Consider the following 57,075-nt stretch of genomic DNA (forward strand, 5'->3'; position numbering starts at 1 on the left):
TCCACGGCGGGGACAGCACGGTCCGGACGCCGGCGACCCGGTACCCGGCGCCGTCGAGCGCGCGGGCGATGTCGGCGCGCATCTCCTCGATCGCCGGGCAGCCCGAGTAGGTCGGGGTGATCGTCACCGCGACGCCGTCGCGGGTCTCGTCCACCGACCGGATCACGCCGAGGTCGTCGAGGGTGAGCATCGGCATCTCGGGGTCGACGACGTCGGCGACGACGTCGCGGGCGCCCAGCGCGGGTGCGGTCACCACGTCGCCCCCGGGTGCCTGCGGGCCAGGCTCTGCATGACGACGAGTGCCTGTTCCAGCTTCTCGGTGTGCACGCCCTGGCGGCCGCCGCGCCCGGCGATGGTGCCGATCCCGGGCACGTCGGGGCGGGTCAGCGTCGCCCGGGCGATCACCTCGTCGAGGACCCCGTGGACCTCGTCGTGGGTGTCCGCCGGGTCGACGGCGACGCCCGCGGCGACCAGCCGCCGTTCGACGTCGGACGTGCGGAACAGCTCGCCCAGGAACGGCCAGACCCACACCAGCGCGTCCTGCATCCGCCGGTGCGACTCGACGGTGCCGTCACCCAGGCGCAGCGTCCAGCGGGCGGCGTGGTCGCGGTGGTAGGTGACCTCCTTGACGCCCTTCGCGGCGACGGCGGCGACGACCGGGTCGGCCGAGCCCTGCAGGCGGTGCAGCAGGGCCAGGCGCCAGGTGGAGAAGACCAGCAGCCGGGCGATCGCGCGGGCGAAGTCGAGGTCGTCGGAGGGCTCGGCCAGCGCGACGTTGCGGAACTCGTGCACCTCGCGCCCGTGGGCGAGCGCGTCCTCGTCGCGGCCGGTGCCGCCCTCGGCGAGGCCCTCGACGTGCCCGGCGCGGGACAGCAGCACCCGGGCCTGGCCGAGCAGGTCGAGCGCGGTGTTGGCGAGCGCGACCTCCTCCTCGAGCTCGGGGGCGTTCGAGACCCACTCGGTGAGCCGGTGGCTGTAGATCAGCGCGTCGTCGCCGAGCATCAGGCAGTACGCGGCCAGGTCGGCGGGATCGGTGCCCCCGGGCACCGGGGCGACGATGTCGGCCTCGGCGTCCTCGAACCCGGACCCGAACGCCCAGCGCGGGTCGTCGGACTCCGTCAGCGCGTCGTAGACGTTCTCCTCGTGCGCGGTCCCGCTCACAGGTGCGGCACCTCCTCCGGGATCGCGTAGAACGTCGGGTGCCGGTAGACCTTGTCGGCGCTGGGCGCGAAGAACGGGTCCTTCTCGTCCGGGCTGGACGCGGCGATCGCGTCGGCGCGCACCACCCAGATGCTGACGCCCTCGTTGCGACGCGTGTAGACATCGCGCGCGTTGTGCAGCGCCATCTCGTCGTCGGCGGCGTGCAGGGAACCGACGTGGACGTGGTTGAGGCCGCGCTTGCCGCGCACGAACACCTCGTAGAGCGGCCAGGCCCGCCGCGACGGCGCCACCCCGGCGCCCGTCTCGACGCCGGTGGTGGGGACGGCGCCGTGCCCGCCCTCCGCGGTCACCTCGGTGCTGTCTGTGCTGCCGGTGCTGTCGTCGCTCGGGATCACGCCCGGTCCCCCTCGGTGCTCGTGCCTGCGCCCGCTCCCGTGCCCGGCCCGGTGCTCGCCCGGGCAGCCTGCTTGTCGGCGTAGGCGCGGGCCGCCTCGCGGACCCACTCGCCGCCCTCGTGGGCACGGCGCCGGTGGTCCAGCCGCTGCCGGTTCGCCGGCCCCGCCCCGGAGATCACCGCCGTGAACTCCGACCAGTCCGGCTCACCGAAGTCGTGCGCCTGGCGCTGCTCGTTCCACCGCAGCTCGGGATCGGGCAGCGTCACGCCCAGCGCCTCCGCCTGCGGGACGCTCATGTCCACGAACCGCTGCCGCAGCTCGTCGTTGGTGTGGCGCTTGATCCCCCACGCCATCGACTGCTGCGTGTTGGGGGAGTCGCCGTCGGCCGGGCCGAACATCATCAGCGACGGCCACCACCACCGGTCCGTGGCCTCCTGCACCATCGCCCGCTGGGCCTCGGTGCCGTTCGCCAGCGCGAGCAGGGACTCGTAGCCCTGCCGCTGGTGGAACGACTCCTCCTTGCAGATCCGGATCATCGCCCGCGCGTAGGGCCCGTAGGAGCACCGGCACAGCGGCACCTGGTTGCAGATCGCCGCACCATCGACGAGCCAGCCGATCACCCCGATGTCCGCCCAGGACAGCGTCGGGTAGTTGAAGATCGAGCTGTACTTCTGCTTCGCGTCGATCAGCTTCTCGGTCAGCTCCTCGCGGTCCACCCCGAGGGTCTCCGCGGCGGCGTACAGGTACATGCCGTGACCGGCCTCGTCCTGCACCTTGGCCAGCAGGATCGCCTTGCGCCGCAACGACGGTGCCCGCAGCAGCCAGTTGCCCTCGGGCTGCATCCCGATGATCTCCGAGTGCGCGTGCTGGGCGATCTGGCGGATCAAGGTCCTCCGATACGCCTCGGGCATCCAGTCCCGCGGCTCGATCCGCTGGTCCGCCGCGATCGTGGCGTCGAAGCGTTCCTGCAGATCCGCCTCGGATGGCGCGGTGCTCGTCACTGGACACCTCCGTACCGAATGTTCGTTCGGCTACTAGTCTGACCCACCACTCCCCAAGAGCGCAACCCCACCCCCTTCCACGAGGCGGTGCCGGTCGATCAGCACGCCGATGCCCCGGGCGGGGCCGGAACGTGATGATCGATCCTCGTCTGCGCGGTTGTGGGTGCCCTGCGGCGGGATGGGGGGAACCGGGGTGGGGGCGGTGTCGTCGGAGTCGCATGGATGTGACACGACCCTTCTCCGGGGCGGCGGCCGTCGCTGCGGGCCTCGTGACCCGTAAGCAACTCCGCGGGCCGCGTTTCCGGGCGCTGTTCCGGGACGTCTTCCTGTCCGCGGACGTCGCACTCACGTACCTGGTGCGCTGTGAGGCTGCGGCGCTCGCCGTGGGTGCCCTGGAGGACCGCCGGGCACGGGTGCACACCGGCGGTGCGACCGCCCTCGCGGCCTGGTCGGCCGCCGAGATGCTGGGCGCCGGCTGCGCGCCCCGCTCCGTACCGGTCGAGGTGATGGTGCCGAAGGGGCACCGCCGCAACCGGGAGGGCCTGCGCCCGATGCATGCCGCGGTGCTGCCGGACGAGATCGTGTACGGGGTTCCGATCCCGCTGCCGGGGCGGCGCCGCCGGTTCGTTCCCGGCCGGACGGTGGTCACGACGTCGGCGCTGCGCACCGCGTTCGAGCTCGCGCGGCGCGAGCCACGGCTCGACGCGGTGATCGCGCTCGACGCGCTCTCCCGGGTCGGTGGCTTCACGCCGCAGGAGGTGCTCGGCGTGCACGCTCGGCATCCCGGGAGCCGGGGTGTCGCGCGCCTCGCCGGGCTCGTCGCCCTGGCGAGCCCGCTCGCGGAGTCCCCGATGGAGACACGGGTCCGGCTCGCCCTGCACGACCACGGCGTCCGTCCTCCGGTGCTGCAACATCCGGTCGGGACGTACCGGATCGACCTCGCGTACCCGGATCTCCTCCTCGGCATCGAGTACGACGGCGGTCACCACCTCGACCCGTGGCAGGCGCGTGAGGACCTGGCACGGCAGGCGTTCCTGACCGCGCAGGGCTGGACCGTCCTCCGGCCCGACGCGAGCGAGGTGATCCGCTACCCCGATCGCGTCGCCGGCACGGTCCGGCACCACCTGCTCCGGCTCGCCGGCTGAGCTCGGGGCGCCGGCGTCGCGATCGGGGTGCACGGTTCGGCCCTCGCCGGGGCCGCACCGTGCGACTCGACGGCCTGAGCCGGTCAGGGGGTGGGGACTATGCCCTCGAAGGTTGCTCTCACCACGTCTTCCGGGAGGGTTGCCGTGGCGGGGCGGTCCGGGCGGTACCACTCGACGATCGAGTTCACGACGCCCGAGAGCAGCCGGGCGGCCAGTGCGGGGTCCACGTCGGAGCGGACCTCGCCGGCGTCGACGGCGTCGCGGACGAGGGTCGTGATCGCCGTGTCGAACGCGCGCCGCCGCTCCAGCGCCCAGCGCTCGGTCTCGGTGTTGCCGCGCACCCGCAGCAGCAGCGTCACGTAGGGGAGCTCGGTCATGAGCACCCGGACCTGCTCGGCGACGATCACCCGGAGCCGTCCGGCGGGGGTGCCCTCCTGGGCGGCGGGCAGGTCGAGGACGCCGAACAGGCCGTCCACGGCCCGTTCGAGGGCGGCGCGCAGCAGCGCCTCCTTGCCGGCGAAGTGGTGGTAGAAGGACGACTTGGTGATCCCCGCGGCGCGGGACAGGTCCTCCATCGACGTCGCGTCGTAGCCGCGGGCGATGAACTCGCCGACCGCGGTCTCGAGCAGCTGGTCCCGCCCGCCGGAGGGTCGGCGGGCCCGCTTCGCCGGCGCGGCGCTCATCGGCCCTCGAACGTGGGGGCCTTCTTCGCCAGGAACGCGCTGACGGCTCCCTGGTGATCCGTCGTCGTCGCCAGCCGGACCTGGGCGTCGGCCTCGTACTCCAGCACGGCCGGCATCTCGTTGACGGCGCCGAACCGGATGGCGCCCTTCACCTCGGCGTAGGCGCGGGTCGGACCGGCAGCCAGCTTCCGGGCCAGCTCCAGCGCCGAGTCCAGCACCTCCTCGGCCGGGACGACGTCGCGCAGCAGGCCCCAGTTCCGGGCGTCCTCGGCGGTGAACTGCTCGTTCAGGAGCAGCAGCTCGGTCGCGCGCGAGACGCCGACGGCGTGCGCCAGGCTCGCCGACAGGCCGCTGTCGGCGCCCAGGCCGATCCCGGTGAAGGCGGTGCCGAACTTCAGCCCGGCGGCACCCACCCGCAGGTCGGCGGCCAGTGCGAGGCCGAGCCCGGCGCCCACGCACGGCCCGTTGATCGCCGCGACGACCGGCTTCGGCGTCCCGGTGATCGCGAGGACGAGCGGGTTGTAGTGGTCGCGGACGGTGTCGAGCGCGATCGTCGGGTCCTTCTCGAGCGCGGCGGCGTGCTCGCCGAGGTCCTGCCCGACGCAGAACGCCTTCCCGGCCCCGGTGATGACGACGGCGCGGACCGAGTCGTCCGCGGACACGCCGGTGATCGCGGGGAGCAGGGCCTCCTTGAGCTCGACGGTGAGCGCGTTGTACTTCGCCGGCCGGTTCAGCGTGATCACCGCGACGGCGGGGTCGGTGTCGTCGCGGGTGACGAGGACGGCGGGTTCGGAGTCGGCCATCCGGCCACCCTAGCGGCCGACCGAACGATCGGTCCCGCATCCGTACCGGGCAGCTGCCGGGCAGCTCTGGCCGCCGGGTGTCCGGCAGTGCTAGGTTCGCAGCCGAACGAACGGTCGGTTCAACGACGAGCTACGACGGAGGCGTCGCCGATGACCCTGCTCCGCAGCCATCTCGCGGGTACCTGGCAGACCGGGACCGGTGAGGGGCGCCCGCTGCACGACGCGGTGACCGGCGAGGAGGTCGCGCGGATCTCCGCCGACGGCCTCGATCTCGGCGCCGCACTCGACTTCGGCCGCCGGACCGGCGGCCCGGCCCTGCGGGAACTCACGTTCCACCAGCGCGCCGCGCTGCTCAAGGCGCTCGGGCAGCACCTGCGCGAGCACCGCGAGGAGCTCTATGCGGTCTCGGCGCAGACCGGTGCGACGCTGGGCGACTCGAAGTTCGACGTCGACGGCGGCATCGGCGTGCTGCTCGCCTACGCCTCGAAGGCCAAGCGCGAACTGCCCAACGACACCGTGGTCGTCGAGGGCGACGTCGAGCCCCTGGGGCGCGGCGGCACGTTCCTCGGCCAGCACGTGCTCACCCCGCTCCGTGGCGTGACGGTGCAGGTCAACGCGTTCAACTTCCCTGTGTGGGGCCCGCTGGAGAAGCTCGCCCCCGCCTTCCTGGCCGGGGTCCCCACGCTGATCAAGCCGGCGTCGCCCACCGCGTTCCTCACCGCGAAGCTCGTCGAGCTGGTCGTGGACTCGGGCCTGCTGCCCACCGGCGCCGTCCAGTTCGTCGCGGGCGGGCTGGGGGACTGCTTCGAGCACCTGACCGGGCAGGACGTCGTGTCCTTCACCGGCTCGGCCTCGACCGCGCAGACCCTGCGGTCGCACCCGGCGATCGTCCGCAACGCCGTCCGGTTCTCCGCCGAGGCCGACTCCCTGAACCTCGCCGCGCTCGGCCCCGACGCGGGCCCGGGCACCGACGAGTTCGACCTCTTCGTGAAGGCCCTGACCACCGAGATGACGGTCAAGGCCGGGCAGAAGTGCACCGCGATCCGGCGCGCGTTCGTCCCCAGCGCCCACCTCGACGCGGTCGTCGAGGCCGCATCGGCGAGGCTCGCGACGGTCGTCGTCGGCGCGCCCGGCGCCGAGGGTGTCCGGATGGGGGCGCTCGCGAGCCTCGACCAGCGCGAGGAGGTCCGGCGCAGCGTGAAGGCCCTGCGCGACGCCGGCCGGATCGTGTCCGGCGACCCCGACCACGTCGAGGTGACCGGCGCCGACGCCGACCGCGGCGCGTTCGTGTCCCCGCTGCTGCTCGTCGGCGACCCCGACCGCGCCGAGCCGCACGAGGTGGAGGCGTTCGGCCCGGTCGCGACCGTCCTGCCCTACGACACCACCGACCGGCTCGTCGAGTACGCCGCGCGCGGGCAGGGCTCGCTGGCCGGCTCGGTCGTCTCCGCCGACCCGGCGTTCGTCCGCGAGGTCGTGCTCGGCATCGCGCCGTTCCACGGCCGCGTGCACGTGCTCAACGCCCGCGACGCCGGCGAGTCCACCGGCCACGGGTCCCCGCTGCCGCAGCTGGTCCACGGGGGCCCCGGCCGGGCCGGCGGTGGCGAGGAGATGGGCGGGATCCGCGGGGTCCTGCACCACATGCAGCGCACCGCGGTCCAGGCCGACCCGGACTCGCTCGCCGCGATCACCGGCCGCTGGGTCACCGGCGCGCAGCGCCACGAGTCCGACGTGCACCCCTTCCGCAGGCACCTCGAGGAGCTCCGTCCCGGCGACTGCCTGGTCGCCGGCCCGCGTCGGGTCACCCGCGAGGACGTCGAGCACTTCGCCGAGTTCACCGGCGACACGTTCTACGCCCACATGGACGAGGCGGCCGCCGCGGCGAACCCGCTGTTCGGGCAGCGCGTCGCGCACGGCTACCTCGTCGTCTCGCTCGCCGCCGGCCTGTTCGTCGATCCCGACCCCGGCCCGGTGCTGGCCAACTTCGGCGTCGACGGGCTGCGCTTCCTCACGCCCGTCCGCTTCGACGACGAGCTCACCGTGACCCTGACCTGCAAGCAGCTCACCCCGCGCGAGTCCGCCGGCTACGGCGAGGTCCGGTGGGACGCCGACGTCACCCGCCAGGACGGCGAGTCCGTCGCCCGCTACGACGTCCTCACCCTCGTCGCGAAGAAGGACTCATGACCACCGCCACGAAGCGGTTCGGGGACGCGCCCCCGGCCGGGCTGCTCGACCCGGCCGAGCGCATGTCGGTCGACGAGCTCCGCGCGCTGCAGCTCGAGCGTCTGCAGTGGACTTTGCGGCACGCCTACGAGAACGTGCCGCACTACCGCGAGAAGTTCGACGCGCACGGCGTCCGGCCCGAGGACTGCCGCGAGCTCGCCGACATCGCGAGGTTCCCGACGACGACCAAGGCCGACCTGCGGGAGACCTACCCGTTCGGCATGTTCGCCGTGCCGCGGGAGCGGATCGCGCGGATCCACGCGTCGTCCGGGACGACCGGCCGTCCGACCGTCGTCGGCTACACCGCCGGGGACATCGACCGGTGGGCGACGCTCGTGGCCCGCTCGATCCGGGCGGCCGGCGGGCGGCCCGGGCACCGGGTGCACGTCGCCTACGGGTACGGCCTGTTCACCGGCGGGCTCGGCGCGCACTACGGCGTCGAGAAGCTCGGCGCCACCGCGATCCCGGTCTCCGGCGGCATGACCCCGCGCCAGGTGCAGCTGATCACCGACTTCGAGCCCGAGGTCATCATGCTGACCCCGAGCTACATGCTCACCCTGCTCGACGAGTTCGAGCGCCAGGGCATCGACCCGCGCAGCTCCAGCCTGCGGGTCGGGATCTTCGGCGCCGAGCCGTGGACCGAGCAGATGCGCGCGGAGATCGAGGCGCGCGCCGGCATCCACGCCGTCGACATCTACGGGCTCTCCGAGGTGATGGGCCCCGGCGTCTCGCAGGAGTGCGTGGAGACCAAGGACGGCCTGCACATCTGGGAGGACCACTTCCTGCCCGAGGTCGTCGACCCGCTCGAGGGCACCCCGCTCCCCGACGGCGAGGAGGGGGAGCTGCTGTTCACCAGCCTCACCAAGGAGGGGCTGCCGATCATCCGCTACCGCACCCGGGACCTCACGACGCTGCTGCCCGGCACCGCGCGGCCGCAGATGCGCCGGATGGCCAAGATCACCGGCCGGTCCGACGACATGATCATCCTGCGCGGGGTGAACGTCTTCCCGACCCAGATCGAGGAGATCGTCCTGCGCACCCCGGGGTTCGCGCCGCACTTCCAGCTGGTGCTGACGACCGAGGGCCGGATGGACGCGCTGGGCGTCCGCGTCGAGGCCCGCCACGACACCCCCGCCGACCGGCGCGAACCGGCCGCGGCCGAGCTCGTGCGCGCGGTGAAGGAGACCGTCGGCGTGACCGTGACCTGCGAGGTCGTCGACCCGGACACGCTGGAGCGGTCGGTCGGGAAGCTGCAGCGGCTCCAGGACCGCCGTTCGTGACGGCTCAGCCGGTGGGCGGCACGGTCGTCCAGTCCGGGTACTTCGCGGGGCGGCCGTCGCCGGAGGAACGGCCGCGCAACCGCCTGCCGACCCACGGCAGGACGTGCTCGCGGTAGTACGCGAGCTGTGTCCCGGCGCGCGGCGGGGCGTCCGGAGCGGTGCCCGCCGCCGGGAGCGACCCGCGGACCCCGAGCGCGTCCAGCACCAGCCCGGCGACGCGCACGTGCCCGGCCGGGCCGAGGTGCAGCCGGTCCGGCGACCAGTAGCCCGGCCTGCGGATCTCGGTGTCGGAGAAGGCGTCGACGAGGGTCAGGCCGTGCTCGCCCGCGAGGTCCGCGACGGCGCCGGTCAGCGCCGCCGCCCGCCGGTGCACGACCCGCCCCATCGGCAGCCCGGCCGACGGGTCGGCGCCGCTGAGCAGCACCAGCCTGACCCCGGCGTCGGCGCACCGGCGGACCGCGGACGCGGTCAGGGCGCGCAGCCGCGCCAGGTCGCTGCGCGGGCGCAGCATGTCGTTCCCGCCGCCGTTGAGCGTGACCATCGTGGGGAGCGGGTCGAGCGCGAGCGCGGCGTCCAGCTGGCGGCCGACGACGTCGTCGAGCAGCCGCCCGCGCACGGCCAGGTTCGCGTACGACACCGGCCCGCCCGACGCCCCGGCCAGCCCGGCCGCGACCCGGTCCGCCCAGCCGCGCGGGGTGCCCGCGGCGTCCTCGTCACCCACGCCCTCGGTGAAGCTGTCCCCGATCGCCACGTACCGCACGCGGTCCATGATCCGCCCCGCAACGGTCGTGGCGGCCGGGTGGGGTGGTGACGGCTGTTACCCTGGCCCGGTGCGCGGTCTGGTGATTACCCGGCGCGCCGGCTGAACCCAGGTCGCCGGCGCGCGCGACGTCGTGCCGCCACCCGGACCTGGCCGGATCCCCTCGCGACCGCGACCCACGGAGATCCGATGGACACGCTCACCTCCGCCGAACCGGCGACCACCACGACGCCGGCCGGCCACCGCTTCACGTTGCTCGTCACCGGCGGGACCGAGGGCCTGATGAAGGTCCTCACGACACTGCGTTCGCGCCGGTACGCCGTGCGCGACCTGTGGGTCGATCTCTCCGGCGAGGTCGGCCGGGTCGAGGGCACCCTCGAACCCGACGGGCGCGACGCCGACCTGCTGCTGGAGCAGCTGCGCCGGGTCGTCGCGGTGGTGCGGGCCGAGCACGGCTGACCCCGGGCGTCACTCCCAGACGACGACGCTGCGCCGCACCGGCACCGAGGCCGGGTCGGCCGAGAACAGCTCGGGTGAGCGCTCGCGGATCCGCTCGATGTCGTCGAACACGGCCCGCAGGTGGCCGCGCATCGCGGCGTGGGCGGATCCGGTGTCACCGGACAGCACGGCGTCGAGGATCCGCACGTGCTGCGCGGCGTACTCGGTCGGCGGGCTCTCCGACAGCCCGAGCCGGCGGGCCCGGTCCAGGTGCCCCTTCGCGGAGACCACCGTCGTCCAGGCGCTGCCGTGCCCGCTGAGCCGGAGCAGGCCCTGGTGGAACGCCTCGTCCAGCTCGAAGAACGCGTCCTGGTCCAGCCCCGGCCGCTGCTGGGCGGCCAGGTTCTCCCGCAGCTCGGCGACGACCGCGGGATCCGGCTCGCCGGGCAGGTCCTGCAGCGCGGCCAGCTCGATCGCCTCACGGACGAACTGCGCGTCGGCGACGCGCGCCGGGTCCACCCGGGACACGAACGACCCGATCTTCGGGAAGACCTGCACCAGGCCCTCCTCGACCAGCAGGACGAGGCTCTCGCGGATCGGGGTGCGGCTCACACCGAGCCGGGCGGCCAGCTCGTTCTCGGACAGCGCGGCGCCGGGCGCGAGCCCGAGGGTCAGCACCTCACGGCGCAGGGTCTCGTAGACCTCCCGGCGGCTCGTCCGCCGCGTCCCGTTCGGTGGCACGGCCCCACGATATCCGCAGCGACACCGGCACCGGCACTTGCGCCATCATCCCGACGGATGCTTGTATGCAAGTACTTCGCGACAGTGACAGCAGCGGAGGACGGCGACGGCACGGATCTCGGAACGGGAGTTCAGCGATGAGCACGATCGAGCGGGCCGAGGTGTTCGTCGCCTCGCCCGGGCGCACCTTCGTCACCCTGCGCATCACCACCTCCGACGGGGTCGTCGGGCTCGGCGACGCCACGCTCAACGGCCGCGAGCTCGCCGTCGCGAGCTACCTGCGCGACCACCTGGTGCCGCTGTTGATCGGCCGCGACCCGGCGCGCATCGAGGACACCTGGCAGTACCTGTACAAGGGCGCCTACTGGCGGCGCGGCCCGGTCACGATGACCGCGATCTCGGCCGTCGACACCGCGCTGTGGGACATCAAGGGCCGGGTCGCCGGCCTGCCCGTCTACGAGCTGCTCGGCGGCCGCTCCCGGGACGGCGTGCTGGTCTACTCGCACGCCAGCGGCCGGGACGTCCCCGAGCTGCTCGACGACGTCGAACGGTTCCTGGAGCAGGGCTTCAGGGCCGTTCGCGCCCAGGCGGCCGTGCCCGGCGTCGGGGGCACCTACGGCGTACGCAAGGGCGCGCTCTACGAGCCCGCCGACACCGAGCTGCCCGACGAGCAGCCCTGGGACACCGAGGCCTACCTGGCCTTCGCCCCCGGGTACCTGGAGGCGGTGCGGGAGCGCTTCGGGTTCGGCTTCCACCTGCTGCACGACGTCCACCACCGGCTGTCCCCGATCGAGGCGGCCCGGTTCGGGAAGGACGTCGAGCCCGCGCGCCTGTTCTGGATGGAGGACCCGACCCCGGCCGAGGACCAGGAGGCGTTCCGCCTGATCCGGCAGCACACGACGACGCCGATCGCGACCGGCGAGATCCTCAACTCGATCTGGGACGTCCAGCAGCTCATCACCGGCCGGCTGATCGACTACGTGCGCACCACCGTCGTGCACGCCGGGGGCATCACCCACCTGCGGCGGATCTTCGACCTGGCCGCGCTGTACCAGGTGCGCACCGGCTCGCACGGCGCCACCGACCTCTCCCCGGTCAGCATGGCCGCGGCCGTCCATCTCGATCTCGCGGTGCCGAACTTCGGCATCCAGGAGTACATGGGCCATCCGCCGGAGGCCGCGGAGGTGTTCCACGGCGGGCCGACGCTCGCCGACGGCATGCTGCACCCGTCCGACGAGCCGGGGCTGGGCGTGACCTACGACGAGAAGGCGGCCGAGCGGTTCCCGTACCGGCAGCGGTACCTGCCGGTCGCGCGCCGGCTCGACGGCTCGGTGCACGACTGGTGAGCGCGCCCACGACCCGTCCCGCGCTGGGGCGCGCGACGCTCGCCCGCGTCCCCGCCGACGCCCGCCCGGCCGTCGACCCCGGTGACCTGCGGCCGCGCGTGCTGCACCTGGGGCTCGGCGCGTTCCACCGGGCCCACCAGGCGCCGTGCACCGAGCGCGCCGCCGCGGCCGCCGGCGAGCCGTGGGGTGTCGCCGGGGTCGCGCCGCGCTCGGCGGACGTCGTCGACGGGCTGCGGGCGCAGGACCACCTCTACTCGCTGACCGAGCACGGCGCGGCCGGTCCGCGCACCGCGGTCGTCGGGTCGGTGGTGGAGGCGCTGCGGCTGGGCCCGGACGCCGGACGGGTGTCCGGCCTGCTCGCCGACCCGGACGTCACCGTCGTGACCCTGACGCTGACCGAGAAGGGCTACCGCCGGGGCCCCGGCGGCGGGCCGGACACCACCGACCCGGACGTCGCCGCCGACCTCGCCGGCACCGGGCCCCTGCGGACCCCGATCGGGGCGCTCGCCGCCGGACTCGCCCGCCGGATGCGGGACGGCGGCGCGCCGATCAGCGTCGTGTCCTGCGACAACACGGCGGACAACGGCGCGGTGACCGCCGCCGTCGTCCGGGGCTTCGTCGCCGCGTCGGCGTGGCCGGACCGGGACCGGGTGCTGGCGGCGATGGACACCGCGGTCACGTTCCCCGCGACCGTCGTCGACCGGATCGTGCCCGCCACCACCGACGCCGACCGCGCCGCCGCGGCGGCGGCCCTCGGCACCGTGGACGCCGTCCCGGTGACCGGCGAGAGCTACCTGCAGTGGGTGGTCGAGGACCGCTTCGCCGGGCCGCGGCCGCGCTGGGAGCTCGCCGGTGCCGAGCTGGTCGGCGACGTCGCGCCGTTCCAGCTGACCAAGCTGCGGCTGCTCAACGGCGCGCACTCGGCGCTGGCCTACCTCGGCCTCGCCGCCGGGGTGGAGACGGTCGCCGACACGATGGCCACGCACTGGGGCGCGCCGCTGGTCCGCGCTCTCGCCACCGAGGTCGCGCCGACCCTGCCCGCCGGCGGGCCGGACCCGGCCGCCTACGCCGACGCCCTCGTGGCACGCTTCGGGAACCCGGGGATCCGGCACCGCCTGCGCCAGATCGGCTCCGACGGCTCGCAGAAGATCGCCGAGCGCTGGTTCCCGGTGCTGCGGGCCGGGGGCGGCGGTCCCGTGCTGCGGCTCGCACTCGCCGGCTGGGTGCACGCCACCCGGCCCGGCACCACCGACCCGGCCGCGACCGTCCGCATGCTCCTGGACACCGCTGGGGCCCCCGATCTCGCCGCGGACGACGACCTGGTCACCGGCGTCGCCGCGCACCTGCCCGCACTCGGCGCCGGACGCGTCGAGCTCTGATCCACCACCCGGTCACGGAGCAACGGAGTTCTTGATGACGGACCACACCACGACGACCGGCTCCCCGGGACCGGCCACCCGCTCCACGCGGGATCTCGGCAAGGCCGCCGCGTCCGGCTGGCTCGGTACGGCGATGGAGTTCATGGACTTCCAGCTGTACTCGCTGGCGGCCGCGATCGTCTTCAACCAGGTCTTCTTCCCCGACGTGCACCCCGCCGTCGGCCTGATCGCCGCCATGGCGACCTACGGCGTCGGCTACGTCGCCCGGCTCGCCGGCGCCGTCTACTTCGGACGGATGGGCGACCGGCTGGGTCGCAAGAAGGTCCTCTACCTCACGATCCTGCTGATGGGCGTCTCGACCACGCTCATCGGTGCGCTCCCGACCTACGCCCAGATCGGCATCCTGGCGCCCGTCCTGCTCGTCGTGCTCCGCTTGGCGCAGGGCTTCGGCGCCGGTGCGGAGATCGCCGGCGCCACCGTGATGCTGGTGGAGTACGCGCCGAACCGGCGCCGGGGCCTGATCGGGTCGCTCGTCTCGCTGGGCACCAACTCGGGCACGCTCGCCGCGTCGGGCATCTGGGCGATCCTGCTCGTCGTCCTCACCGAGGAGCAGCTCGTCTCCTGGGGCTGGCGGCTGCCGTTCCTGCTGAGCTTCGTGCTGCTGATCCTGGCGGTGTGGCTGCGGCGCAACGTGAAGGAGAGCCCGGTCTTCGAGGAGCGGGCCGACGTCGTCGACGGCGTCGCGCTCAGCCGCGACGAGCTGACCGACGCCGCCGCGCAGCAGCCCGGGACGAGCGTCCTGGAGGCAGGGCTGAAGCAGCGCAAGGGACGGGCGTTCCTGCTCGCGCTCGGGCTGCGCTTCGGCCAGGCCGGCAACTCCGGCCTCGTCCAGACCTTCCTGGTCGGCTTCATCGCGACCAACCTGATGATGGACCGCTCGGTCCCCACCGACGCGATCGTGATCGGCTCCCTCGTCGGGTTCGTCACCGTGCCGCTGATCGGGCTGCTCAGCGACCGGATCGGCCGCCGCCCCGTCTACATCGGACTGACCGTGGCGACCGCGGTGCTCGCGTTCCCGCTGATGCTGATGATCGTCAGCGGGAACACCGTGCTGCTGACGCTGGCGATGGTGATCGCGCTCAACCTCGGCGTGCTGGGCATCTTCTCCGCGGAGAGCGTGACCATGGCCGAGCTCTTCGGGTCGCGCACACGCTTCACCCAGCTCGCGCTGGCCAAGGAGGTCGGCGGCGTTCTCGCCACCGCGATCGGCCCCGTCCTCGCCGCCACCTTCACCGCGGTCACCGGCAGCTGGTGGCCGATCGCGGTGATGCTCGTCGTCTACTCGTCGATCACCCTGGTCGCCGCGCTCCTCGCGCCGGAGACCCGGGGCCGCGACCTGGTCCGCCTGGAGGACGCCGCATGAGGTCCGTCGTCGTACACGCACCCGGCGACCTGCGGGTCGACGAGCGTCCCGATCCTGCGCCCGGGCCGGGGGAGGTCCTGGTCGCCATGGAGTGGGGCGGCATCTGCGGCTCCGACATCTCCTACTGGCGCCACGGCGGCTCGGGCACCGCGACACTCCGCCACCCGCTGGTGCTCGGGCACGAGGTGGCGGGCCGGGTCGCCGCGCTCGGCCCGGACGTGACCGGGCCCGAACCGGGCACGCCGGTCACCGTCCACCCGGCGACCCTCGTCGGGGACCGGGAGCTGCCCTGCCGGATCGCCGGGCGGACGAACCTCCACCCGCGGGTGCGCTACCTCGGTTCGGCCGCCTTCGACCCGCACACCGACGGCGGGTTCAGCGGCCTGCGCACGGTCCCCGCCGACCAGGTCCGGGTCCTGCCCGGCGGTGTCGGCACCGAGCACGGCGCGCTCGCCGAGCCGCTGGCCGTCGCGCTGCACGCGACCGGGCGGGCCGGGGACCTCACCGGGCGGACCGTCCTCGTCAACGGGGCGGGCCCGATCGGCTGCCTCGCCGTGGCCGCGGCCCGGTACCGCGGCGCCGCCACCGTGGTCGCGTCCGACGTCGACCCCGCGTCGCTGGCGGTCGCCCGCGCCATGGGGGCGGACGCCGTCGTCGACGTCTCCGCACAGCCACTGCCCGACGACGTCGACGTCGTGATCGAGGCGTCCGGCGCGCCGTCCGCACTCGGCCCGGTCCTGCGCGCCTGCGCCCGTGGCGGGACCGTCGTGCAGGTCGGGAACCTGCCGGGCGCCCCCGCCCCGGCCGCGCTGGGCGACCTGGTGACCCGCGAGATCACCTGGGTCGGCTCGTTCCGGTTCGTCGAGATCGCCGACGCGCTGACCGCACTGGCCGACGGCGTCGACGTGTCCCCGGTCGTCAGCCACCGGTTCGACCTCGCCGACGCCGGGGAGGCGATCGCCGTCGCCGCCGGCCCGGGCAGCAGCAAGGTCATGCTGAGGCTCGACCGGTGAGCGGGGTCGTGACCCTCGGCGAGACGATGGCGCTGCTGACGCCGGGGGACCGGCTGGTGGCGGGCTCGGCGCTCGGCGTCGGCATCGGCGGCGCCGAGTCGAACGTCGCGATCGGGCTGGCCCGCCTCGGCCACGACGTCACCTGGATCAGCCGGGTCGGCGACGACGACCTCGGCACGGCCGTCGTCCGCGAGATCCGCGCCGAGGGTGTGCGGGTGCTCGCCGAGCGCGACCCGGACGCCCCGACCGGGATCATGCTCAAGGAGATGCGCGACGGCAGGCCCCGCCGGGTCCGCTACTACCGGTCGGCGAGCGCCGCCGCCCGCTGGACCCCGGAGGACCTGGACCCGGTCGCCGGGGAGATCGCGGCCGCGCGGGTGCTGCACCTGACCGGCATCACCCCGGCGCTCGGCTCCGGCCCGCTGGCCGTCGTGCGGCGCGCGGTCGCCGTCGCCCGCGCAGCCGGCACCGAGGTGGTGCTCGACGTCAACCACCGCCGCGCCCTGTGGACCGACGAGCGGGCCCGGACGGTGCTGACCGGCCTGCTCGCCGGGGTCGACGTCGTCCTCGCCGGGACCGACGAGGCGGCCCTGCTGCTCGACCGCCCGGCCGGGGACGACGACCCGGACCGCGGCGCGGAGCTCGCCGTCGCGCTGACCGGGCTCGGCCCGGCGACCGCGGTGGTCAAGCTCGGCGAGCTGGGCGCCGTCGCGGCGGGGCCGGACGGGCCGGTGCACGTCCCGACCGGACCGGTGGACGTCGTCGACGCCGTCGGTGCCGGGGACGCGTTCGTCGCCGGGTTCCTCGCCGAGCGGCTCGCCGGGGCCCCGCTGCGGGAGCAGCTCGCCCTCGGCAACGCCTGCGGGGGCGCGGTGTGCCGGGTGCGCGGCGACTGGGAGGGGCTGCCCACCCGCGCCGACCTGGCCCGTCCGGAACGGAGCGGGGCGGTGGTCCGCTGACCGGACGCGTCGGCGGCGCTACTCCCGCGGGCTGAGCCGCGCGTTCGGCAGCTCCGGTGCGGGGAGCGTCGACTCCCAGGCCGCCGGGAACCCGCCGAACCGGCCGCCGGGCGTCCCGCCTGCGGCGCGCTCGGCCTGCCACTGCTCGCGGTAGCCGGCGATCTCGTCGTGCGACGAGCCGACGAAGTTCCACCACATGACGATCCGCTCGCCCAGCGGCTCCCCGCCGAGCAGCAGCACCCGGGCGCCGTCGGCACCGGCGCGCAGGTCCAGCGCCGACCGGCCGGGCGGGAGGTACACCAGCTCGCCGGGTGCCGCCGCCGTCCCGCAGACCTCGACGTCGCCGGTGTCGACGAGCACGCCGTGCTCGAAGACCGGGTCGACGGCCGGGGCGAGCACCACGCCCGCGGGCAGCACGACCTCGGCGCCGAGCAGCGGCGAGAACGTCGCGACCGGGGACGTCGACCCGCCCAGCGAACCGAGGAACACCCGCACCGTGGCACCGTCGAGCACGGTCGCCGGTGGCACGTGGTGCTCGAACGCCGGCTCCGTCTGCCGGTGCGCCTCCGGCAGCGCCACCCACAGCTGGGCCCCGTGCAGGACACCCGTGCGGGGCGTGGAGAACTCCGAGTGCGCGATGCCGCGCCCGGCCGTCATCAGGTTCAGCTCCCCGGGCCGGACGAGCGCGTGCGCACCCGTCGTGTCCCGGTGCTCGATCTCGCCGGAGAACAGCCACGACACGGTCTGCAGCCCGGTGTGCGGGTGCCCGGGGACGGCCATCCCGCCTGCGTCGGACACGCGGTCCGGGCCGTAGTGGTCGAGGAAGCACCAGGCGCCGATCAGCGACCGCGCGCGGCGCGGCAGGGTGCGGCGCACCGTCATCGCCCGCGGACCGCCCAGCGGCACCGTGCGCGGCTCCACCAGCTCGACGGCCGCGGCGTCACCACCGCAGACGAGCGCCGCGGGCGCGGTCTCGACGTTGCTCACGGGCGGGCCTCCCCGGTGTCGCGGACGAGTGCCTGCTCGACCGTGGCGATCGCGTCCGGGGTCACCGGGTCGAGGACGTCGGCGAACCCGTCGTGCGTCCCGACCCAGCGCCGGACGTACGGGCACAGGGGCACGATCCTCCTCCCCGCCGCGCGGGTGTCGGTGAGCGCGTCGCGCACGAGCGTCCCGGCGAGGCCGCGGCCGCCGTACGCGTCGTCGATCTCGGTGTGGTGGAAGATCCGCCGCTCGTCGCCGTCGTCGACGTACGCGGCCAGGCCCACCCGGGTCCCGCCCAGCGCGATCTCGTAGCGGCTGCGCTCCGGCTCGTGGGTGACGACCGGGTCCTCGGTGTCCGACATGACCGGATCAACCGCTCAGGCGTCCGCGGTGTTCCGCGCCTGTGCGGTCTCCACCGCGACGACGACGGCCACCATGAGTGCCGCCGCGACGACCGGCGTCCACGGCGCGAACGCCGACAGCCCGAGGAGCACGGCCAGCCCGGCGACGACGGCGTTGCGGCCCGTGCGCAGGGTCGGCCGGATCGACAGCGCCCAGATCCCCAGCACGAACACCGCCACCGGCACGGTCAGCGTCGCCCCCGCGGCGGCCGCGGCGAGCCCGGTCTGCCGGGTGTCGACGTCGACGGCCACCTCGATGCCCGCCGAGAACGCCCCGGCCGCGGCGAAGATCAGGTAGTGGCCGTAGCCGAAGACCAGCGCGCGGGGCATGAACCGGACGTGCTCGTGCTGCTCCCGGCAGAAGTAGATCCACCACATCCCGGCCGCCAGGACGAGCCCGCAGGCCGACAGCTCGAGCAGCGGGGCGAGGTGCTCGGCGGAGGAGAGCGCGTCGACGACGGCGCCGGTCGAGGCCAGGATCGACTCCCCGAGCAGGATCAGGGTGAACAGGCTGTACCGCTCGGCGATGTGGTGCGGGTGCCACGGCGTGCTCCGCGCCCGCTCGGCGAGGACCGGCACCGACAGCTCGGCCAGTGCCAGCACGACGAACGTGACGACGCCGGTCGCGCCGGTCGGGGACCAGACCACCCACAGCACCCACAGCACCTGGACGCCGGTGATCCCACCGGCGTAGCGCAGCGCGGTCGTCCGCAGGCCCGGGTGCGATCCGGCGGCCCGCAGCCACTGGGTCACCATCGCCAGCCGCATGATCAGGTAGCCGGCGACGGTGACGGTGAAGTCCGACCCGGCCATCGCGGCCGGGGTCCCGGCGGCCAGCACGAGCGCGCCCGCCATCTGCACGAACGTCAGGACCCGGTAGAGCCAGTCGTCGACGTCGAAGGCGCTGGCGAACCAGGTGAAGTTCATCCAGGCCCACCAGACCGCGAAGAACACGATCAGGTACCCGCCGAGCCCGGCGCCGACGTGGCCGCCGGACTCGGCGTGGTGCAGCTCCGCCGAGGACAGCGACACCGCGACGACGAACACCAGGTCGAAGAACAGCTCCAGGGGGCTCGCGACCCGGTGCGGTTCGTCCGGGTCCCGCGGGTGCATCCTGCTCAGGCCGAGCGACGGTGTGCTCACGACGTCATCGTTGCGCGCCGCACTAGTGTGTGCGACGCCGACACGGGGGAGGGGACCGGAGATGACCGTGCAGGAGAGCCGGCCGCGTCTGCTGCGCCGGACCGGCGACTCCGAGGTCGCGCCGATCGAGCTGTTCTTCGACCTGGTCTACGTGTTCGCGATCGTCCAGGTCTCGCACACCCTGCTGTACCACCTCACCCCGCTCGGGGCGCTGGAGACGGCGCTGCTGTTCACCGCGGTGTGGTGGCTCTGGAACTACTCGGCGTGGGCGATGAACTACCTCGATCCGGCGCGGACCCCGGTCCGGGTGCTGAACGCCCTGCTCATGCTCGCGGCGCTCGGGATGGCGCTGGCGCTGCCGTCGGCGTTCGCGGGCGGCGGGCTGCTGTTCGCCCTGTGCTTCGCGGCCGCCCAGATCGGGCGGCCGCTGTTCATGTGGATCACGATGCGCGGGCACGTGCTGTCCCGCAACTACCGCAACCTGCTCGTCTGGAGCGCCGCCGCGAGCGTGCTGTTCCTCGTCGGCGCGTTCCTCCCGCCGGTGGCCCGGCTGGTCGTCTGGGCGGTCGCGGTGGCGGTCGACCTCGCCGGGCCACGCTTCGAGTTCCGCGTGCCCGGGCTCGGCTCCACCCCGATGACGGACTGGCCGGTCGACGTCGAGCACCTCGCCGAGCGCAACCGGCTGGTGTTCATCATCGCGCTCGGCGAGTCCATCCTGATCATGGGATTCACCCTGTCCGAGATGGCGGAGATCACGCCCTACACCGTGCTGATCACCCTGCTCGGGTTCACCGGCCTGGTGGCGCTGTGGTGGTCGTACTTCGCGCTGGCCGGGCACGGGACGGCCGCCAGCCGGGGCGACGACAGCACCCGTGCCGCCCGCTCGGCGTTCGCCTACGCGCACGGCCTGATGGTCGCCGGGGCGGTGCTGTTCGCGGTCGCGATCGACCTGCACCTGACGCACCCGGAGAACACGCCGTCGCTGGTGCTGACGTCGATCGGCGGCCCACTGCTCTACCTCGTCGGGAACAAGATCTACCTGCGCGGACGCACCGGGACGGTCGGTAAGTCCCGCTACGTCGCCGGCGCGGTGCTGATCGTCGCCGGTGCCGTCGCCCTGCTGCTCGGGCACGCGCTCCCGGCCATCGCGATCGGGCTCGTGGTGCTGGCGGTGGTCGTCGGGCTGGCGGTGGTCACGCAGCTGTCCGGCGGTCGTGCCGAGCCGGTGTGACGGCTCAGGGCGTCCACGCGGGCGACCGGCCGGTCACGGCCACGATCCGGTCCAGCACCGGTGCCCCGGCGGGAACGTCGACGGGACCGGCGAAGACGCCCATCCCGCGGCCCTGCTCGGCCGTGCCGGAGACGGCGTCCAGGGCCGCGCCGAGCACGTCGGCGGGCCAGACCGGGGCGGTGCCGACCGAGCGCCCCAGGTCCCAGCCGTGCACCACGAGCTCGCCCAGCACCATCCCGCCGATCATCGCTGCCGGCACCTCCTCACCCAGGACGACGGTGCCGTGCCAGGCAGCCGGGTCGGACCACACGGCGGCCAGCTCCGAGCGGGCGTCGTCGAGGCGGGCCGGCCAGTCGTCCGTCACCAGCTCGGCGGCGCGCGCCTCGTCGCCCGCGGCGGGGTCCTCCCGGCGCCCGACGGCGGCCAGCAGCGGCGTCCAGTACAGGAGGTGACCGAGCAGTCCCCGCAGGTCCCAGGCGGCGCACGGGGTCGGCGCGGTGAGCGGCAGATCGGTGGCGGCCTTCACGAGCGGGACGTGCGCTGCCGCGGCGGGGGCGATGTGCTGGTGCATGGCCGCAACGCTAGGGCGACAGCGGGGGGCCGGGCTTGGACGAACGCGCCATACTCACCGTCGATGGACGCCGATCCGCGCGGGCTGTCCGGGGAGTGGGCCCGGTACCAGCGGCACCACAGCGAGCCGCCCCCGCCGGACCTCGCCGGCTTCGTCGACCGGTTCTGGACGGTCGACTGGGACTATGCGCGGCCGTTCCTGCAGAAGATCGTTCCGTATCCGCAGGTGCACCTCACGGGGGAGCCGGGCGTGGGGCCGCTCCGGATCAGCGGGCCGGCGTCGCGGTTCGTGACGCGCGAGCTGCGCGGCCGCGGGCGGGTCGTCGGGGTGGCGTTCCGGCCGGGCACCGCGCGAGCGCTGGCAGGAGTCCCCGTCGCGACACTCGCCGACCGCCGGGTCCCGGCCGGGGCACCCTTCGACGGGCCCGGGCCGCCGGACGTCGACGGTCTGGCGGAGCGGCTGCGAGCCGTCCTCCCACCGGACGGCCCGGACCGGGCAGCCCGTGACGCTCACGACCTCGTCGCCGCGGTCGTCGCGGACCGGGAGCTCACCCGGGTCGACCGGCTCGCCCGGCACGGCGGCTACAGCGTCCGGTCGTTGCAGCGGATCTTCCACGAGCACGTCGGCCTCGGACCGAAGTGGGTGATCCGCCGCTACCGGCTGCACGAGGTCACCGAGCTGATGGCGGGGGGTGCGCCCGTCCACTGGGCCGAGGTCGCCGCCACGCTCGGGTACACCGACCAGGCCCACCTCTCCCGGGACTTCGCCGGTCTGTTCGGGGAGCCGCCGACCGTCTACGCGCGCCGCTACGGACCTCGCGTGCCTGCCGGCCCGGTCCCGCCGTCCGGCGGCTCCGGCCCGGTGCTGCCATCCTGATCGTCGACGGGGCGCCGCCCCGGGGAGGCGGCACCCGATGACCGAGGGGACGGACGGCCGGACGGGTGTGCCCGGTCCCACCTCGGCGACGCTCGTGCTGGAGCCGGTGCCGCACCCGTCCGGGCCCGTGCTGCTGCGCGCCACCGGCGAGATCGACGACGTCACGGCGGCCGACCTGGCCGAGCATCTGGTGGCCTGGTTCGGTGCGGCACCACGGGTGGTGCTGGACCTGTCGGGGGTGTCGTTCCTCGGGTCGCCGGGCCTGTCGGTGCTGCTCGCCGCGCACCGCGACGCCGCCGCCGGGGGAGTGACGTTCCAGCTCCGCTGCGGCGACGCCCGCCAGGTGCGCCGCGTCCTGCAGACCACGGGGACCCTGGAGTACCTCGACGTCCTGGACCGGATCCCGGCCGGCGGTGCGGGACGGGCCCCGCACGCGGCGCTGTTCGCCGTGCCTCCCGGCGACGACGGTCAGGACCCGACCGGTCCCGATTCGGACACAACGGAGGACGGACGCGGCGTCACACTGCTGTAGAACTCGGACCGGACACCCGAACCGGACGAGGGGAGCGACGATGACGTCGCCGGACAGTGGGACGCACGACGCACGGAGACGCCGGGCGCTCGCCTGGATCGTCGGGACCGCGACCGTCGGGCTGGTGTTCGACGGCTACGACCTCGTCGTCTACGGGACCCTGGTGCCGCTGTTCCTCCGCGACCCGTCGCTGATCGGACCGGTCGACGCGGGCACCGCCGGTGCGCTCGGCAGCTACGCGCTGGTCGGCGTCCTGGTCGGGGCGCTGATCGCCGGGTCGGTCGCCGACCTGGTCGGCCGCCGGAAGGTCATGCTGACCTCCTACGTCTGGTTCTCGGTCGGCATGGCCGCGACCGCGTTCACGACGACGACGGCCGCGTTCGGTGCGCTGCGCTTCCTGACCGGCATCGGGGTCGGCGCGCTGGTGGCGACGACCGGTGCCCTCGTCGCCGAGTTCGCGCCACCCGGCAGGAAGAACCTGTGCACCGCGATCGCCTACTGCGGCGTGCCGCTGGGCAGCCTGCTCGCGGCGCTGCTGGCGATCCTGCTGCTGCCGCTCGTCGGGTGGCGCGGCATGTTCCTGATCGGCGCGCTGCCGCTCGTGCTGGTCCTGCCGGTGGCGGTCGCCCGGATGCCGGAGTCCCCGTCGTGGCTGGTCAGCCGCGGCCGGATCGAGGAGGCGCGCGCGGTCGCCGACCGCACCGGTGTCGCGGTACCGGAGCTCACCCGTGCCGCTGCCCCGGTCGCCGCTCCCGCCGGACGGGCCGGTTTCGCCGGGCTGTTCCGCACCCCGCACCTGACGCCGACGCTGCTGTTCGGGTTCGTCAGCGCCGCCGGCCTGCTCCTGGTCTACGCGCTCAACACCTGGCTGCCGGAGCTGATGGGCCGTGCCGGGTTCTCGGCGAACGGCTCCCTGAGCTTCCTGCTGGTGCTCAACGGCGGTGCCGTGCTCGGTGCGCTGGCGGCCAGCCGGATCTCCGACCGGTTCGGCCCGCGCCGGGTCGTCGCCGCCAGCTTCGCGCTCGGTGCCCTGTCGATCGCTCTGCTCACCCTGGAGCTGCCGATCGGCCTGCTGCTGGCGTTCGTCGCGGTCGTCGGGCTCGGCACCAGCGGCACCCAGATCCTGATCTTCGGCTTCGCGTCGACGCACTACCCGACGCCGGTGCGCAGCGCGGGCGTCGCCTGGGTCGCGGGGTTCGGACGGCTCGGCGGGATCGGCGGGCCGCTCGTCGGCGGCGCTCTGGTGGCGTCCGGGGCGGCCCTGGACTCGATCTTCTACCTGCTGGCGGGGCTGGCGGTGCTGGGCGCGCTGCTCACCCTGGCGATCCCCGCCGCGCGCCGGAGCACCGAGGACCCCAGGGAGCCGGGGAAGCCAGGGGACCCAGGGGATCGCGCCACTCCCGTCGCGCCGGCTACCCCGGCCGCGCCGGCTACCCCGGCGGCCCCGGCCCCGGCGGCCCCGGCCGCGGGCCCCGGTGACGCGCTGCAGACCGAGCCTGGCCGCTGACCCTCGGCGCACCACCGATGATCACGGATCGGGAAGCGAAGCGGTCATATCCGGCCACGATGCTGCCCGATCCGTGATCAGGGCAGGGCAGGGCAGGGCTGGGCGGGCGAGGTCGAGATCAGGTCGGGGCCAAGACGGGATCAGGTCATGGGCGGGAGCAGGTCCTGGGGGAGCAGGGCGGGAAGCGATGCGGACGGTGGCCGGCCGCGGACGGGGCGATGGAGCCGGGCCCGCCCGGGACAGGATGCCGTGCCGGTCGCCGTGTCCGCGACCTCGGCGCTCGGACCCGATGATCACGGATCGGGAAGGGAGGCGGTCACTTCTGGCCGCCGGACTTCCCGACCCGTGATCACCTGGGTCGGGCCGGCGCCGGGAACCGGGTTGAGGGGCCGGTGTCGGGGTGGGCGGTGGTCGGGAGCCTGCAGCGGGTCGGCGGTGTCGGTGCTGGTCTGCGGCGGAGTCAGGACGCTGTTCTCGTCGCCGCGCTCCGTCCGGTCGGTGCACGGGCCGGGTGACCACAGGTCAGGAAGGGAGCCGGTCACCCTCTGGCCGCGCGTCCCGCGCCCTGTCCGGTCGACACCCCGGTGATCACGGATCGGGAAGGGACGCGGCCACATCCGGCCGCCACGCTTCCCGATCCGTGATCTTGGGCTGGTCAGGCCTCCGCGGACTCGGCGGCGCGGCGGGCCAGACGCTCGCGCTGGGGGACGACGACGTAGCGCGGGTCCTTGGTCGTCTCGACCCCCGCCTCGAACACGGACAGCCGCTGCAGGAGGCTCCCGGCCAGCAGGGCGAGCCCGGATGCGGCGGCGCCGGCCCGGGACCGGCGTCCGAGCAGGAGCGTCCCGGCGAGGCCCGCGGCGGTGCACGCCTCGGAGGCCTTCCGGAGCCGTCCGGCGTGCCCGTGCTCGTAGGCCTCGCGGATGATCCCCATCCGCCGTTCCATGATCTTCCCGGCGACGAGCTCGCCCGCGGCCCCGAGCACCGCGAACGCCCGTGCCGGGCCTGCCTCGGCGACCGGCGCGGCGAGCATGCCGAACCCGCCGCCACTGGCCGCGGCCGAGCCGGCGAACACGAACGGCAGCTCGTCGCGGACCTCGTTCCAGCCGGGCACGGCGGTGTGCGAGAACAGCACCGCGGTGTAGGTGCACAGCGCCGGGGCGGTCGCAGCCGCACCGAGCCCGGCCGGGCGGGCCAGCGCGTCCAGCAGCCGGACCGGCCACGACCGGCGGACCCGCGGGGGGAGCGCGCCGGTCAGCTCGGCGGTCCCGGCCAGGCCGGCGGCCGGGCCGAACACGGCCAGGATCCAGGTGCCGACGCTCATCGGCGACGTCGGCTTGGCCACCCGCAGCATGTGGTGGAACCGCTCCGGACGCCCGAGGTCGGACACCAGGAAGTAGGTGCTCGCCACCAGCCCGCCGAGCGCACCGGCGCGGCTCGCCCGGCGCAGCGCGGGCCGTCCGGTGAGGTCCGCGCCGGCCCCGACCACCGCGGTCCCGGCGGCGAGCCCGCCGCAGAACAGGTAGTAGGCGATCTTGTGCTCCCACACCGGCGGCTTGAGCACGGCCCGGCCGTAGTACGACGAGAACTCCGCCTCGGGGACCATCGACTCCTCGCCGCGTCCGCCGCCCCGGCGACGACGACGGCGTCCGCCCTGGAACATCTCGGCATCCCGCGCACCGGGCGCACCGGGAGCAGCGGGCAGGCCGGCCTCGGGCACTCCGGCCGACGGCGCTCCGGCCGACGGCACTCCGGTCGATGACTGTCCGGCCGACGGCACTGCGCTCGGCGGCACTCCGGCCGGCGGCTCTGCGGCCGACGGCTCTGCGACCGGCGGATCGCCGGGCGAGGGGGTGCCGGGCGAGGGGGTGCCGGACGCGGGCGTGCCGGGCACAGGGGCGTCGTCGCTCATCGTCGTCCTCCCAGGAAGGACGCCACGCCGGCCACCAGGAACGCGCCCGCCGCCATCGCGGCGCGCGTCCACATCGCACCGGCGTCGCGGGTCGGGACGACCGGGTCCGGCGGCAGTCCGTAGACCTCCGGCTCGTCGAGCAGGAGGAAGAACGCGCCGTCGCCGCCGACGCCGTCGTCCGGGTCGCGCCCGTAGAGCCGGGCCTCGTCGACGCCGAGCCCGTGGAGCGTCTCCAGGCGCCGGTCGGCGCGCTCGCGCAGCTCGTCGAGCGGTCCGAACTGGATCGAGTCGGTGGGGCAGGCCTTCGCGCAGGCGGGCTCCAGGCCGTCGTGCAGCCGGTCGTAGCAGAGGGTGCACTTCTGTGCGCGCCCGTCGCCCTCCCGGCGGTCGATGACGCCGTACGGGCAGCCGGAGACGCAGTAGCCGCAGCCGTTGCAGATGTCCTGCTGCACGACGACGGTGCCGAACTCCGTGCGGAACAGCGCGCCGGTCGGGCAGACGTCGAGGCAGCCGGCGTGCGTGCAGTGCTTGCAGACGTCGGAGGACATCAGCCAGCGGAAGTCGGTGCGCACCTCGGCGCCGGTGGCGTCGCCGGGCCGGGAGAACGCCGGCATGCCGAGCGGCTCCGGCTCCGCCCCGTCCCGCCGCGGCCTCGTCCCGAGCTCGCCGCCGAGCTCCGGCGACGCCGCGAGTCCCCCGGCGACCGAGGACTGCATGATCCCGGTCGCCGTCGCGCCGACGGGTGCGGCGTCGAGGCCGGTGTCCTGGCAACCGGAGCGGCGCGGCTGCTCGATGAAGGCGACGTGCCGCCAGCTGTCGGCGCCGAGCGAGCCGGTGTTCTCGAACGACATCCCGAGCAGGTCGAAGCCGTCGTCGGGGACGCCGTTCCACTGCTTGCAGGCGACCTCGCAGGCCTTGCACCCGATGCACACCGACGTGTCGGTGAAGAATCCCATGCGGGGCGGGTGTTCCGGGGCGTAGCCGGCGTCGCCGGCCACGTCGTCCAGGGGGCCGTAGACGCTGTTCCGCTCCGTCACGGTGCCTCCTCCAGCGGTGTCCCGATCCCGGGCACGCCGGGCGGCCGGTCGTCGGGTCGGGCGGTCGGGTCGAGGTGCGGGGCGCCGTCGTGCACCAGCTCGGTGTTGGTCGCCGGGGTGATCCCGGCCAGCGAGCGCACCTCCTCCAGGAGGGCGGTGAGCTCCGCACCGCGCGGGCGCGGCCCGGGCCGGACGTCGCAGGTGATCACCTTGGTCTCCTGGATGAAGACGTTCGGGTCCTCGACCACGCCGAACAGGTCGTTGACGACGTCGCCGCGGACCAGCCCGGTGGAGCCCCAGTGGTAGGGCATCCAGATCTGGTGCACGGTCGTGTCGCCGATCCGCAGGGGCCCCATCCGGTCGGTGACCATCACCCGTGCCTCGACGGCGGACCGGCTGGTCACGACGTGCGCGATGCCCATGTGCTCCAGGCCCCGCTCGCGGGCCAGCTCCGGCGAGACCTCCACGAACAGCTCCGGCTGCAGCTCCGCGAGGAACGGCAGCTGGCGGCTCATCGCGCCGGCGGTGTGGTGCTCGGTCAGCCGCGACGTCGTCAGGACGAACGGGAAGACCTCCCAGCCCTTCTCGTCCGCGGCCGGGTTCGACGGGTTGTCCTTGCGCCCGAACACCCTGCGGGTCGGGTTGGACCGCTGGAGGTAGAGCTCGTTGCGGATCGGCGACTCGTGCGGCTCGTAGTGCGTGGGCAGCGGCCCGTCGGCGACGCCGGTCGGCGCGAACAGCCACGCCTTCCCGTCCGGCTGCATGACGAACGCGTCGTCGCCGCCGAGGGCGTCCGGCCCGACGGTGTCGGGGCCGGGTTCGTGCCCGGGCGGGGTGGTCGCCACGAAGTCGGGGACGTCGTGCCCGGCCCAGCGGCCGGCGTCGTCGTCCCACCAGAGGAGCTTCTTGCGCTCGCTCCACGGGCGTCCCTGCGGGTCCGCCGAGGCCCGGTTGTAGATCACCCGCCGGTTCATCGGCCAGGTCCAGCCCCAGTCGGGGGTCTCGTCCGGGGTGCCGTGGTGCGGCTCGCGCCGGGCGGCCCGGTTGATCCCGCCGGCGTAGACCCCGCTGTAGATCCAGCAGCCCGACGACGTGCTGCCGTCGGCCTTCAGCCCGGCGAACCCGTCGAGCAGCTCACCCGTGGCGAGGTCGTAGCCGTTGATCCGGCGCAGGACGTCGTCGGGGGAGGGCTCCGCCCACTCGCCGTCGCCCTCGAGCTCGTAGTCCCAGGCCAGGTTCCGGACCGGGAGGTCGCGCGGGTCGGTGGAGCCGGCCAGGCGCTCACGCACCAGGCGTCCCAGGTGGTAGGCGAACCACAGGTCCGAGCGCCGGTCCCCGGACGGCTCGACGGCCTTGGTCCGCCACTGCACCATCCGCTGGGTCTGGGTGAAGGTGCCGTCCTTCTCCACGTGCGACGCCGCCGGGAGCAGGAACACCTCGGTCCGGCACTCCTCGGTCACGATCTCGCCGGTCTCGATCTCCGGCGAGTCCTTCCAGAAGCTCGCCGTCTCGATGTCGACGAGGTCCCGGACGACCATCCACTCGAGGTTCGCCATTCCGAGCCGCTGCATCTTCCCGTGCGCCGACCCGACCGCCGGGTTCTGGCCGAGGACGAAGTAGCCGAAGACGTGGCCGTCGATCATGTCCATGACGGTGCGGTACGTGCCGTGGTCGCCGTCGATGCGCGGCAGCCAGTCGTACCCGAAGTCGTTCTCCGGGGTCGCGGCGTCGCCGAACCACTCCTTGAGCATCGACACCAGGTAGGCGTCGCTGTTCCAGCCGAAGCCTTTGCGGCCCTTGGCGCGCAGCGCCTCGACGTAGGTGCCGGTGTCGGCCTGGCCGACGCTCGGCATCGGCAGGTAGCCGGGCAGCAGGTTGAACAGGGTCGGGATGTCGGTCGAGCCCTGGATGGACGCGTGCCCGCGCAGCGCGAAGATCCCGCCGCCGGGACGGCCGACGTTGCCGAGCAGCAGCTGCAGGATCGCCCCGCACCGGATGTACTGCGCGCCGACGCTGTGCTGGGTCCAGCCCACGCTGTAGACGAGCGACGTCGTGCGGTCCCGTCCGGAGTTCGCCGTCCACGCCTCGCAGACGTCCGCGAACTGCTCGGGCGACACGCCGCAGACCCGCTGCACGGTCTCGGGGGTGTAGCGGGCGTAGTGCCGGCGCAGCACCTGGAACACGCAGCGGGGGTGCTCCAGGGTCGGGTCGGCCACCGGTTCGCCGGTCCCGTCGGTCTGGAACCGCCAGCTGTGGGTGTCGTAGCTGCCGGTCTCGGCGTCGTAGCCGGAGAAGACACCGTCGTTGTCCTCGGCGTCGACGTAGTCCTCGGTCAGCAGGTACGACGCGTTGGTGTACGCCGCGACGTACTCACGGAAGGCGAGGTCGTTCTCCAGGACGTGCCGCACGACGCCGCCGAGGAACGCGATGTCCGAGCCCGCGCGCAGCCGCACGTAGGTGTCCGCGACCGCGCTGGTCCGGGTGAACCGCGGATCGATGTGGATCACCCGGGTGCCCCGGGCCTTGGCCTCCATCACCCACTGGAACCCGACCGGGTGCGCCTCGGCCATGTTCGAGCCCATGATGATGATGCAGTCGGCGTCCACCAGGTTCTGCTGGTGATTGGTCGCGCCGCCCCGACCGAACGAGGTTCCCAGACCGGGAACCGTGGCGGAGTGTCAAATACGCGCCTGGTTCTCGATCTGTACCGCGCCCCAGGACGTGAACACCTTCTTGAGGAGGTAGTTCTCCTCGTTGTCCAGGGCGGCGCCACCGAGCGCGGCGATGCCCATGGTGCGGTTCAGCGGGCGGCCCTCGTCGTCGGCGTCCTGCCAGCCGCGGCGGCGGGCGTCGACGACGCGGTCGGCGATCATGTGCATCGCCGTGTCGAGGTCGAGGTCGGTCCACTCGGTGGCGTACGGCGCGCGGTAGCGGACCGTCTCCAGCCGTTGCGGGCCGGTGACGAGCTGGGTGCTGGCCGAGCCCTTCGGGCAGAGCCGCCCGCGGGAGATCGGCGAGTCCGGGTCGCCCTCGATCTGGACGACCTTCTCGTCCTTCACGTAGACCCGCTGCCCGCAGCCGACCGCGCAGTACGGGCACACGGAGCCCGCCCAGCGGTCGGCGGTCGCGGTGCGGGCGCGGAGGCCCTCGGACCGGGCGGACTGCGCCGCCGCACCCCGGCCGAGCCGGTCACCACCGGTCAGCTGGCGGAGGACGGGCCACGAGCCCAGCCATCCCACGACGTCCACGCCTGCTCCGTTCCGATCGCCTTCCCGCACAACCTAGGCGGCCCGGGGCGGCGCCGCGCGGTCGATCGGGAACCCTGGAGGAATGATCGACCGGATCGATCGACGGCGGACCGGGGCTAGGCTCGCCGGATGGCGGGGGACGTGCAGCTGCGGCAGCTCGAGTACCTCGTCGCGCTGGCGCGGGAGCAGCACTTCGGGCGTGCTGCGGCGGCCTGCCACGCGAGCCAGTCGACGCTGTCGGCGGCGTTGCAGACGCTGGAGCGCCAGCTCGGCGTGACGATCGTGCAGCGTGGCCACCGGTTCCAGGGGTTCACCGCGGAGGGCGCCCGCGTCGTCGGCTGGGCGCACCGGATCCTCGCCGAGCGGGACGCGCTGCGGACCGACCTGGACCGGATGCGCGGCGGCCTGTCCGCGGTCGTCCGGATCGGGGCGATCCCCACCGCCGTGCCGGCGACGGCGGCGCTGACACTCGCCTGGACGCGGGCCCACCCGCGGGCCGGGACCCGGATCGAGGTCCTGCCGTCGCGCGAGATCGACCGCAGGCTCGCCGAGTTCGAGCTCGACGCCGGGCTCACCTACCTCGACCCCGACGACGGCGACACCGTGCTCCCGCTGTACCGGGAGCGGTACCTGCTGCTCACCGGCGCCGCCGGGGTCCCGGCGGACCGGACGGAGGTCGGCTGGGCCGACGTCGCCGGGGTGGAGCTGTGCGCCCTCACCCGCGGCATGCAGAACCGCCGGATCCTCGACGACGCGGTCCGCCGTGCCGGTGGCGAGCCGCGGATCGTGGTCGAGACCGACACCGTCGCCGCGCTGTACGCGCACCTGGCGACCGGCCGGTGGTCCGCCGTCATCGCCCACACCTGGCTGCGGGCGTTCGGGGTGCCGCCGGGGATGCGGGCGCTGCCCGTCGTCGGCGAGGGCCCGCTGCCGACGGTCGGGCTCCGGCTGGGCGACCAGGGTCCGGCCTCGTACGTCGCCGGCGCGTTCCGTGACGCCGTCGCCGGCGCGGACGTCGCGGCGGACCTGGAACGCGACGGCGAGGAGGCCCGGTAGGCCCGGCGGTTCAGTAGACGTCGCGGACGTAGCGCCGGTCCTCGGCGAGCCGGGTGACCCAGGCGTCGGCCTCGTCCGGGGCGAGCCCGCCGTGCCGGGCGACGACGGTGCGGAGCGTCCGGTCGACGTCGCGCGCCATCCGGGTCGCGTCGCCGCACACGTAGAGGTGGGCGCCGTCCCGCAGCCACGACCAGAGCTTCGCGCCGTTCTCCGCCATCCGGTCCTGCACGTAGACCTTCGTCCGCTGGTCCCGGGAGAACGCCAGGTCGAGATCGGTGAGCACGCCGTCGCGGCGCAGCGTCTCGAGCTCCTCGCGGTAGTAGAAGTCGGTCGACTCGTGCTGCTCACCGAAGAACAGCCAGTTCGGCGACCGGTCGCCACGGGCCCGTCGTTCCTCGAGGAACCCGAGGAACGGCGCGATCCCGGTCCCCGGCCCGATCATGATCATCGGGACGCCGTCGGCCGGCGGGCGGAAGTGCGGGGCGGGCCGGATCCCGACCGGGACCGGGTGCCCCTCCGGGGCGTCGGCGAGGAACGCGGAGCAGACCCCGGTCCGGGCCGTGCCGCGCGGGTTCGCGAACCGGACCACCGACACCGTCAGGCTCACCTCGTCGGGGCGCTCCAGGGGACTCGACGAGATCGAGTACTGCCGCGGGCGCAGCGGGCCGAGCACGTCGGCCCACTCCTGGGCGGTGGCCCGGACACCGAACTCCCCGACGACGTCGACGGCCTGTCTGCCCCACGACCAGCGCTCCAGCTCGCCGCGGTTGTCCGGCCGGAGCAGCTTGCCCGGCAACCCGTCCGCGCAGCGCTCGGCGACGAACCGCAGCAGTGCGGGGCTCGCCCGGGTGATGTCGAGCCGGTCGCGCAGGGCCGTCCGCAGCGGTACCGCGTCGCCGTCGAGCTCCACCTCGGTCGCGCCGTCCAGCCCGGTGGCCGCCAGCCACTCGCCCACCAGGGCCTCGCTGTTTCTGGGGGTCACGTCGAGGGCGTCGCCCGCCTCGTAGGTCAGGCCGGTGCCGGACAGGTCGAAGGTGAAGCGGCGGACCTCCTTGCCGGCGCCGGGCCGGCTGAGGAGGCGGTTGCCGACGAGCGGCGCGGGCTCGGTTGCGCGGCGCGCGGTACCCGGGCTGCCGGACGCCCCGTCCGGTTCGCGGGTGTCCCCGGTCAGGGCGGTGACGACGGCGTCGAGCCAGCGCTGCGCGCCCTCCTCGTACTCGGGCTCGCAGTCGACGCGCTCGACCAGCCGGTCCGCGCCCAGCTCGGCGAGCCGGTCGTCGAGCCGGCGGCCGTGGCCGCAGAAGTCGGCGTAGCTGGAGTCGCCCAGCGCGAGGACGGCGAAGCGCCGCCCGTCGAGGGAGCCCGGCTCGGCACCGGCCAGCGACTCCCAGAACGCCGCGCCGTTGTCCGGGGCCCCGCCGTCGCCGAAGGTGCTGGTCACGACGAGCAGATCGGCGTCGGGCGGGAGCTCGGCGAGGCCGCTGCCGCCCATGTCCGTCACGGTCGGGGTGCGGCCCGCCGCGGCGAGCCGCGCGGTCAGCGGGCCGGTCGCGAAGTCCTCCGCGGTGCCGGTCTGCGACGCCCACAGGACGACGACCGGCCGGCTCCCGGTGCCCGCCACGCTGCCGGGGGAGTCCGGTGCGCCGGGGGAGGAGCGGGAGAACATCCCGGCGAGGACGCCGTCGACCCAGGTGGCGTGCTCCGGGGCGAACGGGGCGCCGGGCGGCAGCACGGGCACGACCCCGTCCGGTGGTGCGGCCTGCAGCCCGCGGACGAAGCCCGCCAGGTACCGGCGTTCGGTACCGCCGAGCTCCGGCTCGGCCTGCCCGGCCAGGCCGAACACGGCCTCCAGCGGGTGTGCCGCCGCCGCGACCGGTTCCGGCTCGCGGGGCACCGGGACCGGGGCGACGGCGACCGCGCACACCTTGAACTCGGGCTGGAACGACTGCGGGTCGACGGCGTCGCTGGTCACGGCGTTGACCGCGAGGTACTCGCCGTAGCGGTCGTTCCAGTGGAACGGGGCGAACAGGGCGCCCTCGCGCACCCGGTCGGAGACGGCGGCGGGGACGACCGCCCGTCCGCGCCGGGAGGTCAGCTCCAGGCCGTCGCCGTCGGTGACGCCGAGCCGCTCGGCGTCGGCCGGGTGGATCTCGACGTACGGCCCGGGGTTCAGCCGGTTCAGCGCCGCGACGGTCCCGGTCTTGGTCAGCGTGTGCCACTGGTGCTGCACGCGGCCGGTGTTGAGCAGGAACGGGTGGTCGTCGTCGGGCATCTCCGCGGCGGGCAGGTGCGGGCGGGGGAGGAACGCGGCGCGCCCGCCGGGCCGCGGGAACCACAGCCGCGGCGTCCCGCCGCCGGGGCGGGTGCCGCGGGCCTGGCTGCGGCCGTCGTTGAGGTAGCGGACCGGGTTGCGGTCCCCGGCGCCGGGCGCGGCGGGCCACTGGACCGGGGCCTCGCGGAGCCGGTCGTAGTCGACACCGCGCAGGTCGTAGCCGGTCGCGGGGTTGTGGAACCGGCGGATCTCGGCGAACACCTCCTCGGCGCTCGCGTAGGTGAAGGCGTCGGCGAAGCCCATCTCGCAGGCCACCCGGGCGATCAGCTCCCAGTCCGGGAGGGCCTGGCCGGGCGGGTCGACCGCGCCGGGGACGAGCGTCAGGTTCCGCTCGGAGTTGACCATGACGCCGTCGCTCTCGGCCCACATCGCGGCGGGCAGCACGACGTCGGCGTAGGCGTTGGTCTCGGTGTCGGCCACCACGTCCTGCGTGATCACCAGCTCGGCGGCCTCGAGCCCCTCGATCACCGTGCGGCGGTTCGCGACGGAGGCGACCGGGTTGGTGCAGACGATCCAGCACGCCTTGATCGCGCCGTCGGCCATCCGGGAGAACATGTCGACGGTGCCCTGCCCGGCGTCGGACCGCAGGGTGCCCGCGGGGACGCCCCACTCCTGCTCGACGAACTCGCGGTCGTCGGCGGAGAGCACCGAGCGCTGGCCGGGGAGGCCCGGGCCCATGTAGCCCATCTCGCGGCCGCCCATGGCGTTCGGCTGGCCGGTGAGCGAGAACGGCCCGCTGCCGCGGCGGCAGATCGCCCCCGTCGCCAGGTGCAGGTTGACGAGCGCGTTCGTGTTCCAGGTGCCGTGGGTGCTCTGGTTGAGCCCCATCGTCCAGCAGCTCGTCCAGTTCTCCGCGCCGCCGATCAGCTCGGCGGCCCGCCGGAGGTCGTCCTCGGCGAGCCCGGTGATCCCGGCGACGACGGCGGGCGGGTAGTCCGCGAGCAGGGCGGGCATGTCCTCCCAGCCCTCGGTGAACTCCTCGACGAACGCGGTGTCGACGTGCCCGTTCTCCTGCAGCAGGTGCAGGAGACCGTTCAGCAGCGCGAGGTCGGTGCCCGGGGTGATCTGGAGGAACAGGTCGGCCTTGTCCGCGGTCGCCGTCCGGCGGGCGTCGACGACGATCAGGGTCGCCCCGGCCGCGACCCGGTCCATCATGCGCAGGAACAGGACCGGGTGGCAGTCGGCCATGTTGGAGCCGATCACGAGGAAGACGTCGGCGTGGTCGAGGTCGTCGTAGGAGCCGGGCGGGCCGTCCGAGCCGAGCGACAGCTTGTATCCGGTGGCGGCCGACGCCATGCAGAGCCGGGAGTTCGACTCGATCTGGCTGGTCCGCACGAACCCCTTGGCGAGCTTGTTCGCCAGGTACTGCGCCTCGGTGCTCATCTGCCCGGACACGTAGAAGGACAGCGCGTCGGGCCCGTGCTCGTCGAGGATCGCGCGCAGCCGGCGGGCGGTGGAGGTGATCGCCTCGTCGACCGGGGTGGCGACCGGCTCGGCGCCGCGCTCGGTGCGGGTGAGAGCCGTGCCGAGACGGCCGGGCGCCCGGAACAGCTCCGCACTGGTGGCGCCCTTGGTGCACAGCCGCCCCGCGTTGGCCGGGTGCTGCGGGTCGCCGGTGGCCCGGCGGACGCTGCGCTCGCCGGAGGGCCCGGCCCCGATCTCGAGCAGGATCCCGCAGCCGACCCCGCAGTAGGTGCACACGGTCCGCGCCGTGGTCGTTCCGGTCCCCGTGGCCGCCACCGTGTCCCGTCGCCTCCCGCCGTCGCGCCCGGGTCGATCCCGGACGCCGGTGACGGTAGGGCCGGGGCGTTATCCGGCCGTGACATGCCGTCAACACAGGATTACAGGGCCCTCACACCGGCCGGTCGCCGGGTGTGCGCTCCTGACCTTCCGGCATGCAATAACATTGTTGTGTTATGTTTCGGGTCCACGCCGAGAGGAGAACGACGATGACCGTGGAACTGGTGCATCCCGAGCGGGTCAACCGGGTCGACGTCCACCGCCAGGTCGCCACCGCGCAGGGGTCGCGCACGGTGTACCTGGCCGGGCAGGTGTCCTGGGACACCGAGGGCACGCTCGTGGGGCCGGGCGACGTCGCCGCGCAGGCCGAGCAGTGCTATCTCAACGTCGCCGCCGCGCTCGACGCGGTCGGGGCGACGGCGGCCGACCTGGCCAAGGTCACCGTGTACGTCGTGGGCCTCGACGAGGCGAAGGCCGGGCAGTTCGTCGTCGGGCGCGAGCGGGCGGCCGCGAGGCTGGGCGTCGAGTTCCAGCAGCCGAGCACCTGGATCGGGGTCACCTCGCTGGCCGCACCCGGCTACCTCGTCGAGGTCGACGCCGTGGCCGTCCTGCCCTGAGGCGAAACGACGATCTGCGGGTCCCGGGCCATGGCGGGTCGGCGTGTGCGTCCTTATGATCCTCGCCGTGCCGCAGTTCCGGACATCGGAGGATGCCCCGGGCGGGGACGTCACCGTCGACGTCCACCCCGGACCGCCGGGACGGCGCGCACACCGACGCACCGTTCGACCTCCCGGAGGACCCTCGTGAAGATCCGTTCCACTGTCCGCGTCGCCGGAGCCGCGGTCGCCGCGACCGCGCTGGCCGTGCTGGCCGGCTGCGGCGGGGGCGAGTCCGGTGGCGGCGCCGCCCCGGAGAGCGCCCAGGCCCAGGGCGGGACCCTCACCGTGTTCGCGGCGGCGTCGCTGACCGGCACCTTCGAGGAGCTGGAGAAGCAGTTCGAGGCCGCCAACCCCGGGACCGACGTCACGTTCAACTTCGCCGGCTCCTCGACCCTGGCCCAGCAGATCAACCAGGGCGCCCCGGCGGACGTGTTCGCCTCGGCCGACCAGAACAACATGAAGAAGGTGACCGACGTCGGCAACCAGCAGGCCGAGCCCACCGTCTTCGCGACGAACACGCTGCAGATCGCGGTCGCCCCGCAGAACCCGAAGGCGGTCGCGTCGCTGCAGGACCTCACGAAGCCCGACCTGCGGACCGTGGTCTGCGCGCCGCAGGTGCCGTGCGGCTCGGCGACCGAGAAGGTCGAGCAGGCGGCGGCCGTCGACATCACGCCGGTGTCGGAGGAGCAGGACGTCAAGGCCGTCCTTCAGAAGGTCACCACCGGCAACGCCGACGCCGGGCTGGTCTACAAGACCGACGTGACGGCGTCGAAGGGGCAGGCCCAGGGCGTCGACTTCCCGCAGGCCGCGGACGCGGTGAACGACGACCCGATCACCGTCCTGAAGAACACGCAGAACGCCGAGCTGGCGCAGAAGTGGGTCGACTTCGTGAACGGTGAGCAGGGCAGGCAGGTCCTCACCACCGCCGGGTTCGGCGCGCCGTGACACGCGGCTGACACCCGTGCACGAACGCCGCGGGGCGGGCACCGGAGCACCGGTGCCCGCCCCGCGTCCGTCTCAGCCCTCCGGCGTCGTGGGTTCCGCTGCCACGAAGTCCCGGCGGGTCAGCCGCCTGCGGAACACCCAGAACGTCCAGGCCTGGTAGCAGAGCACGACCGGCGTGACCACCGCCGCCACCCACGTCATGATCGTGAGCGTGTACGGCGTGGAGGACGCGTTGTCCACCGTCAGCGAGAACGCCGGGTCGGTCGTGGAGGGCAGGACGTCCGGGTACAGCGACCCGAACAGCGTCACCGCGACCGCGACGATCGCCGACGTCGTCGCGGTGAACGCCCAGCCCTCCCGGCCCCGCGCCACCAGTACCGTCGCCCCCACCAGCCCGCCTGCCGCGACGGCGACCGGCGCGAGGACCCAGAGCGGGGCGCCGTCGACGAGGGTCCAGACGCCGAACACCCCACCGGCGGGGACGGCCAGCACGCCCGCCGTCACCGCGACGGCGGCGGACCGCTCCCGGACCGGGCCGTCGGTCTTCAGCGCCAGGAACACCCCGCCGTGCAGCGCGAACACCAGCACCGTGGTGATCCCGCCGAGCAGCGCGTACGGGTTGAGGAGGGTGAGCAGGGTGCCGGTGAACTCGTGGTCGGCGTCGAGCGGGACCCCGCGCACGACGTTCGCCAGCGCCACCCCGACCAGCAGCGCCGCGGCCAGCGACGACCCGGTCAGGATCCGGTCGAGCACCGGCGCCCAGCGCGGTTCCTTCCCCCGGTACTCCAGCGCGATCCCCCGCAGGATCAGCGCCACCAGCAGCAGCAGGAACGCCAGGTAGAAGCCGGAGAACAGGCTCGCGTACCACTCCGGGAACGCCGCGAACATCGCACCGCCGGCGACCAGCAGCCAGACCTCGTTGCCGTCCCAGACCGGCCCGATGGTGCCCAGCGCGACCTTCCGGTCGTACTCGTCACGGGTCACCGCGGGCAGCAGCATCCCGACGCCGAAGTCGAAGCCCTCCAGGCACAGGTACCCCGTCCACAGGACGGCGATCAGTACGAACCACACGTCGACGAGCTCCACGACCACGTCCTCCTCAGTAGGTCAGGGCCGGCGGCTCGGCCGGGTCGGGTTCCGGGGCGGGGCCTGCCGGGGCGCCGTCGCCCACCGGGGTCCCGGCCGCCGGTGGCCCGGCCTTCACCGCCCGCACCAGCAGCACCACCTCGACCACCGCGAGGACGCCGTAGAGCAGGGTGAGCACGACCAGCGACGTCAGCACGGTCGCCCAGCCGACCGAGGGGGAGACGCCGTCGGCGGTGCGCAGCACGCCGAACACCACCCAGGGCTGCCTGCCGGTCTCGGTGAAGATCCAGCCCGCCGAGTTCGCGGCGAACGGGGTGACCAGCCCGGCCAGCGCCGCGACGCCGAACCAGCGGGGCACCCGGCGGGCGCGACGGCGGGTGAGCCACAGCCCGACGAGCGCGACCAGGCCGGCGAGCAGGCCGAAGCCGATCATGAACCGGAACGTCCAGTACGTCATCGGGATGTCGGGCGTGTAGAGCCCCGGACCGAAGGTCGCCACCGCCTGCGCCTGGAGCTGGCGGATGCCCTCGACCTGGCCGTCCCAGGTGCCGGTCGCCAGGAACGACAGCAGCCGTGGCACGCGCAGGCTCCAGAGCTCCTGCGTCCCGTCCGGGGTGCCGATCGTGAACAGCGAGAACGACGCCGGTGCGACGGTGTCCCACAGCGCCTCGGCCGCGGCCATCTTCATCGGCTGCTGCTCGGTCATCAGCCGGGCCTGCAGGTCGCCGGTCACCACGACGCCCAGGCCCGCCACCAGCACGGTCCAGAGCCCGACCCGGGCCGAGGGCCGGAACACCTCGGGATGGCGGTCCTTCGCGAGGTTCCAGGCGCTGATGGCGACGAGGAACATCCCGGCCGTGACGAGGCAGGCGGTGATGGTGTGGGAGAACGCGGCGACCGCGGTCGAGTTGGTGAGCAGCGCGCCGAAGTCGTTCAGCTCGGCGCGGCCGGACTCCGGGTTCACCGTGAAGCCGACCGGGTGCTGCATCCAGGAGTTCGCGGCGAGGATGAAGTACGCCGACAGCACGGTGCCGATCGCGGCCAGCCAGATGCAGGCCAGGTGGACCCGCCGTGGCAGCCGGTCCCATCCGAAGATCCACAGGCCGAGGAACGTGGACTCCAGGAAGAACGCGAGCAGCGCCTCGATCGCGAGCGGCGCGCCGAACACGTCACCGACGAACCGGCTGTAGTCGCTCCAGTTCATCCCGAACTGGAACTCCTGGACGATGCCGGTGACCACACCCATCGCGAAGTTGATCAGGAAGAGCTTCCCCCAGAACTTCGTCATGCGCAGCCAGCGCTCGTCGCCGGTGGCGACCCAGACCGTCTGCATGCTCGCGACCAGCAGCGACAGGCCGATCGTCAGCGGGACGAACAGGAAGTGGTAGACGGTGACGATCGCGAACTGCCACCGCGCGAGATCCAGGTTCATCGCGTCCTCGACGCCCCCTCCGGACGACCGGCGGGACCGGTCCGCCGGCCCCGCTCCGTCGATCGTGGTTCGTGGCGGGGCATCGCGAACCGGGCGGACGGCCGGTCCCGGCCGGGACCTCCGTCCCGGGGTGACCGGTCCCGGGTCCGCCCCCACGCGGGCCCGGGACCGGAGGTCAGGCGGGTTCGACGACCTGTTCCGGCCGCCGCCGCGGCGTGGCGGGGACGGGGACGCCGTGCCCGAGCCGCAGCACGACCTGGGGCGGGCGGGTCCCGCCGAGCAGCCTGCGGACCCGCTCGCGCACGTCGGGGACCTCGACCAGCTGGGACAGGAACGACGCGGACAGGCCCTCCGCGGTCGCCGTCAGCAGCACCCGCTGCAGCGCCTCCCCGGCCCGCAGCTCCTCGCGCGGGCCGTCGGTGTGCACGCTCAGCACGGCGATCAGCGGATCGGACTCGAAGGCCGCGGGCGCCGGGCGGGGATGACGGTCACCGGCGAAGTCCCGCGTCACCCACGGCTGGTTCGGCGGCGGGCAGGGCCCGCCGGCGCGGGCGGGGACACCGTCGTCGCGGTCGCTCCCGAGCCCGGTCCAGGACGCGAGCTCGGCGGTGAACGCGGCGTCCCCGCACTGCCTGCGGTGCGCCTCCCGGGCGAGCCTGCCCAGCTCGGCGAGGTCGTCGGGATCGGTGACGAGGTCCAGCCAGGCCCCCTCGTCGAACGCGGCCCGGCGCAGTGCCGCCCGGACCGGCCGGGGCACCGGGGTGTCCCGGAACGGCCGCCGGTTGGTGTGCCGGCGCGGTACCGCCTCGAGCATCCGGCGCTGGTCCTGCGTGACCGTCGTCGGCGGTACGGCCCCGCCGTGCCGGACGACGGCGACCAGCTCGGGATCGTGCGGTTCGGGGAACCGGCTGACCAGCGGCCGGACCCCGGCGGCGGTGAGCGCCAGCCGGAGGGTGAACAGCGCCGCGCCGCAGCCGACCCGCAGCTCGCGGTCGGCCGGGTCGGCGACCGGGACCCGGCGAGTGGGATCGGCGCGCAGGTCGATCCGGTCCGGGCGCAGCCGGAACAGCCACGGCTGGCTGTTGTGCAACGACGGCGCCCGCGTGGCGAGCCCCAGTACCGCGTGGACGGCCCCGTCGTCGAGCCCGAGCGTGCGGGTGACCGTCCCGCGGTGGCAGGTGGTGTCCATTCCGGTCCCTCCCCCACGTCGGCAGCGGCTGCGTCGCCAGGCCGCCCGGTCGCCGTCGATGGTGTCCCGGGCCGCCCCCGGTGGTCAGGTCCGAAGGTCCCGCGATACCCGGGCCACCCGGACCGCTTGTGCGCGTGCGGGCCCGGTGCCAGGTTCGGTACCGGCGGGAGGAGTCCGGATGGACGAGAACGCGAGCGGTCCCGGCGAGCTGGCCCGGTTGCTGTCCGGGCTCCGCCTGGACCAGCTGATCGGCGAGGTGCAGGACCGGCTGGGCGAGATCGCGGGCACCCGCAGGCGGATGCAGCGGCTGCTCGACGCGGTGCTCGGCGTCGCCGCGGGGCTGGAGCTCGACGCGACGCTGGAACGGATCGTCCAGTCGGCCGTCGACCTGGTGGACGCCCGCTACGGCGCGCTCGGCGTGCTCGCGCCGGACGGCTCGATCGCGCGGTTCATCGACGTCGGGCTGGACGACGCGACACGGGCGGCGCTCGGGCGCCCGCCCGAGGGCAAGGGCCTGCTCGGGCAGCTGATCGAGGATCCCCGCCCGCTGCGCCTCGACGATCTCTCCGCACACCCGGCGTCGTCCGGCTTCCCGCCGAACCATCCGCCGATGGCCAGCTTCCTCGGCGTCCCGATCCGGGTGCGGGAGGCCGTCTACGGCAACATCTACCTGACCGAGAAGATCGGGCCGGGCGGGGCGGCCGCCGGGTTCACCGCCGACGACGAGCTGATCCTGCAGGCGCTGGCCGCCGCGGCCGGGATCGCGGTGCAGAACGCCGACCTGTTCGAGCAGGGGCTGCTGCGCCAGCAGTGGCTGGAGGCCTCCGCCGAGATCCGCGGCGAGGTGCTGGCCGGTACCGACGAGCCGGACACGCTCGCGCTCGTCGCCCGTCGGTGCCTCGAGCTGAGCCGGGCCGACAGCACGCTGATCGCGCTGGGCCCCGGCGACGACGACGGCGGGTTCCGTGAGGGCGCCACGGCGGGCCGGGCCTGGCCGTCGGGCGGGCTCGGCGGGACCCTGCTGCGCGACGTCGTCGAGGGACTGCAGCCGGTGCTCGCCGACAGTCCCCGCGCGTTCCTCGACTCGCCCGCCGACGGCGGCTCCGCGGGGCCCACCGTCGCCGTCCCGATGCGTGCCGTCGAGCGGGTGATCGGGGTGCTGATCGCCCAGCGCCGGTCGGGGGACCCACCGTTCCGCCCGTCCGAGGTGCCACTGCTGGTGTCGTTCGCCGACCAGGCCGCGCTGGCCCTGGAGCTGGGGGAGAAGAACCGCGCCCAGCAGCAGCTCGCGGTGCTCGCCGACCGTGACCGGATCGCCCGCGACCTGCACGACCACGTGATCCAGCGGTTGTTCGCGGTCGGGCTGAAACTGCAGGGGACGCTGCGCCGCACCGCCGACGGCCCGGCCCGGGAGCGGGTCGAGCAGGCCGTCGACGAGCTGGACCGCACCGTCCGCGAGATCCGGACGACGATCTTCGACCTGCAGACGGCCGAGCACGGTCCCGGCGGGCTGCGCCGCAGGCTGCTCGACACCGTCGCGGAGGCGACCGCCGAGTCGGGGCTGACGACCTCGGTGCACACCGACGGCCCGGTCGACACGCTCGTCCCGGCGACCGTGGCGACGCACCTGCTCGCGGTGGTGCGGGAAGCGGCGACGAACACCGTCCGGCACGCCGCCGCCCACACCCTGACGGTCACGGTGCGGGCCGGCCGCGAGCTCGGCGCCGAGATCGTCGACGACGGTCGGGGGATCGGGGGCACCGGGCGGCGCAGCGGGCTCCGGAACCTGGAGGAGCGGGCGGTGGAGCTGGACGGGACGTTCGTCGCGGACACGCCGGACACGGGCGGGACCCGTCTGGTGTGGACGGTCCCGCTGCCGTGACCCTCAGCGCTGCCCGCGGCGCCGTTCGACGGCGTACACGGCGGCCTCGGTGCGCCGGGCGTAGCCGAGCTTGTGCAGGATCGAGGAGACGTAGTTCTTGACGGTCTTCTCCGCCAGGTGCAGCTCCCCGCCGATCTGCCGGTTGGTCAGCCCGTCCGCGATCAGCTCGAGGATCCGCTGCTCCTGCGGGCTCAGCGACTCGTAGCGGGGGTCGGACTGCGTGGCGGTGTCGCCGCGGCGCAGCCGCTCCAGCACCGCGGCCGTCGCCTTCGGGTCGAGCAGCGAGCCGCCCGCGGCGACCGTGCGGACCGCGCCGACGAGATCGACCCCGGCGACCTGCTTGAGCAGGTAGCCCGACGCACCGGCCATGATCGCGCCGAACAGGGCCTCGTCGTCGGCGTACGAGGTCAGCATCAGGCAGGCCGGGGGCGGGGTGACCGCCGACCGGACGTCGCGGCAGACGCTGACGCCGTCGCCGTCGGGGAGCCGGACGTCGAGGATCGCGACGTCCGGCCGCAGCGCGGGCAGCCGCACCGTGGCCTGGGAGGCGGTGGCGGCCTCCCCGACGACCTCGATGTCGTCCTCGAGCTCGAGCAGCTGGGCCAGTCCGCGGCGCACGATCTCGTGGTCGTCGAGCAGGAACACCGAGATCGTCACTATCGCCTCCGCACGCCGTCGTCCCCGTCGGGCCCGAGACTATCCGCCGGCCGCCGGGACGGGTGCCGTCCGGACGGCCCGGCCGGGCGGGCCGAAGGTCCGTGTCCGGCCTCACGCCGCCGCCCGGCCGCGCTCAGGCGTGACCGTGCACCAGCACGTCGGAGAGGCGGCGGCGCGGGGTGGCCGGGAGCTCCCGGTCGTCCGGGGCGCGCCCGATCCTGATCAGCAGCTGGGCGTGGTCGGGGGTGCGCAGCACCCGCGACGCCAGCGCCGCCCGGGTCGCCCTGGTCTCCAGGATCCGGGTCAGCGGGCAGGTCGCGAGGCCCGCGCGAGTGGCGGCCAGCAGCAGCGCGCCGCCGGCCTCCCCGGCCGCGAGCCGGGCCTCGTCGTCGTCGGCGGGGGTGCTGAGCACGAGGATCGTGGCCCGGTCGTGGGCGAGCGGGTCCACCGGCAACGACCCGGGCGGGAAGCGGACGGCGAGATCGTCCCCGGCCGTCCGGAGTGTGCCCGCCGGGACCGACGAGGCCCGCACGCCGTCGCGGGAGCCGGCGTAGCGGTGCGTCCAGACCAGCAGCTCCGCGGCCTGACCGGGCCGCCGGCGGGCGTCGCGGGCGGCCTCCCGCTCCAGCTCCGCGAGCTGTTCGCGGGCCGCCGTCCCCGTCACGGCGTGCAGGGCGACGCCGTAGCGGGCGGCGCGGAGGCCGAGCGCGGCGCGGGTGTGCGGGGCGAGCTCACCGTCGGTGAAGGGACGGCGGTCGCTGCGCCGGACCGCGATGGCGGGCGCGAGGACGCGGTCGGCGCGCGCGGCCCGGTCCGGTGGCTCGCCGGTGAGACGGACCGTGGCCAGATGGTGGCGGTCGTCGGTGGGGAAGCGCAGCGTCTCGTGCCCGACGTCCGCCGCGGCCAGGGCGACGTGCAGGTGGGAGAGCGCGCTGCCGCAGCTGACCAGCAGGTCGCGGCCGTCGGGATCGGTGAAGGGCAGCCGCCGGTCCGGGTCGCCGTACAGCTCGATGCGGTCGGCGCCGATCCGCCAGCGCCACGGCTGGCTGTTGTGCACCGAGGGCGCCATGAGCGCGGTGGCGACCGCCTGCCGGACGACACCCGGGCGGGGTGGGGTCGGCCCCGGGACCCCGGGCCCGGTCACGACGCGCCCACCGGGGTGCCCGTCCCGGCGAGCTCGCCGGCGATCGCCGACGCCCACGGCCCCCAGCCGGCCGCCTCCGGCCCCTGCACGGGTCCCCGCAGTTCCACCCCTGCCGGGGGCACCGGGTGCGGGTGCCGACCGGGACCGGTGCGCGGGTTGGCATCGAACATCCAGAGTGGACGGTCGCGCAGCAGGTCGTCGTCGTGGTGCAGGAAGCGGTGGGCGGCCAGGCGCGCCCACGGCCGGTCCCAGGCCCCGCCGAGGACGACGGCGCACACCCCGTCGAGCGGGGGGAGGTCGCCCGCGGCGGCGATCAGCGGGCTGTGGCCGTGCACGACCAGCGCACGCCCGATCTCGGCGGCCGCGCGCAGGGTGCGGTGGTCGGCAGAGGCGAGCGCGACGAGGACGGTGCCGGCCGGCGGGTGCGGGGAGTTCATGGGTCTCCTCCTCCGGTGGAGGGCCCAGTCTGCTCCGATCCGCCGCGGACGGGGAGGGCCGACGGTCACCGGATTTCCGGGACGCAGTACCCCGTGCGGATCAGGTGTGCGGGGCGCCGTACCACCGCCACCGCGACGGCGGTGGGACCCCGTTCAGTGCTGCCCGGCCGGTCCGGTGCAGCAGTGTCGCCGCCGGGTCGTCGCCCGGGTCGGTGTCCGGCCAGAGGCGGGCGAGCACACCGCGGCACAGCGGGGCCGGCATCGTCCAGCCGACGCCCAGCCCGCGGGTGATGTCGTGGGTGTGCACCAGCACCTCCACCACGCCCATCGCGGCGAAACCGCAGGCGTCGCCGTCGCCGTAGGGGTGCCAGCCGCGGACGCCGGGCGGCGCCGTGCGGACCACCGACGCGAGCATCGCCCCGCCGGTCTCCACCACCAGGATCAGGCCGTCGACCGACGCCGCGGCGGGGACCGTGAGCTCGAACGGCGGGTAGTCACCCGCCGGCGCGACGGCGACCTGCGCGGCGTAGCCGAACAGGTCGTCGGCGACGTGCACGGCGGTGTCCCGGCACGACCACTCGAGCGGCCCGGCCGGGGCCGACCAGTCGGCGTCGTCGGTCCCGCGCAGCGCCTCCGTCATGACCACGACCGCCTGCTCGACGTCCTCCGCTCGCATGACGGGCAGTCTCCCGGCCGGTCCCCGGCGGTGCACCGGGATTAGTCTTCCGCGGTGGCCCACGAGGACGAACGCATCGCCCTGCTGCTCGACTACGAGAACCTCGCGATCGGCGCCCGGGACGGGCTCGGTGTCGTCCCCTTCGACTTCGGCCCGGTCGCCGACGCACTCGCCGAACGGGGCCGGGTGGTGGTGCGCCGCGCCTACGCGGACTGGTCGGCGTTCGACGAGGACCGCCGCCTGATGGCCCGCGCCCAGGTCGAGCTCATCGAGATCCCGCAGCGGATCGGTGGCTCGCGGAAGAACGCGGCCGACATCAAGCTCGCCGTCGACGCGATCGAGCTCGCCTACGAGCGCGAGTTCGTGACGACGTTCGCGATCGCCACCGGCGACTCCGACTTCACCCCGCTGATGCACAAGCTCCGCGAGCTGGACAAGCGGGTGATCGGGATCGGGGTGCAGTCCTCGACGTCGGCACTGCTGCCGCCGGCCTGCGACGAGTTCCTGTTCTACGACCGGTTGCCCGGCCTGGAACCGAGCCGTGAGCCCGCTCCGCAGCGCCGCAGGCGGGGCACGGCGCGCCCGCCCGCCGCGGCGGCGGCCGCCGAGCCCGTGGCCGCCGCGGCCCCGGCGCCGGCCGGGGCCCCGGCGCCGGCCGGGGCCCCGGCCGCACCCGAGCGGGACCAGAACCCGTTCGGTCTCACGTTCTCCGACGCCACCGAGGAGACCGCGACGACCGGGGCCGAGGAACGCGACGTCGACGGCCTGGTGGTCAGCACCCTGGCCGGCCTGGCCCGGCACGCCGACGGTCCGGTCCTCGCGTCCCGGCTGAAGCGGGCGATCCTCCGCAAGGACCCCACCTTCGACGAGGCCGACCACGGGTTCCGCGGGTTCGGCGAGCTGCTGCGCCACCTGGAGACGCAGGGCGCGCTGTCGCTGGCCGCCGGGTCGGCGCAGGGCGACCCCGAGGTCACGGTGCCCGACGACCCCGACGCCGACCAGGACGCGTTCGCGCTGCTCGTCGGCGTCGTGCGGGACCTGAGCGCGGCCGGCGGACCGCCGCAGCTGTCCGGGCTGAAGGACCAGCTCCGCAAGCGGGTGCCCGACTTCTCGGAGAAGCGGTTCGGCTTCGGCAGCTTCCTGTCGTTCGCGAAGGCTGCCAGGGCCCGGGACCTGATCCAGATGGAGTGGCGCGACGACGTCGGCGACTACGTGATCAGCCCCGCCCCCTGACATGGTCCGGCCCCGCCCCGGACGTCCTGCGGGGCGGGGCCGACGGGGCCGGGGTCAGCGGCCGGTGGCCTTGCGGGTGCCGCTCTGGAAGAGCTTGCCGGCACGGGAGGTGACGGCGCCGGTCACGCCGAACGCGGTCGCCACCGCGCCGGCGGCGACCCGGCTACCGAACCGGATCGGGTTCAGCGGCCGGTAGAGGCGGAGGGCGAACTCGTCGAGGCGGACGGCGGCGCGCTCACCGTCGTCGTGCAGCTTGCGCGCCAGCCGGGCACCGGTGTCGTCGAGGTCGTCCTCGACGCGCTCACCGACCCGGGCGGCCCGGTCCGCGCTGCGCACCGCGGTGTCCGCGCCCTCGCCGGCGACGGACCGCAGCGTCGCCGCGGAACGCTCCGCCGAGGCGGTGGCCTCCCCGGCGACCTGACGTCCGGTACGGGAGGCGGTGCCCGCCAGACGCTCGCCGGTGGCCTTCGCCGCGTCGGCGGCGTCCCGGCCGGCGTTCTCCGGCTTCTTGCCGTTGTCGGAGACCTTGCGCGCCTCCGCTGCGACCTGCTCGGCGCCGGTCTTCGCCGTGTCGCCGGCCGTCGCCGCGGCGCTGCGCGTCTCGCCGGCGACCTTCCGGGCGGTGGTGGCGGTGTCGGAACCGATCTCGTCCGCCGCGCGGCCTGCGGTGTCGGCGGCCTTGGCCGCCGTGTCCGCGGCCGCGGTCCCGGTCGCGGAGGCGGTCGCCCTGGCCGCGGTGCCGGTGGTGGAGTCCGAGCCGGCTTCCACCGAGCGGCGCTCGCGGACCGAGCCGTCGGTGCCGTACACGACGAGGTTGCCGCCGCCGTCCTTCGCGATGATCTCCACCGCCCTGGTGATCGCCTCGGCCTGGGTGCCGGCCTTGGCGCTCGGGCGCTGGGCGTTCTGCTTCTCGACGGTCCAGCCGTCGTCGACCGGCTTCACGTGGCGGTCGGCCATGGCGGGTTCTCTCCTCTGGGAAGACTGCGGAACGGCGCCGGAGCGCCCGTGTCGGTCGGGGGGTTCCCCGTCGCACGACGGGTAAACGCTGGTCAGCGCTTCGTGGTGAGGGTCTCCCGGCGGCCGGCGGCGACGAGGCCGAACAGCACGCCGAGCACGACCGGGGTCAGCACCAGCGCTCCGCCGTGCAGCACGAACGCCTGCGTGAGCGCCGCGCCGATCATGAGCAGGACCAGGCCGACCGCGGCGGGGCCGGCGTACCGCCTGGTCATCAGGCCGATCCCGCCGGCGAGCTCCAGCACCCCGACGAGGTAGCGGAGCCACTGGCCGATCCCGATGTCGGTGAAGATCTGCACCGCGGAGGCCTCGCCGACGAGCTTGGGTGCGGCGGAGGCGACCACGATGAACAGGCCCAGCAGGATCTGCAGCACCCACAGCGTCCGGTGCAGCGCGGGGGAGACGGACGGGCGGGTGGCCGACGGCGCGGACATGACGTACCTCCGGGGGCGGGCCACGGCCGGTCCGTGGCACTCACCCGATCAGACCGGGACGGGCCACGGAACTCATCGCGGAGCCCGGGGGGATGCCCCCGTTACGCCGTGTGTGGGATCTGCGAGGGTCGTGGGACGACGCACCGGACACGGAGGTCCCTCGGGTGGAGCTGGTCACGGCGGTACTGCACAGCGCGTGGCTGATCCCCGCCCTGGTCCTGATGATCGCGGTGGACGGGCCGATGCCGGTGCTGCCGAGCGAGACCGTCCTGATGACGGCGACGGCGACGGCGGGCGTGTCCGGTGACGTGCCGATGGTGGTGGGCCTCGTCCTCGCCGCGGTCGTCGGCTCGATGACGGGTGACCTCGCCGTGCACGCGCTCGGCCGTGGCTCGCACCGGTTGCTCCCGCGCTCCGCCGACACCGACGACCGTCCGGCGGTGCGCTGGGTCCGGGAGAACCTCGCCCGCCGTCCGGTGACGGTGCTCGCGGCAGCCCGGTTCCTGCCCGGCGGGCGCCTGGCCGGCTGTGCCGCGGCCGGACGGCTGGGGCTGGGTCTGCGCCCGTTCCTGGCCGGGTCGGCCGTGAGCTCGGTGCTGTGGGCGTCGTACATGCTCGCGATCGGGCTCGCGCTCGGTCCGGTGACCGGCGGCAACCCGCTGCTGTGCGTGCTGGCGGGCGGGGTGCTGGCCGTGGTGACGGCGTCGCTGTTCTGGGTGGCGAGCCGGGTGCGGACGCTGCGGCGGCGGGCTCACGGGTCCGCACGGCCGGTCCCGGCGCTCGCGGGCCGCTGACCCGGCGCCGCTCCACGAGTTACACCACCGGGCACCGGGCCCGCGAGCGGACTCGCGGTACCCGATGTCCCGATGGTGCCCGGCACCGACAGGGGCTCCCGGTTCTGCAGGTGCCGGTCGCACGGTTCAACGCACGAGAGCGCCCCGGGTTGTGGTGCGGGTGGCGGTCGTTCCGGGTTCGACCGCGAGCGGCATCGCGTCCGCGACGGACGGGGCCGTGACGACGACCGGAGGCCGATGTGGACCGTTTCGGTGCGATCGCCGGTCGTCGGGTGGCGACGGGCGGGGGTGATCCGGTTCATACTCGCTGGATGCGCGAGTCACGATGGCGGGCCGAGGTCGGCACGGCGAACGCGGCCTGGCTGGCCACCGCGTGCCGGACGGCCCTGCTCGCCCGCGAGTACCGGCCGGTCGACGCCGGGGACGGGGTCGTCGAGTTCGGCCGCCGCGCCCTGGGCGCCATCCGCGAGCTCGGTGAGGAGGAGGACGGCTACGTCACCGACGACGCGGACGGTCTCCGGATCTGGATCGGTGACGACGCGTTCGACCTGGAGCTCGTGGAATGAGTCGGGGCCCGGCCGCGGTGTGCGGCCGGGCCCGGACTCGTTCGGATCCGTGTGGCGGGCGCTCAGCCGATCTGGCGGTCCGTCGGGTCGATCGGCCGCGGGAGCACTGTGCGGCCGGTCAGGTAGGTGTCCACCCCGGCGGCCGCGGAACGGCCCTCGGAGATCGCCCACACGATGAGCGACTGCCCGCGGCCGATGTCGCCGGCGACGAACACGCCGTCCGCGGACGACATGTAGGTCTCGTCGCGGGCGACGTTGCCGCGCCCGTCGAGCTCGACCTCCAGGTCGGTCAGGAGCCGGCCCTTCTCCGGGCCGACGAAGCCCATCGCCAGCAGCACCAGCTGCGCCGGGAGCTCCTGCTCGGTGCCCTCGACCGGCTCGAAGCCGTTGTCGCCGCGCTTGACCTCGACGATCCGGATGCCGGCGAGCCTGCCGTCGGCGTCCTTCACGAACTCGGTCGTGTTGACCGAGAACAGCCGCTCGCCGCCCTCCTCGTGGGCCGAGGACACCCGGTAGACCATCGGGTAGGTCGGCCAGGGCATGCCCGCGGTGCGGTCCTCCGGCGGCGTCGGCATGATCTCCAGCTGGGTCACCGAGCGCGCACCCTGGCGGTGCGAGGTGCCCAGGCAGTCGGCGCCGGTGTCACCGCCACCGATGATCACGACGTCCTTGCCCTCGGCGGAGATCGGGGGCGCGTCCATGTCGCCCTGCTGCACGTGGTTGGCCCACGGCAGGAACTCCATCGCCTGGTAGACGCCCTCGGCGTCACGGCCGTCGGCGGGGATGTCGCGCCACGCCGTCGCGCCGCCCGCGAGGACGACCGCGTCGAAGTCGGCCCGCAGCTGCTCGACGGTCACGTCGGTGCCGACGTCGACCGAGGCCCGGAAGTGGGTGCCCTCGGCGACCATCTGCTCCAGCCGCCTGTCGAGCCGCGACTTCTCCATCTTGAACTCGGGGATGCCGTAGCGCAGCAGCCCGCCGATGCGGTCCGCCCGCTCGAACACGACGACGTCGTGCCCGGCACGGGTGAGCTGCTGGGCGGCGGCCAGCCCGGCCGGCCCGGACCCGACGACGGCGACCTTCTTGCCGGTCTTCGCCGCGGGCACCTGCGGGGTCACCCAGCCCTCGTCCCACGCGCGGTCGATGATCTCGATCTCGACCTGCTTGATGGTGACGGCGTCGTCGTTGATCGCGAGCACGCACGCCGCCTCGCAGGGCGCGGGGCACAGCGTCCCGGTGAACTCCGGGAAGTTGTTGGTGGCGTGCAGCCGCTCGGTCGCCTCCCGCCAGTCCTTGCGGTAGACGAGGTCGTTCCACTCGGGGATGAGGTTCCCCAGCGGACAGCCCTGGTGACAGAACGGGATGCCGCAGTTCATGCAGCGCCCGGCCTGCTTCTCCAGGCTCTGGCGGGGGAAGTCCTCGTAGACCTCGCGCCAGTCCATCAGGCGCAGGTCCACCGGTCGCCGGGTCGGGGTCTCCCGGCGGGTCGTCATGAAGCCCTTCGGGTCACCCATGAGCAGCCTCCATGATTGCCTGGTTCACGTCGCGCCCCTCGCGCTCGGCGTTCTCCGTCGCGAGCAGCACGCGCTTGTAGTCCTTGGGCATGACCTTGCCGAACCGCTCCACCGCGGCGTCCCAGTCGGTGAGCAGGGCGTGCGCCACCGCGGAGCCGGTCTCGGCGTGGTGCCGCTCGACGCGGTCCCGCAGGATGGCGCGGTCGTCCTTACCGAGCGGGTCGAGGTCCACCATCTCCGGGTTGACCCGGTTCTTGTCCACGTCCAGCACGTAGGCCACGCCGCCGGACATGCCGGCCGCGAAGTTGCGCCCGGTCCGGCCGAGCACGACCACCTGACCGCCCGTCATGTACTCGCAGCCGTGGTCGCCCACGCCCTCGACGACGGCGACCGCGCCGGAGTTCCGCACGCAGAACCGCTCGCCGACGACGCCCCGGATGAACATCTCGCCCGAGGTGGCGCCGTAGCCGATGACGTTGCCGGCGATGACGTTCTCCTCGGCGGGGAACGGCGCCGACGGGTCCGGCCGCAGGGTCAGGCGTCCGCCCGACAGGCCCTTGCCGAAGTAGTCGTTCGTGTCGCCGACCAGCCGCAGGGTGATCCCCTTGGGCACGAAGGCACCGAAGCTCTGGCCGGCCGCGCCGGTGAGCGTGATGTCGATCGTGCCGTCCGGCAGGCCCTTGCCGCCGTGCGCCCGGGTCAGCTCGGACCCGAGCATGGTGCCGACGGTGCGGTTCACGTTGCGCACCGGCAGGTCCAGCGTGACCTGGTCACCGTTGCGCAACGCGCCCTCGGCCAGCTGGATCATGGTGTTGTCCAGCGCCTTGTCCAGGCCGTGGTCCTGCTCGCGGGTCCGCTTGCGCGGCACGTCGTCGCCGTGGTCACCGACCTCGAAGATCGGGGACAGGTCGAGGTGCTTCGACTTCCAGTGCTGCGCGGCGGTGTCGACGTCGAGCACGTCGGCCCGGCCGATCGCCTCGTCGATGGAGCGGAAGCCCAGCTCGGCCAGGTACTCCCGCACCTCCTCGGCGACGAACCGCATGAAGTTGACGACGTACTCGGCCTTGCCGTCGAACTTCTTGCGCAGCTCCGGGTTCTGGGTCGCGACGCCGACCGGACAGGTGTCCAGGTGACAGACGCGCATCATGATGCAGCCCGACACGACGAGCGGGGCGGTCGCGAAACCGAACTCCTCGGCGCCGAGCAGCGCCGCGATGACGACGTCGCGGCCCGTCTTGAGCTGGCCGTCGGCCTGCACCGTGATCCGGTCACGCAGGTTGTTGGCCATCAGCGTCTGCTGGGTCTCGGCCAGGCCGAGCTCCCAGGGGCCGCCCGCGTGCTTGATCGAGGACAGCGGCGAGGCGCCGGTGCCGCCGTCGTGGCCCGAGATGAGCACGACGTCGGAGTGCGCCTTGGACACGCCGGCCGCCACGGTCCCGACGCCGACCTGGGACACCAGCTTCACGTGGATGCGGGCCCGCGGGTTGGCGTTCTTCAGGTCGTGGATGAGCTGCTTGATGTCCTCGATCGAGTAGATGTCGTGGTGCGGTGGCGGCGAGATGAGGCCGACACCCGGTGTCGAGTACCGGGTGGTCGCGATCCACGGGTAGACCTTGCCGCCCGGCAGCTGACCGCCCTCGCCGGGCTTGGCGCCCTGCGCGATCTTGATCTGGATGTCGTCGGCGTTGACCAGGTACTCGGACGTGACGCCGAACCGGCCGGACGCCGCCTGCTTGACGGCGCTGCGGCGGGAGTCGCCGTTCGGGTCCGGGGTGAAGCGGTCCGGGTCCTCCCCGCCCTCACCGGTGTTCGAGCGCCCGCCGATGCGGTTCATGGCGATCGCCAGGGTCTCGTGCATCTCCTGCGAGATGGAGCCGTAGGAGATCGCGCCGGTGGCGAACCGGGTCATGATCGACTCGATGGACTCGACCTCGTCGATCGGCACCGGGGCCCGCAGCCCCTCCTTGAAGCCGAACAGGCCGCGCAGCGTCATCAGCCGCTTCGCCTGCTCGTCGACGGCCTTCGTGTACTCCTTGAAGACGTCGTACTGGCCGGATCGGGTCGAGTGCTGCAGCTTGAAGACGGTCTGCGGGTTGAACAGGTGCAGCTCGCCCTCGCGGCGCCACTGGTACTCGCCGCCGACCGCCAGGGCCCGGTGCGACGCGCGGACGTCGTCGGACGGGTAGGCGCGCCGGTGGTGGGCCAGCACCTCCTCGGCGAGGACGTCGAAGCCGACGCCGCCGAGGCGGGAGGTGGTGCCGGTGAAGCAGGCGTCGACGACGTCCTGCCCCAGGCCGACGGCCTCGAAGATCTGCGCGCCGGTGTAGGACGCGACGGTCGAGACACCCATCTTCGACATGGTCTTGCGGACGCCCTTGCCGAGCGCCTTGACCAGGTTCTTCGCCGCGGTCCGGCCGTCGACGCCGGGGATGTCGCCCCGCTCGGCGAGGTCCTCGACCGTGGCCATCGCCAGGTACGGGTTCACCGCGGAGGCGCCGTAGCCCAGCAGCAGCGCGACGTGGTGGACCTCGCGGGCGTCCGCGGACTCGACGACCAGGCCCACCCGGGTGCGCGAGCGCTCCCGGACGAGGTGGTGGTGGACCGCGCCGGTCAGCAGCAGGGACGGGATCTGCGCGTGCTCGGCGTCGACCCCGCGCTGGGACAGCACGATCAGGCGGGCGCCGCCCTCGATCGCGCGGGACACCTCCTGCTTGATCTCGGCGAGCCGGGACAGCAGGCCCTTGCCGCCGTCCTTCGCGAGGAAGGTCCCCTGCACGACGTGCGAGGCGAAGCCGGGGAACTCCCGGTCGTCGTTGATGTGGACGATCTTCGCGAGGTCGTCGTTGGTGAGCACCGGGAACGGCACGACGACGGTCCGGCAGTGCGCCGGGGTCGCGTCGAGCAGGTTCTGCTCGGGCCCGAGCTGGCTGAACAGCGAGGTGACGAGCTCCTCGCGGATCGCGTCCAGCGGCGGGTTCGTGACCTGCGCGAAGAGCTGGATGAAGTAGTCGTAGAGCTGGCGCGGGCGCTCGGAGATCGCGGCGAGCGGCGCGTCGTTGCCCATGGAGCCGATCGGCTCGGCGCCGCCGACGGCCATCGGGCGGAGGACGACGTTGAGCTCCTCCTCGGTGTACCCGGACGCCTGCTGGCGCAGTGTGAGCGCCTGGTGGGTCGGGGTCTCCCGGTGCCGGTCGGGGAGCTCCTCGAGGCGGATGAGGCCGGCGTGCAGCCACTCCTCGTAGGGGTGCTCGGCCGCCAGCTCGCCCTTGACCTCGTCGTCGTCGACGATCTTGCCGCGCTCGGTGTCGATGAGGAACATCCGGCCCGGCTCGAGACGGCCCTTGCGGACCACCTTGTCCGGCTCGACGTCGAGCACGCCGACCTCGGAGGCCAGCACGACGAGCCCGTCCTCGGTGACCCAGTACCGGGCGGGCCGCAGGCCGTTGCGGTCGAGGACCGCACCGATCTGGGTGCCGTCGGTGAAGGCGACCAGGGCCGGTCCGTCCCAGGGCTCCATCAGCGTGGAGTGGTACTCGTAGAACGCCCGGCGGGCGGCGCCCATCTCGGTGTTGTGCTCCCAGGCCTCCGGGATCATCATCAGCACCGCGTGCGGCAGGCTGCGCCCGGACAGGTGGAGCAGCTCGAGGACCTCGTCGAAGGTGGCCGAGTCCGACGCGTCCGGGGTGACGATCGGGGTCAGCCGCGACAGGTCGCCCGGCAGGTTCGCGGACTCCAGCAGCGCCTCGCGGGCCGCCATCCAGTTCCGGTTCCCGCGCAGGGTGTTGATCTCACCGTTGTGCGCGACGTAGCGGAACGGGTGGGCCAGCGGCCACGCCGGGAACGTGTTCGTCGAGAACCGCGAGTGCACGACGGCCAGGGCCGAGGTGACGCGCTCGTCGGTCAGGTCCGGGTAGAACGCGGCGACCTGCGGCTCGGCGAGCATGCCCTTGTAGATGACGGTGCGCGGCGACAGCGACGCGAAGTAGGTGTCGTGCCCGTGCTCGACCCGCTTGCGCAGGCAGAACGCGCGACGCTCCAGCTCGATGCCGCTCGGCGCGCCCGCGGGGTCGTCGCCGGTCAGCTCGGCGCCGCCGACGAACAGCTGCCGGAAGATCGGCATCGCGGCGAGCGCCGTCGGGCCGAGGTCGGCCGCGTCCGGGTCGGTGGGCAGCTCGCGCCAGCCCAGCACCGTCAGGTTCTCCTCGGCGGCCAGCCCGTCGATCGCCCGGACCGCCGCCTCGGCGGCCTCCGGGTCCTGCGGGAGCATCGCGATGCCGGTGGCGTACGCACCGGCCGCGGGCAGCTCGAAGTCGGTGACCTCGCGGTAGAACTCGTCGGGTACCTGGATCAGGATCCCCGCACCGTCACCGGTGTTGTGCTCGGACCCGCGCGCTCCACGGTGCTCCAGTCGCAGCAGGGCCTCGATGGCCTTCTGCACGATGGAGTGGTCGCGCTTGCCGGTGACGTCGGCCAACATGGCCACACCGCAGGCGTCGTGCTCGTGATCGGCGGCGTACAGACCACCGGGCGAGGGGCGACGCATCTGGTCACTGATCGCGGCCAACTGCTCCTCCTGTCGTCTCGGTGCACCTCTGCCACCCGCATCGGACGACCCGGGACCAGGCAGCTCGCTGCGGTCCGAAAGGGTTCTCAGAATACAGCGCTGCGCCGGTACGGGGCGTGCGAAGTGGGCCGTTCAGGTGCACCGTGCCGCCGGGCGGGTGACCGACGGACGTTGTCCTCCGGGCACGACGAGCGGCCGGGCGCTGGTTGTCAGTACCCGGCCAAAACCCTGCGGCACGGTTCGACCGCACACCCCGGCGAGTGCGGTCTGGCGAGAGCACAGAGTCGCATGCCGCCGCCCGGACGCGCTACTGATGATCGGGCCCCGGGCCCGTGATGTGGATCGCTGGCCATCCGACCAGGGCGACGTTGCCGTCCTGTGTCCGGACGGTGAGCGACGCGTGACCATCCGACGGGAGGGGTCTCGTGCCGAGGGTATCGCTGCGCGTGCCCGATCCGTTACCGCAACGGTGCGGCGGATCCGGCCCCGCCGGGGGAGAGTGGCCGCGATGGACCTACCCGCGCCCGGCCGAGCCATGTCGGCGTCACCTGATCGGACGACGATCGCGGCGGTGCTCGCCGACGTCGCCCGGATCGGCCCGTGGTTCGCCGTCGGCCTGCTGCCGGCCGGCGCCGCGGTCCCGTCGCCCGGCCGGTCCGCCCGCGCGGGTGCCGGCGGGACCGGGCCGCGCCGCTGGGACGAGCTCCACGCGCCGCCCGGTGCCGGGACCGACCCGCTGTCGGCGCGGATCGACCAGGTGGCCGCCGCCCTGCGCACCGACCGGCGGGTCGCGGCGTCGATCGCGGTGCAGGGGATGGCGGCCCGGCTGGTGTCGATGCCGTTCGCCGCCGTCGCGCTGCACGGGGTGCTGCCGTCGCTGGGCGACCTGCACCGCGACCCCGGTGCCGACGACCCGTGGGCACCCGCCCTGCCCGCGGAGCCGGTCGCCGTCGTGACCCCGGACGCCCGCACCGACCCGCACGGCGCCGCCGGTCTGCTGGCCCGGGAGCTCGCCGGCACCCACCTCGAACCGCTCTACGCGGCCGTCGGTGCCCGGGTGTCGGTGTCGGAGCGGGTCCTGCGCGGCAACGTCGTCTCCGCGATCGCCGGGGCAGCCCGGGTGATGGACACCGCGCGGCCGGCGGACCGGCCCGCGTTCCTCGCGCTGCTCGACGCCCTGGTCGGGCACCCCGGGCTGGCCGGTCCGCTGCCGGACGGGGCGACCGGGCGCCTGTCCCGGCCCACCGGCGACGCCGGGTGGACCTTCCACCGTCGCTCCTGCTGTCTCTACGTCCGGGTGCCCGGCGGTGGCACCTGCGGCGACTGCGTCCTCGCCGGACGGGGCTGACGGGGCCGGGCACCGTCCGGCCGTGCGGGGAGCTCCCCGGCGGGGAGGTCTCAGGCGGGGAGATCGATGCCGGCGACCGTGACCCGGACCCGCGCCGCGAGGCCGGTGACCGCGGCGACCTCCTCGGACACCTCGCGCTGCACCCGCGCCGCGAGGTCCGCGCACGGCGTCCCCAGCCGGACGC

At 74.2% G+C, this 57,075-nt stretch carries 49 protein-coding genes (2 of these 49 only partly in view); 21 read left to right on the forward strand and 28 right to left on the reverse strand.

The annotated features are described in order from the left end of the window. The 4 genes in view from paaD to paaA are tightly spaced (each overlapping or abutting the next) and all read right to left on the reverse strand, a layout consistent with a single transcriptional unit that may run on beyond the window. On the reverse strand, positions 1-256 hold the 5' portion of the coding sequence (gene paaD / locus PP1_RS25015; RefSeq protein ID WP_029239145.1) for a 1,2-phenylacetyl-CoA epoxidase subunit PaaD. It extends 251 nt beyond the left edge of the window; 256 of the gene's 507 nt are visible here — the first part of the coding sequence; its start codon is at positions 254-256; its stop codon lies off the left edge, out of view. Next, positions 250-1,161 (reverse strand): 1,2-phenylacetyl-CoA epoxidase subunit PaaC, encoded by a 912-nt coding sequence (paaC, locus tag PP1_RS25020; protein ID WP_010224384.1) that lies wholly within the window; start codon positions 1,159-1,161, stop codon positions 250-252. Before paaC ends, paaD begins: the two co-directional genes overlap by 7 nt. Continuing rightward, positions 1,158-1,556: a 1,2-phenylacetyl-CoA epoxidase subunit PaaB gene (paaB, locus tag PP1_RS25025; protein ID WP_010224382.1), complete on the reverse strand. Its 399-nt coding sequence runs from the start codon at positions 1,554-1,556 to the stop codon at positions 1,158-1,160. The genes paaC and paaB overlap by 4 nt, the downstream gene beginning before the upstream one ends. Further along, on the reverse strand, positions 1,553-2,557 hold the full coding sequence (paaA, locus tag PP1_RS25030) for a 1,2-phenylacetyl-CoA epoxidase subunit PaaA (protein ID WP_010224380.1): 1,005 nt from the start codon (positions 2,555-2,557) through the stop codon (positions 1,553-1,555). The genes paaB and paaA overlap by 4 nt, the downstream gene beginning before the upstream one ends. A gap of 218 nt (positions 2,558-2,775) precedes the next feature. On the opposite strand from paaA, the gene PP1_RS25035 reads away from it, so the two are divergent. Then, positions 2,776-3,702, forward strand: a complete 927-nt coding sequence (locus tag PP1_RS25035) for an endonuclease domain-containing protein (RefSeq protein WP_157178910.1) — start codon at positions 2,776-2,778, stop codon at positions 3,700-3,702. Positions 3,703-3,785: 83 nt separating this feature from the next. Here PP1_RS25035 and PP1_RS25040 read toward each other — a convergent pair whose 3' ends face one another. Together PP1_RS25040 and PP1_RS25045 are read right to left on the reverse strand one after the other, a co-directional pair. Next, positions 3,786-4,385, reverse strand: coding sequence for a TetR/AcrR family transcriptional regulator (locus PP1_RS25040; RefSeq protein WP_010224377.1), 600 nt, complete (start codon positions 4,383-4,385; stop codon positions 3,786-3,788). Continuing rightward, positions 4,382-5,188 carry an enoyl-CoA hydratase/isomerase family protein gene (locus PP1_RS25045; protein WP_010224374.1) on the reverse strand — a complete coding sequence of 269 codons (807 nt, stop codon included), beginning with the start codon at positions 5,186-5,188 and terminating at the stop codon, positions 4,382-4,384. Before PP1_RS25045 ends, PP1_RS25040 begins: the two co-directional genes overlap by 4 nt. 150 nt (positions 5,189-5,338) lie before the next feature. Between PP1_RS25045 and paaZ the strand changes: the two genes are divergently transcribed. Further along, on the forward strand, positions 5,339-7,369 hold the full coding sequence (gene paaZ / locus PP1_RS25050; RefSeq protein ID WP_010224372.1) for a phenylacetic acid degradation bifunctional protein PaaZ: 2,031 nt from the start codon (positions 5,339-5,341) through the stop codon (positions 7,367-7,369). Continuing rightward, a complete protein-coding gene (paaK, locus tag PP1_RS25055; protein WP_010224370.1) occupies positions 7,366-8,688 on the forward strand; it encodes a phenylacetate--CoA ligase PaaK in 1,323 nt (440 codons plus the stop codon). The genes paaZ and paaK overlap by 4 nt, the downstream gene beginning before the upstream one ends. Positions 8,689-8,692: 4 nt before the next feature. Here the strand turns inward: paaK and PP1_RS25060 are convergent, their stop codons facing one another. Further along, positions 8,693-9,457: an SGNH/GDSL hydrolase family protein gene (locus tag PP1_RS25060; protein ID WP_212592115.1), complete on the reverse strand. Its 765-nt coding sequence runs from the start codon at positions 9,455-9,457 to the stop codon at positions 8,693-8,695. Between the two features lie 180 nt (positions 9,458-9,637). Here PP1_RS25060 and PP1_RS25065 point away from each other — a divergent pair, with 180 nt between their 5' ends. Beyond that, positions 9,638-9,907, forward strand: a complete 270-nt coding sequence (locus PP1_RS25065; protein WP_010231891.1) for a hypothetical protein — start codon at positions 9,638-9,640, stop codon at positions 9,905-9,907. 9 nt (positions 9,908-9,916) lie between these two features. On the opposite strand, the gene PP1_RS25070 is transcribed toward PP1_RS25065, so the two are convergent. Further along, positions 9,917-10,627 (reverse strand): GntR family transcriptional regulator, encoded by a 711-nt coding sequence (locus tag PP1_RS25070; protein ID WP_010231889.1) that lies wholly within the window; start codon positions 10,625-10,627, stop codon positions 9,917-9,919. A 137-nt stretch (positions 10,628-10,764) separates the two neighbouring features. On the opposite strand from PP1_RS25070, the gene manD reads away from it, so the two are divergent. From manD to PP1_RS25095, 5 genes are read left to right on the forward strand one after another with little or no spacing between them, the layout of a single operon-like run. Continuing rightward, entirely contained in the window at positions 10,765-11,973 is a 1,209-nt protein-coding gene (gene manD, locus PP1_RS25075) for a D-mannonate dehydratase ManD (protein WP_010231886.1), read from the forward strand. Beyond that, positions 11,970-13,352: a mannitol dehydrogenase family protein gene (locus PP1_RS25080; protein WP_139323918.1), complete on the forward strand. Its 1,383-nt coding sequence runs from the start codon at positions 11,970-11,972 to the stop codon at positions 13,350-13,352. Before manD ends, PP1_RS25080 begins: the two co-directional genes overlap by 4 nt. A gap of 34 nt (positions 13,353-13,386) precedes the next feature. Then, positions 13,387-14,775 (forward strand): MFS transporter, encoded by a 1,389-nt coding sequence (locus tag PP1_RS25085; RefSeq protein WP_010224279.1) that lies wholly within the window; start codon positions 13,387-13,389, stop codon positions 14,773-14,775. Continuing rightward, positions 14,772-15,788 (forward strand): L-idonate 5-dehydrogenase, encoded by a 1,017-nt coding sequence (locus PP1_RS25090; protein ID WP_075314558.1) that lies wholly within the window; start codon positions 14,772-14,774, stop codon positions 15,786-15,788. Before PP1_RS25085 ends, PP1_RS25090 begins: the two co-directional genes overlap by 4 nt. Positions 15,789-15,796: 8 nt before the next feature. Beyond that, on the forward strand, positions 15,797-16,747 hold the full coding sequence (locus PP1_RS25095) for a sugar kinase (RefSeq protein WP_212592152.1): 951 nt from the start codon (positions 15,797-15,799) through the stop codon (positions 16,745-16,747). An 18-nt stretch (positions 16,748-16,765) separates the two neighbouring features. Here the strand turns inward: PP1_RS25095 and PP1_RS25100 are convergent, their stop codons facing one another. Genes PP1_RS25100 through PP1_RS25110 form a run of 3 tightly spaced genes read right to left on the reverse strand, consistent with a single transcriptional unit; the run spans position 16,766 to position 19,275 of the window. Continuing rightward, positions 16,766-17,734, reverse strand: a complete 969-nt coding sequence (locus tag PP1_RS25100) for a pirin family protein (RefSeq protein ID WP_010227381.1) — start codon at positions 17,732-17,734, stop codon at positions 16,766-16,768. Then, a complete protein-coding gene (locus tag PP1_RS25105) occupies positions 17,731-18,093 on the reverse strand; it encodes a GNAT family N-acetyltransferase (protein WP_010227382.1) in 363 nt (120 codons plus the stop codon). The genes PP1_RS25100 and PP1_RS25105 overlap by 4 nt, the downstream gene beginning before the upstream one ends. Before the next feature lie 15 nt (positions 18,094-18,108). Further along, positions 18,109-19,275, reverse strand: a complete 1,167-nt coding sequence (locus tag PP1_RS25110) for a low temperature requirement protein A (RefSeq protein ID WP_010227384.1) — start codon at positions 19,273-19,275, stop codon at positions 18,109-18,111. A gap of 61 nt (positions 19,276-19,336) precedes the next feature. Here PP1_RS25110 and PP1_RS25115 point away from each other — a divergent pair, with 61 nt between their 5' ends. Continuing rightward, positions 19,337-20,506, forward strand: a complete 1,170-nt coding sequence (locus PP1_RS25115; protein ID WP_010227385.1) for a low temperature requirement protein A — start codon at positions 19,337-19,339, stop codon at positions 20,504-20,506. Positions 20,507-20,510: 4 nt separating this feature from the next. Here PP1_RS25115 and PP1_RS25120 read toward each other — a convergent pair whose 3' ends face one another. After that, positions 20,511-21,077 carry a TIGR03086 family metal-binding protein gene (locus tag PP1_RS25120; RefSeq protein WP_010227386.1) on the reverse strand — a complete coding sequence of 189 codons (567 nt, stop codon included), beginning with the start codon at positions 21,075-21,077 and terminating at the stop codon, positions 20,511-20,513. A gap of 63 nt (positions 21,078-21,140) precedes the next feature. On the opposite strand from PP1_RS25120, the gene PP1_RS25125 reads away from it, so the two are divergent. Genes PP1_RS25125 through PP1_RS25135 form a run of 3 tightly spaced genes read left to right on the forward strand, consistent with a single transcriptional unit; the run spans position 21,141 to position 23,992 of the window. Beyond that, positions 21,141-21,953 carry a DUF6597 domain-containing transcriptional factor gene (locus PP1_RS25125; protein ID WP_010227388.1) on the forward strand — a complete coding sequence of 271 codons (813 nt, stop codon included), beginning with the start codon at positions 21,141-21,143 and terminating at the stop codon, positions 21,951-21,953. Between the two features lie 37 nt (positions 21,954-21,990). Beyond that, positions 21,991-22,485, forward strand: a complete 495-nt coding sequence (locus PP1_RS25130) for an STAS domain-containing protein (protein WP_010227390.1) — start codon at positions 21,991-21,993, stop codon at positions 22,483-22,485. Positions 22,486-22,525: 40 nt separating this feature from the next. After that, a complete protein-coding gene (locus PP1_RS25135) occupies positions 22,526-23,992 on the forward strand; it encodes an MFS transporter (protein WP_010227392.1) in 1,467 nt (488 codons plus the stop codon). Between the two features lie 655 nt (positions 23,993-24,647). Here the strand turns inward: PP1_RS25135 and nrfD are convergent. The 3 genes from nrfD to fdnG all read right to left on the reverse strand — a co-directional run bounded on the left by nrfD (position 24,648) and on the right by fdnG (position 30,189). Further along, positions 24,648-25,655: an NrfD/PsrC family molybdoenzyme membrane anchor subunit gene (gene nrfD, locus PP1_RS25140; protein WP_075315185.1), complete on the reverse strand. Its 1,008-nt coding sequence runs from the start codon at positions 25,653-25,655 to the stop codon at positions 24,648-24,650. A gap of 245 nt (positions 25,656-25,900) precedes the next feature. Beyond that, positions 25,901-26,941, reverse strand: coding sequence for a 4Fe-4S dicluster domain-containing protein (locus tag PP1_RS25145; RefSeq protein ID WP_010228921.1), 1,041 nt, complete (start codon positions 26,939-26,941; stop codon positions 25,901-25,903). Next, a complete protein-coding gene (gene fdnG, locus PP1_RS25150; RefSeq protein ID WP_249266029.1) occupies positions 26,938-30,189 on the reverse strand; it encodes a formate dehydrogenase-N subunit alpha in 3,252 nt (1,083 codons plus the stop codon). Before fdnG ends, PP1_RS25145 begins: the two co-directional genes overlap by 4 nt. A gap of 129 nt (positions 30,190-30,318) precedes the next feature. On the opposite strand from fdnG, the gene PP1_RS25155 reads away from it, so the two are divergent. Continuing rightward, positions 30,319-31,245 carry a LysR family transcriptional regulator gene (locus PP1_RS25155; RefSeq protein WP_010228915.1) on the forward strand — a complete coding sequence of 309 codons (927 nt, stop codon included), beginning with the start codon at positions 30,319-30,321 and terminating at the stop codon, positions 31,243-31,245. 10 nt (positions 31,246-31,255) lie between these two features. Here PP1_RS25155 and PP1_RS25160 read toward each other — a convergent pair whose 3' ends face one another. Continuing rightward, complete coding sequence (locus PP1_RS25160) at positions 31,256-35,317, reverse strand: bifunctional nitrate reductase/sulfite reductase flavoprotein subunit alpha (protein ID WP_083697197.1); 4,062 nt, start codon at positions 35,315-35,317, stop codon at positions 31,256-31,258. 209 nt (positions 35,318-35,526) lie between these two features. Here PP1_RS25160 and PP1_RS25165 point away from each other — a divergent pair, with 209 nt between their 5' ends. Both PP1_RS25165 and modA read left to right on the forward strand, forming a co-directional pair. After that, positions 35,527-35,934, forward strand: coding sequence for a RidA family protein (locus tag PP1_RS25165; RefSeq protein ID WP_010240114.1), 408 nt, complete (start codon positions 35,527-35,529; stop codon positions 35,932-35,934). A 186-nt stretch (positions 35,935-36,120) separates the two neighbouring features. Continuing rightward, entirely contained in the window at positions 36,121-36,921 is an 801-nt protein-coding gene (gene modA, locus PP1_RS25170; RefSeq protein WP_010240113.1) for a molybdate ABC transporter substrate-binding protein, read from the forward strand. Between the two features lie 72 nt (positions 36,922-36,993). Here modA and cydB read toward each other — a convergent pair whose 3' ends face one another. From cydB to PP1_RS25185, 3 genes are all read right to left on the reverse strand, one after another. Continuing rightward, complete coding sequence (gene cydB, locus PP1_RS25175; RefSeq protein ID WP_033200387.1) at positions 36,994-38,007, reverse strand: cytochrome d ubiquinol oxidase subunit II; 1,014 nt, start codon at positions 38,005-38,007, stop codon at positions 36,994-36,996. Positions 38,008-38,020: 13 nt separating this feature from the next. Then, positions 38,021-39,439, reverse strand: a complete 1,419-nt coding sequence (locus PP1_RS25180; protein WP_010240109.1) for a cytochrome ubiquinol oxidase subunit I — start codon at positions 39,437-39,439, stop codon at positions 38,021-38,023. A 175-nt stretch (positions 39,440-39,614) separates the two neighbouring features. Then, entirely contained in the window at positions 39,615-40,628 is a 1,014-nt protein-coding gene (locus PP1_RS25185) for an Acg family FMN-binding oxidoreductase (protein ID WP_010240107.1), read from the reverse strand. A 178-nt stretch (positions 40,629-40,806) separates the two neighbouring features. Here PP1_RS25185 and PP1_RS25190 point away from each other — a divergent pair, with 178 nt between their 5' ends. After that, positions 40,807-42,510 (forward strand): sensor histidine kinase, encoded by a 1,704-nt coding sequence (locus PP1_RS25190; RefSeq protein ID WP_010240105.1) that lies wholly within the window; start codon positions 40,807-40,809, stop codon positions 42,508-42,510. Positions 42,511-42,513: 3 nt separating this feature from the next. Here PP1_RS25190 and PP1_RS25195 read toward each other — a convergent pair whose 3' ends face one another. From PP1_RS25195 to PP1_RS25210, 4 genes are all read right to left on the reverse strand, one after another. Beyond that, positions 42,514-43,167, reverse strand: coding sequence for a response regulator (locus tag PP1_RS25195; protein ID WP_010240103.1), 654 nt, complete (start codon positions 43,165-43,167; stop codon positions 42,514-42,516). A gap of 133 nt (positions 43,168-43,300) precedes the next feature. Continuing rightward, positions 43,301-44,311 (reverse strand): Acg family FMN-binding oxidoreductase, encoded by a 1,011-nt coding sequence (locus PP1_RS25200; RefSeq protein ID WP_029239875.1) that lies wholly within the window; start codon positions 44,309-44,311, stop codon positions 43,301-43,303. Beyond that, positions 44,308-44,748 (reverse strand): hypothetical protein, encoded by a 441-nt coding sequence (locus PP1_RS25205; protein WP_060575205.1) that lies wholly within the window; start codon positions 44,746-44,748, stop codon positions 44,308-44,310. The genes PP1_RS25200 and PP1_RS25205 overlap by 4 nt, the downstream gene beginning before the upstream one ends. A gap of 100 nt (positions 44,749-44,848) precedes the next feature. Further along, positions 44,849-45,424, reverse strand: coding sequence for a maleylpyruvate isomerase N-terminal domain-containing protein (locus PP1_RS25210; protein ID WP_010240098.1), 576 nt, complete (start codon positions 45,422-45,424; stop codon positions 44,849-44,851). A gap of 54 nt (positions 45,425-45,478) precedes the next feature. Between PP1_RS25210 and PP1_RS25215 the strand changes: the two genes are divergently transcribed. Further along, complete coding sequence (locus tag PP1_RS25215; protein ID WP_075314554.1) at positions 45,479-46,657, forward strand: PIN domain-containing protein; 1,179 nt, start codon at positions 45,479-45,481, stop codon at positions 46,655-46,657. A gap of 54 nt (positions 46,658-46,711) precedes the next feature. Here the strand turns inward: PP1_RS25215 and PP1_RS25220 are convergent, their stop codons facing one another. Beyond that, the gene (locus PP1_RS25220) at positions 46,712-47,614 is read right to left on the reverse strand and encodes a DUF2188 domain-containing protein (RefSeq protein WP_010230401.1); all 903 of its coding nucleotides are present in this window, start codon (positions 47,612-47,614) and stop codon (positions 46,712-46,714) included. Between the two features lie 92 nt (positions 47,615-47,706). Further along, positions 47,707-48,105, reverse strand: coding sequence for a DoxX family protein (locus tag PP1_RS25225; protein ID WP_010230404.1), 399 nt, complete (start codon positions 48,103-48,105; stop codon positions 47,707-47,709). 164 nt (positions 48,106-48,269) lie between these two features. Here PP1_RS25225 and PP1_RS25230 point away from each other — a divergent pair, with 164 nt between their 5' ends. Both PP1_RS25230 and PP1_RS25235 read left to right on the forward strand, forming a co-directional pair. Continuing rightward, positions 48,270-48,899 carry a DedA family protein gene (locus PP1_RS25230; protein ID WP_010230407.1) on the forward strand — a complete coding sequence of 210 codons (630 nt, stop codon included), beginning with the start codon at positions 48,270-48,272 and terminating at the stop codon, positions 48,897-48,899. Between the two features lie 311 nt (positions 48,900-49,210). Further along, on the forward strand, positions 49,211-49,465 hold the full coding sequence (locus tag PP1_RS25235; protein WP_010230410.1) for a hypothetical protein: 255 nt from the start codon (positions 49,211-49,213) through the stop codon (positions 49,463-49,465). 62 nt (positions 49,466-49,527) lie between these two features. Here the strand turns inward: PP1_RS25235 and PP1_RS25240 are convergent, their stop codons facing one another. Continuing rightward, positions 49,528-50,979 carry a glutamate synthase subunit beta gene (locus PP1_RS25240; RefSeq protein ID WP_010230413.1) on the reverse strand — a complete coding sequence of 484 codons (1,452 nt, stop codon included), beginning with the start codon at positions 50,977-50,979 and terminating at the stop codon, positions 49,528-49,530. Beyond that, the gene (gene gltB / locus PP1_RS25245; RefSeq protein WP_029239548.1) at positions 50,972-55,522 is read right to left on the reverse strand and encodes a glutamate synthase large subunit; all 4,551 of its coding nucleotides are present in this window, start codon (positions 55,520-55,522) and stop codon (positions 50,972-50,974) included. Before gltB ends, PP1_RS25240 begins: the two co-directional genes overlap by 8 nt. 529 nt (positions 55,523-56,051) lie before the next feature. Between gltB and PP1_RS25250 the strand changes: the two genes are divergently transcribed. Then, a complete protein-coding gene (locus PP1_RS25250; RefSeq protein WP_202968888.1) occupies positions 56,052-56,891 on the forward strand; it encodes a (2Fe-2S)-binding protein in 840 nt (279 codons plus the stop codon). Between the two features lie 50 nt (positions 56,892-56,941). On the opposite strand, the gene PP1_RS25255 is transcribed toward PP1_RS25250, so the two are convergent. Next, positions 56,942-57,075, reverse strand: the 3' portion of a protein-coding gene (locus PP1_RS25255) for an Asp23/Gls24 family envelope stress response protein (RefSeq protein WP_010232513.1). The gene runs 226 nt beyond the window's last position; only the last 134 of its 360 coding nucleotides appear in the window; its start codon lies beyond the right edge, outside the window — the gene reads right to left on this strand; the stop codon is at positions 56,942-56,944.

The sequence above is a fragment of the Pseudonocardia sp. P1 genome (assembly GCF_000178675.2).
GTDB lineage: Bacteria > Actinomycetota > Actinomycetes > Mycobacteriales > Pseudonocardiaceae > Pseudonocardia.

Excerpts from the sequence above, each read along its gene's own strand:
- PP1_RS25035 (WP_157178910.1), top strand. The coding sequence starts at position 2,776 with ATGGATGTGACACGACCCTTCTCCGGGGCGGCGGCCGTCGCTGCGGGC.
- PP1_RS25040 (WP_010224377.1), bottom strand. The coding sequence starts at position 4,385 with ATGAGCGCCGCGCCGGCGAAGCGGGCCCGCCGACCCTCCGGCGGGCGG.
- PP1_RS25045 (WP_010224374.1), bottom strand. The coding sequence starts at position 5,188 with ATGGCCGACTCCGAACCCGCCGTCCTCGTCACCCGCGACGACACCGAC.
- paaZ (WP_010224372.1), top strand. The coding sequence starts at position 5,339 with ATGACCCTGCTCCGCAGCCATCTCGCGGGTACCTGGCAGACCGGGACC.
- paaK (WP_010224370.1), top strand. The coding sequence starts at position 7,366 with ATGACCACCGCCACGAAGCGGTTCGGGGACGCGCCCCCGGCCGGGCTG.
- PP1_RS25060 (WP_212592115.1), bottom strand. The coding sequence starts at position 9,457 with ATGGACCGCGTGCGGTACGTGGCGATCGGGGACAGCTTCACCGAGGGC.
- PP1_RS25065 (WP_010231891.1), top strand. The coding sequence starts at position 9,638 with ATGGACACGCTCACCTCCGCCGAACCGGCGACCACCACGACGCCGGCC.
- manD (WP_010231886.1), top strand. The coding sequence starts at position 10,765 with ATGAGCACGATCGAGCGGGCCGAGGTGTTCGTCGCCTCGCCCGGGCGC.
- PP1_RS25085 (WP_010224279.1), top strand. The coding sequence starts at position 13,387 with ATGACGGACCACACCACGACGACCGGCTCCCCGGGACCGGCCACCCGC.
- PP1_RS25090 (WP_075314558.1), top strand. The coding sequence starts at position 14,772 with ATGAGGTCCGTCGTCGTACACGCACCCGGCGACCTGCGGGTCGACGAG.
- PP1_RS25105 (WP_010227382.1), bottom strand. The coding sequence starts at position 18,093 with ATGTCGGACACCGAGGACCCGGTCGTCACCCACGAGCCGGAGCGCAGC.
- PP1_RS25115 (WP_010227385.1), top strand. The coding sequence starts at position 19,337 with ATGACCGTGCAGGAGAGCCGGCCGCGTCTGCTGCGCCGGACCGGCGAC.
- PP1_RS25120 (WP_010227386.1), bottom strand. The coding sequence starts at position 21,077 with ATGCACCAGCACATCGCCCCCGCCGCGGCAGCGCACGTCCCGCTCGTG.
- PP1_RS25125 (WP_010227388.1), top strand. The coding sequence starts at position 21,141 with ATGGACGCCGATCCGCGCGGGCTGTCCGGGGAGTGGGCCCGGTACCAG.
- PP1_RS25130 (WP_010227390.1), top strand. The coding sequence starts at position 21,991 with ATGACCGAGGGGACGGACGGCCGGACGGGTGTGCCCGGTCCCACCTCG.
- PP1_RS25135 (WP_010227392.1), top strand. The coding sequence starts at position 22,526 with ATGACGTCGCCGGACAGTGGGACGCACGACGCACGGAGACGCCGGGCG.
- nrfD (WP_075315185.1), bottom strand. The coding sequence starts at position 25,655 with ATGTTCCAGGGCGGACGCCGTCGTCGTCGCCGGGGCGGCGGACGCGGC.
- PP1_RS25155 (WP_010228915.1), top strand. The coding sequence starts at position 30,319 with ATGGCGGGGGACGTGCAGCTGCGGCAGCTCGAGTACCTCGTCGCGCTG.
- PP1_RS25165 (WP_010240114.1), top strand. The coding sequence starts at position 35,527 with ATGACCGTGGAACTGGTGCATCCCGAGCGGGTCAACCGGGTCGACGTC.
- PP1_RS25180 (WP_010240109.1), bottom strand. The coding sequence starts at position 39,439 with ATGAACCTGGATCTCGCGCGGTGGCAGTTCGCGATCGTCACCGTCTAC.
- PP1_RS25185 (WP_010240107.1), bottom strand. The coding sequence starts at position 40,628 with ATGGACACCACCTGCCACCGCGGGACGGTCACCCGCACGCTCGGGCTC.
- PP1_RS25190 (WP_010240105.1), top strand. The coding sequence starts at position 40,807 with ATGGACGAGAACGCGAGCGGTCCCGGCGAGCTGGCCCGGTTGCTGTCC.
- PP1_RS25205 (WP_060575205.1), bottom strand. The coding sequence starts at position 44,748 with ATGAACTCCCCGCACCCGCCGGCCGGCACCGTCCTCGTCGCGCTCGCC.
- PP1_RS25210 (WP_010240098.1), bottom strand. The coding sequence starts at position 45,424 with ATGCGAGCGGAGGACGTCGAGCAGGCGGTCGTGGTCATGACGGAGGCG.
- PP1_RS25220 (WP_010230401.1), bottom strand. The coding sequence starts at position 47,614 with ATGGCCGACCGCCACGTGAAGCCGGTCGACGACGGCTGGACCGTCGAG.
- PP1_RS25225 (WP_010230404.1), bottom strand. The coding sequence starts at position 48,105 with ATGTCCGCGCCGTCGGCCACCCGCCCGTCCGTCTCCCCCGCGCTGCAC.
- PP1_RS25235 (WP_010230410.1), top strand. The coding sequence starts at position 49,211 with ATGCGCGAGTCACGATGGCGGGCCGAGGTCGGCACGGCGAACGCGGCC.
- PP1_RS25240 (WP_010230413.1), bottom strand. The coding sequence starts at position 50,979 with ATGGGTGACCCGAAGGGCTTCATGACGACCCGCCGGGAGACCCCGACC.
- gltB (WP_029239548.1), bottom strand. The coding sequence starts at position 55,522 with ATGCGTCGCCCCTCGCCCGGTGGTCTGTACGCCGCCGATCACGAGCAC.
- PP1_RS25250 (WP_202968888.1), top strand. The coding sequence starts at position 56,052 with ATGGACCTACCCGCGCCCGGCCGAGCCATGTCGGCGTCACCTGATCGG.